Here is a 56,107-nt window from a genome sequence, read left to right on the forward strand (position 1 = left end):
CTTGTTGATCCGCAGGAAGTGCATCATCTGGCCCATCTGCGGGTGCATGAGGGAGTCTGAGAGTCGGAAGCCCAAGTGCCGCTCGTAGAAGGCGCGAGTGCCGTCCAGGTCAGGAGAGTTGATCACGACGTGGGAGAGCCGGACGGGGATCGACTCGCCCTGTTCGATTTGGCGGTGTGTGCGCACCGAGACGTCGGCGCTGATCTCCACGGTGCGGCCCTCGTTGTCGAAGAACCGGAAGCCGTAGCCGCCGCCTGGTGTCTGCAGAGCGCCGGGCTCGTTCACCAGCTGCACGCCCTCGCGGCTCAGCTTGGTGGCCAGAGTGTCCACGCCTCCGGGGGTGGCGGCACCGAAGGCGATCAGGTCGATCCGCTTGTCGGCTGCCTCTCGTAGCCGGACGACGAACTGCTCGGGGCTGCCCTCCGCGGCGAGGTAGGTCAGCCCCGAATCGCTGTGCTCGGCGGTCAGGCCCCACGCGCCGGTGTAGAAGTCCCGCTGCTTGGCCAGGTCGGGCACGGCGAGGTCGACGTGTCGCAGATGGGTGATCAGTGGCTGTATCACGGAGGTCCTTCCTGGTCGGCGCGCCCTGTCCGGCGGCCTGATGCAGCGGTCTGCCGTACTGCATCCCGCCGCGGTGTTCAGTCGTGCGGCGCTCTGCCTGCGGACGGCTCGATGGGGACAGGATCTGCGGCCCCACGCCGGAAGTTAGAAGCAACGGTCACGCACCTCAAACAATCTGTCTAGATGCGCGCGAATCGATCAGATCGATGGTGAGCAAGACCGGGATGATCCACACAGGCTCCCTCGGCGCCGGCACACGCCACCTTCCGTGGGACCACAGCCTCCGCCGCCGAAGCGCTTCACGTCGTCGACACCTCGTCCGAGGATGCCCGGCGCCGATGACACTCCGGACGGATGCATCGACGAAACCGATGGGCATGCATCGACGCGACTCGACTTCTCACTGTGTGACCTGAGTTATAGCGTGCGGCGCACAGAGCTGCCTGCCGTTGTCGTCCGGCCGAACTCGAGGGACCGCCATGACTGCTACCAATCCCATTGCCGTGACGGAGCTCGACATCGATCCGCTCCTGCACCGTGTCGAGCAAGCGCTGGCCGAGGATCGGCTCCCAGCCGAGATCTTCAACGACGACGCGCTGTTCGCCGCAGAGATGGACCAGGTGTTCGGCACCTGCTGGGTCTTCGTGGCCCACGAGAGCGAGATCCCGAACCCGGGCGACTTCGTGCAGCGCCGGATCGGGGTCGACCCGGTCATCGTCACCCGCGACGGCCACGGCGGGGTCAACGTGCTGTCGAACTACTGCCGACACCGCGGGACGCAGGTCTGCCAGACCGACACCGGAAACTCACGGTTCTTCAAGTGCCCATACCACGGCTGGACCTACTCCAACAACGGCGATCTGGTCGGCACCCCGAACATGCGGGGCGCCTATGGCACCCCCCTCGACGCCAAGGAGTGGGGCCTGTTCCGGGCCCCACGTGTCGATGTCCGCTCGGGGATGATCTTCGCCAGCCTGGCCGCCGAGGGCCCCTCGCTCGAGGAGTACCTGGGCGATGCCGCCTGGATGCTGGAGATGTTGGTCGACCTGCACCCGAAGGGCATGCGCGTGGCCGGTCCGCCGGAGCGCTACAAGCTGAAGTCCGACTGGAAGACCGGTGCGGAGAACTTCAGCGGCGACGCCTACCACGTGGGCACCCTGCACTACAGCAACGAGCAGATCCGGATCATTCAGGGCACGAAGGCCAACGTGGAGGTCACCCGGCTCTACGACTTCGGCAGCGGCCACTATTCGATCAACATGCCCTTCACCGAGGTGGCGGGGCCCGAGTTCACCTTCTGGGGCTACGGCGCGGAGACCGCGGCGAAGTTCGACCTGAGCGGCCTCGACGAGGCCCAGCAGCACATCGTCACCCACGAACCGCCCATCATCGGGAACATCTTTCCCAACCTCAGCTTCGTTCGGGCGCCGATCCCGCTGGCCACCGACGGGCAGTTCACCATGCAGATGGCGGTGGCCACGATCTTCCGCCAGTGGCAGCCCATCGGCCCCGGCCAGATGGAGGTCTGGAACTGGCAGTTCGTCTGGGACTTCCAGAGCGAGGAGGAGTCCCTGGCCTCGGCCGTGGCCGGCCAGTTCGTCTTCGGGTCCGCCGGCACCTTCGAGGTCGACGACACCGTCGCGTGGGAGGGCGCCCCGAAGGCGGCCAAGAGCCCATGGATGAAGCGCGAGGACATGCAGTTCAACTTCGAGCAGGCGCACCGCAGCGTCGAACGTGAGCCCGACCCGGCCTACCAGGGGCGCGGGATCAAGCGCGGCACCGGCTACGGCGAGCACAACCAGCTCAACTTCTACCGCCACTGGCTGAGGACGCTCCGGTTCGGAGCTCAGCCCAACACCGCAGGGACGTTCGCGTCATGAGCATCGACAACCTGGATGTCGTGGCCCCCGCCGACGTCGACGCCGACCTGCCCGACCGGGTCGCCCAGCTGCTGGGCCTGGAGGCCAAGCTCCTCGACGAGGGCAGGGAGGAGGACTGGTTCCAGCTCCTCGACGACGAGTTCGTCTACTCGATCCCGTCCCGCCAGGCGACCGAGCGCCGCTCCGACGAGGTGAACCGGAGAAGCTACCGCGTGCGGGACACCAAGGCGCATATCCGGCTGCGCTTGGACCGGTACGCCACCGGCAACGCCTACTCCGAGATCCCGCCGTCGCGCACCATGCGACTTGTCGGCTCGATCGTCGTCGAGGGTGTGCAGGGCGACGTCGTCCGGGTGTCCAGCTCCTTGCTGCTGTACCGGCAGCGGGGCATCGACGAACACTTCGACCTCATCCCGTGCCGTCGCAACGACACCCTCCGGCGCACGGGCGACGGGCTGAAGCTGCTCACCCGCGAGGTCATCCTGACCGAGGTCGGCATCGCCACCCCCAACCTGGCGGTGTTCCTGTGAGTGACCGGAGCGAGGTGCTCCTGGACACCGACCGCTGCCAGGCCTACGGCATCTGCGTCGGCATCCTGCCGGACGTGATAGCGACGCCGCCGGGCAGCCCGGTGGCCGTCCTGCTGGGCACCCACGTCGATGCCTCCGACCGGGAGGACCTGGCGGAAGCGGTCCGGGTGTGCCCGGCCCAGGCTCTGCAGATCGGCCAGGTACAGCCATGACGTCCGCCGTCGAGCCCGGCAACGACCGTCCTGTCATGCGCGTCGCGGTCGTCGTCGGTGCCTCCGCGGCGGGGTTGAGCGCTGCGGACGGGCTGCGCGAGGGCGGGTTCGAGGGCAGCATCGTGGTACTGGGCGACGAGCATCATCAGCCTTACGACCGCCCGACGCTGTCCAAGACGCTGCTCGCTTCCCAGGGCCCACCCGAGCTGCACGCCCTCCGGACCCCCGAGCGGCTTGCGAAGGCGGGGATCGAGCTGGTACTCGGTCGCCGGGCCGTCGGCCTGGACGTCGACCGGCACTACGTAGTCACCGACCACGGCGACGCCATCCCGTGGGACGCGGTCGTGATCGCGACGGGGAGCCGCCCCCGCACCCTCATCACCGGGGAAGGTGAGCGACTCCCCGTCCTGCGCACTCCCGAGGATCTCACGGTGCTGCGCAGGGCAGCCGCCCGCTACGGCGAGGTCACCCTCGTCGGAGCCGGCCTCATCGGATTGGAGATCGCGGCCAACATCTCGGGGCACAAGGTCGCGGTCACGCTGATCAACGACCTCGACCTGCCCCTGCGGAGGCTGGTCGGAGAGCCCGTCGCCGAGGCCGTCCGCGACCTGCACCAAGCACACGGGATCGACATGAAGCTCGGCGTGACGGTCACTGCCATCACCGGCCGCGCCGGGTCCTACGCCGTCCATCTGTCCGACGGATCGGTCCACCGCACCGGCTTCGTCGTCGTGGGCGTCGGGGTCGATGCCAACGACGAGTGGCTCCTGGGGTCGGGCGTCGACCTCGACGACGGCGTCGTGGTCGACTCCGCGGGACGCACCAACATCCCCGGGGTCTGGGCCACCGGCGACGTCGCCCGGATCACCCACCCCCTCCTGCCCGGCACCCCTCGGGTGGAGCACTGGACGCACGCCATCGAGCACGGACGGCACGTCGGGCTCAACCTGGCCCGGGGCACCACAGAGCCCTACACCCGTGCTCCGTACTTCTGGACCGAGCAGTACGGCCGCCGATTCCACAACTACGGGCGCGTGCGCCCCGAGGACGAGGGGCTCGTCGTCGAGGGCACCGTCGGCGCCGACGAGTACCTCGTGCTCTACGGCGCAGGCGGCGAGTTCCATGCGGTCGTGTCCTGTGGCTGCGTCGCGTCCCTGCGTGGCTACCGCAAGATCCTCGAGCGTGGCGGCAGTTGGGCCGACGCCCTCGCGCTGGCCTCGACCAAGAACCCCGACCTCGTCGTCCCCGCTCCCACCAGCTGAACCGCTCGACAAGGAGAGGCACCCTATGCGATTGCTCGATGACCACCTCGTCCTCGTCACCGGAGCGGGGTTCGGCCTCGGGCTAGGGATGGGCGGGCTGCTGCAGACGATGCCCTCGGCGTCATGAGCCACGCACCGGAGCACGAACGCCTCGCACCCCCGGACGAGGCCGTCGAGGTCGGGGAGGGCGTCTTCGCCTTCGTCCAGCCCGACGGGAGCTGGTGGATCAACAACACCGGCTTCGTCGTCGCGCGGACCGGCGTGATCAGCGTCGACTCCTGCTCGACGGTCGCCCGCACGCGGGCGTACCTCTCCGCGATTGCCGGTGTCACGTCGGCTCCCGTGCGGACGCTGGTCAACACCCACCACCACGGCGACCACACCTTCGGGAACTTCTGCTTCGACGGCGCCACCATCGTCGGTCGCGAAGGCATCCGGGAGGCGCTGTCCGCCAACGGGCTGCCCACCAGCCTCCCTGGCGTCTGGACTGACGTCGACTGGGGCGACATCGAGCTGGCGCCACCCTTCCTGACCTTCGAGGACCGGATCAAGGTCTACGCGGACGACCTGGAGTGCCGGGTGGCCTACGCGGGCTCGCCGGCACACACCACCAACGACTCCGTCGTCTGGATCCCCGAGCAGCGCATCCTGTTCAGCGGCGACCTGCTGTTCAACGGGGGCACGCCGTTCCTGCTCCAGGGGTCGGTCTCCGGCGCCCTGCAGGCCCTCGAGGGCATCTGCGAGCTGGGAGCGACGACCATCGTCCCCGGCCACGGTCCGGTGTGCGGGCCCGAAGTCATCGACCGGACGGAGGCCTATCTACGGTTCCTGCAGGGCGTCGCCGGGCCTGCGCGAGCGGCGGGTCTCACCCCGCTGGAGGCCGCCCGGGACACCGATCTGGGGGAGTTCGCCGACCTCTTGGACTCCGAGCGCATCGTCGGCAACCTGCACCGGGCCTACGAGGACCTGCGTGCCGCGAAGACCGGCTCGCCACTCGGCGGCCCGATCGACGCTGCGGGCGCGCTCACCGACATGGTCACCTACAACGGGGGACGCCGGCTGACCTGCTACGCGTGAGGGTGTCGCAGAACCTCGGGGATCAGCTTTCGAGGTCGCCTGCCGGCCGGCGGGCAGCTTCCTTCTGATTCGCGCCGCCGCTCAGGCCTCGATCCGGCGGGCGGCGGCGTGCACCTCGGCGGCGAACCGCTCCGGGTGGAGCCCCTCCGGCGCGACGACGGCGACCACCGCGAGCGGGGTCCCGAGCGCGTTCCGGACGGCAGCCCCGACGGCGGCCACGCCCCGTACGACCTCGCCGAGCGAGAGCGCCACCCCGGTCCGGCGCACCTCGGCGACGCCCTCCTCGACGGCCGCCCGCCGGTCCTCGGACAGGGTCGTCAGCACCTCGTCGACGCGATCCGCGGGCAGCCAGGCCAGGGCGGCGCGCCCGATGCCCTCGTGCAGCGCGATCCGCCGCCCCATCGGGTATCCCACCGACAAGACATCCGTGGGGGTGAGCACGAGCATCGGCGCGATGTGGTCGGAGTGCACCCGGTGCAGGACGGTCGTGGCCTCGACCGTCTGGAGCAGCTCATCGAGCACGGGCCGGGCGCGGGCGAGCAGCCCGTTGCGCCGTTCCGCGATGGCGGCCAGCTCGACGAGCCGGATGCCGAGCTCGTAGCGCCCGTCCGGCTCGGCGCGGTCGACGACCCCGGCCTTGAGCAGGCTGCCCACGAGCCTGCCGAGGATGCGGCGCTCCAGACCGGTCTCGCGCACCAGCTCGGCCATGGTGCTCGCACCCCGGCGGGCAACGGCATCGAGCACCTGGAACGCCCGGTCGGCCGTCTGGGCCGACTCCGGCACGGTTCCGACTGCGGTCACACCGGCTCCATTGACGTCGGGCGGAAAACGCACGAACATAGGCGAACTTCGCCTGCTAGCGGGCGATATTAGCACATCCACAAGGAGGTGGACATGAGCACACTCCCTTCCGCCCGGCAGGCGGAGGCCCCGGCAGGCACGCCCAAGACCGGCTCGGACTCATCCAAACACGCCGTCCGCGGCGCGATCGTCGGCTTCATGATCGACAACTTCGACATCTACCTGCCGGTCGTCGCGCTGGCCCCCGCCATCGCATACTTCCTGTCGCCGGACCTCGGGGTGCAGACGATCGCCCTCGTCACCTCCTGGATCTTCGTGGCCACCCTGGTCGGACGGCCGCTCGGCGCACTTATCTTCGGCTGGCTCGCGGACACCATCGGCAGGCGGCGGGCCACGATCATCGCGGTGACCGGCTTCGGCGCGACCACCCTGGCCATCGGCGTCCTCCCCGGGTACGCGACCTGGGGGATCGGGGCAGTCGTCGCCCTCGTTGCCCTACGGTTCGTCGACGGCGTGTTCCTCGGCGGCGGCTACACCGGCGCCAGCCCGCTGGCCATGGAGTCGGTTCCGGCGCACCGCCGCGGGTTGGTGGGCGGTCTGATCCAGAGCGGCGCGAATGTGGCCTACGCCGCGATCGCCCTGCTCACCGTGCTGATGCTGGCGATCTTCCCGCCGGGCGGCCCGGACTCTGCCTACTCGCAGATCGGCTGGCGGATCCCGTTCCTCGTCGGCGCGGTCTTCGCGCTGCTGTTCGCGGTCCACTATGCACGCACAGTCGAGGAGTCCGAGGCCTGGAAAGAGGCCCGCGACACCCGTACCGGCGGCGCCGCGATCCTGCAGAGGGGCAACCTCCGCAGCCTGCTGCAGGTCTTCGTCTGGATGACCGGGGTGTGGCTGTGCCTCAACAGCATCACCGCGTTGATCCCGGCCACCCTCCGCGGCAGCAACGGGCTTTCCGCGACCCAGGTGACCTGGACCCTCGTCGTCCTCTACGTGGTGCTGACCTTCGTACTCATCGGCGGCGCGCTGCTCAGCCAGCGCATCGGGCGGCGCCCCTACCTGATCATCGCCTCGCTCGTGGCCGCCGTGCCCGGCGCGGCCGCCTACGCCTGGCTGGTCGGCACCGGCCCAACGGGCCCGGTGCACGCGAGCGTCATCACGATCGTGGTCGGGGTGCTGGTGATGGCCCCGGTCGCCGTGGTCACCGTCTACATCACCGAACGCTTCACGACGGAGGCCCGCGGGCTCGGCTTCGGTCTGGGCTACAGCCTCGCCGTGGTCCTGCCGTCGTTCTACGCGACCTACCAGGGCTGGCTGTCGAACCTGATGCCCGCCGCCTACACGGTCGTCGTCCTCGTCGTCCTCGGCGGGCTGTTCCAGCTCGTCGGTGCCCTGTTCGGTCCTGAGACCAAGCACGTCCAGATGGGTCCGTCCACTACCCGGGAGAGTTCATGACCCGCATCGCCCCGCCCGCCGCGCTCTACGTCGCGGCGGTCACCCCCTACGACACCGAAGGCAACTTCGACCCCGCCCAGGCCCGACGGCTGTGGGCCTACTTCCGTGAGGCCAAGGCCGCCGGTCACGACCTCGGCATGGTCGTGAACCCGGAGGCGGGGGAGCTGTACTACCTCAGCCCTCAGGAGCAGGACGCCGCCCTCACCCTCGCCCTGGCCGAGCTCGGAGACGTGATGCCCGTGATCGCCGGGATCATCGGCAACAGCACCGCAGACACGGTCGCCCGCGCGGTCGCCGCCCGGGACCTCGGCGCGCACGGCCTGTTCCTGATGCCGCCGATCGGCGCCCTGGACATCACGACCTCCTGGGACGCCTCCCGCTATCCGGAGGTCTGGGCGGACGTGATCGGTGAGGTGGTCGAGGCGGTCCCCGACCTGCCGGTGATCTGCCACCCGGTCACCGCCCCCACCCCGGGCTACGGCGTCGGCCTCCCGCTCGAGGGAACCATGCAGATCCTCGAGCAGTACCCGCAGGTCGTCGGCTGGAAGATGACCTACAACTACGAGGGCTACCGGAAGGTCGGCGGCGCGATCAAGCGAAACCACCCGCAGGTCGCCGTGCTCGGTGCCACCGCGGTCAACTTCCACGAGAACCTCGCGATGGACCTGTTCGACGGCACGGTCACCGGGTCGTTCAACTACGCGCTGGAGCCGATACTGGAGCACATCGCGGCCTGGCGCGCGGGCGACCTCGAGGGCGCCCGCAAGATCTGGCTCGACGGCGGCCTAATGGCACTGCACGAGTTCGTCTACGCCGAATGGGGCCGGCTGCACATCCGCTACAAGACCGCGACCTGGCTGCGCGGGCTGATCGACAGCCCACTGATGCGCTCCCCCATGCCGAAGCCGCTCAAGGCCGAGGTCCAGACCCTCACCACCCTCCTCGCAGGCGCAGGCCTCTCGGTCCGCCCGCAGGCCGAGATCGACGCGGTGGTGAACCTCCTCCCCCGATGACCGGCCGATGATCGAGGGGCCGATGACTCGTGCATCGGCCCCTCGGTCGCTGTCTCAGCTCGCTCGGTCAGAGCCGGCCTGGGAGAACCGGGGGTCCGTCAAACGGCATCCTTGGCGAGTTCGCTGAAGGTGTCGGCGACCCAGTCGGTGATGTAGTCGCGGACGAAGGGGAGATGGTCGAGGCCGATGTGCTCACTGCCGCCCTCCTCGGGGGTGAAGATCCGCAACTCGCGTTTGGGGCTGTTGACGGCCTGGTCGTGGGAGCGGTGCGCGTATTCCAGGGGGATCTGGCGGTCGCCTTGGCCGTGGCAGATGAGGAAGGGGACTGTGATCTTCTCAACGACGCCGTCCAGGTGGACGCCGTCTGCGTAGTCGAGGAAGGTGTCGAGGTCGTCGAACCCCCAGACCCACAGAACGTGTTCCCAGTAGTGCGGTACCGGCCGCTCGCCCTCGCGCTGGATGCGGCGGCGCTGCACCGCGCCCCAGTTGTGGTTGGCGCCCCAGGCGACGACGAGTGCGAGGCGCTTCTCGAACGCGGCGGCGCGGGGCGCGTAGTAGCCGCCCAGCGACCAGCCCACGAGTCCGATCTGACCGGGAACGATGTCGTCGCGGGTCTCCAGGTAGTCCACGCAGGCAGCAGCCCATGCCTCGGCCTCGATGCGGGCCGTCAGCCCGCCGAGTCGCAGCGCTTCTCCGCTGCCCGGGGTGTCGACCATGAGCGTGGAGATGCCGCGAGCGGCGAACTCTTCCCCGACGCCGGAGGCATACATGTGCTCCTTCGTGGAGTCCAGGCCGTTCCACACGATCATCACGGGTGTGCGCCGGTCGTCGGCGGACGGGCTCCTCGTGAAGTACGCGGGCAAGCTCGTACCCTCGAACGGGATCTTCACCCGCACGGTACGCGGGTCGCCGGTGTCGAACGCCTTCTGCTGCAGGTCCAGCACCCGCCGGTAGGTGACGATCCGCTCCGGGTGCGATGCGCTCTGCAAGCGCTCGGCGGAGCAGAGGTAGTTGGTGGCGCGCTTGTACAACTGCCCCGCGGTACGGTGGTGCCCGGCCTTCTCGGCTTGTTCGGCCCGTGCGGCGAGCTGGTCGGTGAGCGTGCCCCAGGCGCGTAGGAAATCCACGGTGCCTGCATCCGCGCCGCGCGCGGCGACCTCGCGGATGGGCCGGCAGGCTCGGTCGACCTCGTCGATGAGCCCGCCGCTGTTCAGTGCCCCGATGACACCCAGGTTCCAGACGTAGTTGCCGGGGAAGTATTCGAACATGGATCAACCTTTCCTGACACGCGCGCGGGAAGGGGCGCGGGCGGAGCGGACGGGTGGCAGGTCGGGGTCGGCGACGACGCCCGCCCGCACGGTGCCGTGGTGTTCATGCCATCGACGCCCCTACCGCGTCGAAGGCGATCCGCCTGCTGACCACCGCGGCATGAGCTCGTCCCGTCAGTTCTGCAGGCCGAGTCCGAACGAGTCCGGGTTCGCGCTGATCATGGCCCGGTTGAATGCGCCGCTGTCAGCGACGAGGATCTGGCCGGTGACGATCTTGTTCTGCCGCGAGGCGAGCACGGCGTAGAACGGGCCGTAGTCCTCGGCCGCAGGCAGGTACTGAAGCGGGGCCGCCGCCTCGAACGCCCGCCGAAAAACGTCGGCAGGGATGTCGGATTGCCTGGAGGCCTCCAGTCCCAGAGCCCGGGGCCCGCGGAGTTGGCTTCCGGCGATTCCCGACGGTGCCACAGCGTTGACTCGTACACGTGGCGCAAACTCGAAGGCCATCTGCCGGACAAGGCTGTTCACTGCACCCTTGCTGGCGGTGTAGGCGGCGCCACCGCCGTCGGCCGCGAAGGCGGCCGTCGACGAGGTGAGCACGATGGAGCCTTCCTCGGCGGTGAGCATGTCGAGGAAGGTTCGGGCGGCGAGCACGTAGCCCTTCACGTTGACCGAGAGGATCTCGTCGAAGAGCTGATCGATCCGATCGGGATCGATGTCCGCCAGCGGGACGTTGCCGTCGAAGATGCCTTGAGCACCGATGAGGGACGTGAGCCGGCCGTAGCGTTGCTCGACGGCCGCCCGGCAGGCTTGCAGGTCGGCGAGGTTGCGGACGTCGCCCTCGATGACGAGGACGTCGTCGCCGAACTCCTCTTTGAGCGCGAGCACCTTGACCGGGTCGTACTCGAGAACAGCGAGCTGGGCGCCCTCGGTCCGGCAGTGGCGTGCGATTCCCAGGCCCAGGCCTGAGCCACCGCCTGTGATGAGAACGACGTGGTCGTCGAGCAGCGTCATGACTGAGTTACTCCCATTCGTTTACTGGCTTGCCAGTACCCTGGTGTCGAGGGTCGGATTGTTCTGTCGGGCGAGGGCCAGGGCGTCGTTCCAGGTGGCGCCGCGGGCGAGCAACGTGCGAAAGCCGCGCAGCGAGCGCATCCGGCCGCAGGAGAAGACGGCGTGGAACTGGTCGTCGCGGCCGAAGAGTACGAGGTACTCGGCCTGGTCCAAGCCGCCTTCGACCACGAGGCTCGTGTCGCCGGGGCGGCGTCGCCCGTAGCAGTGGAACCGGCGGCCGTACTACCGCTGTGTGACCGAGGCCCAGGTCGAGCCGGGCTGCCGCGAGGCGCTGAGCCGAGCGGAGCTCGAGCAGCTCGGGTTCCGCGCGGCTGGTCAGCAGGCCCTTGGAGACGGTCGGTCGGTCGGGGGGCCGCTCGGCGCCGAGGACGGTCACGGTGCCCTCGAACCCACCTTCGCGGAGGCCCTCGGCGGTGCTGAGCCCGGCGGTGAGGCCCCGACCACGAGGACGTGTTCGAGGCTGCCGGTCACGTCTGCGACTCCAGGCCGATGGAGATGGCCTGTGCGGGACAGGCCCGGACCGCCTCCTCGAGGTCGTCACGCTCGTCGCCGTCGACGCTCTCACGAACCAACACCACTGTCGGCGAGCCGGGGGGCGTGTCGAACACGTCAGGCAGAATGCTGACGCAGACGCCGTATGAGCTGCACCGCGCTGTGTCGAGGTGGACGGTCAGCTTGTCGCTCACAGGAAGAGTCCCAGGTTCGGTGTGCGCAGCGGGGTCTCCGTGAGGATGACCTCCCCGGTCAGCAGAAGCGGGCCCTGCGGGGTGAGCCGGAGTGTGTCGTTGCGCCGCCAGGGAATGAGATCGATTTGTTCGTCGACAAGCGCTGCCTCGACTCGGTCGAGGAGGAGAGTGAAACGGGTCGACTCCGGAATAGTGGCTGTCATGGGGCTCCCTCGCCTCACCCGCGCTCGCCTCACTCGCGCTCGCCTCGGTCGGATTCCGCACGTGCCGTCGCCGCACCGGCGCCGTTGCTCGTGGTGTGACCGGAAGCGTAGGAGCGCTCTCGCATAGAGGGAAACGGTTCTCGTCGATCGGGCGGCATTGATCAGACCAATGTAGCCGGCTGGCGACAGAGGCGGGCACGGATCACGTCTGCGCAGAACGCTCGCTCGAGTAGGACAGCGACTTCGTTCGCGGGTCTGCCCCGGGCTGGTGCAATGGTGCCGAGACCCCGAGTCCGTGCGTGATCTCGCGAGCGAGCGTGTGCAGGCGGCGACGCAGCCAAGTGTGAGCCGGATCGTCGTCGAGGCGCCTGGTCCACAGCATGGCTTCGGTGAGCGGGTTCAGCGGCATCGGAGGCTCGAGTAGCCGCAGGTCCGCCGCATGCTCGACCTTGCACGCGAAGAGTCGCGGGAGCAGGCTGATCAGCCGCGTGTCACGCAGCAGGAACGGGGCGACCTCGAACCCGGAGGCGACCTCCACACGGCGCGGCACGCCGAGGACGTCGAGCTGCGCCTCGGCGAGCGAGGGGTGCAGGTCGGAGCTGCTCACCAGATAGGGCAGCTCGCTGAACTGTCCAAGGGTGATGGTGTCGCCGATGTCGGGGTGCACTCGGTCGGCGACCACGACGTAGTCGTCGGCGTAGAGCACCTCGTGGTGAAGCTCGTTCCTACCCGCGAGGGCCTCCCTGGGAAGGATGGCGAGGTCCACCGTGTTGCGCGCAAACAGGTCGTCGAGGCCGTCACCCACCGGCTGGATCCGCAGCTGGATGTTCGGCGCCTCCACGGCCAGGTGCACCAGCAACGGGTGCAGGAGGACGATGGCGACATAGCTGCTGGCGACGACCGTGAAGACGCGGCGATCCACGGCCGGGTCGAAACTGCGTCGCCCGGAAAGCATGGACTGGATGTCGGCGAGGGCCTGCTGCACCGGCTCGGCGAGCGCCTCCGCCACCGGCGTGGCCACCATGGTCCGGCCCTCGCGGACGAGGACCGGGTCGTTGAGCAGCTTGCGCAGGCGGGCGAGCGTGGAGCTCATCGCCGACTGCCCGACCGACAGGCGGGCCGCGGCGGCGGTGACGCTCCGTTCAGCCATCAGCGCGTCGAACGCGACGAGCAGATTGAGGTCGACTCGATTGAGGTCCATCGGCGAATCGTAGAACGTCCCTGACCAGCGCGCATTGAACACGTCGATGCGACCCGTCGGCGCGGATTGTTTGGATCGTGTCGCCGATTATCCTAACGTGGGTTCTCGATCGGGCTGCGTGAGAGCCACATGTATGCACGAGCCGGCCCGCAGGTCCGCCGCGACGACGGCGCGCCCGCCCGACCACACCGCGGGATCCCGTCAGGATCCCGGGCGGCGTCCCTGCTCAGCGGCTGCGAGGACCGGGTGCGGCACCTGCTCGTCGCATCAAGGCCGACCTTCAAGCCGTTGCGACCGCGCCAGCCGGGCGCGCGCTGGCCGCCATGACCGGACACCCACACACCCTCGCCCACTCATAACTGACAGCGCAGAGCCGACCAGGACGCCGCCACGCCCCGCCGAGCCGGATCAACCACTGGCCGCCCGGTTTAGCGATCGGTATACTCGCCGCCGTGGTGCCCGGGCAGTGGCAGGTCTACATCGTCAACGAGGTACGCGACTGGATCGACTCGCTCGACGCCACAACGCACACCAGGGCCGTGCAAGCCATCGACACCCTGGCCGACGTCGGACCCGGCCTCGGTCGACCGCTGGTCGACACGATCCACGGATCATCGATCACCAACCTCAAAGAGCTACGGCCAGGAACGGTACGGATCCTGTTCGCCTTCGATGCTGGTGGGACAGCATCCTGCTCGTCGCCGGCGACAAGGCAGGCCGGCAGAAGGAGTGGCACCGCGACGCGATCCCGCTCGCTGAACAACCGCTATGCGCGCAACCTCACGGAGCGAGCCCACGAGGAACAGCAGCGATGACCAGCCACGCCGCCTGGAACGACATCCGCAACGAGCACATTGCCCATGCGGGCGGGGAAGCCGCGGTCGAAGCTGGCAAGCGCGAGCTGCTCGCCGAAGTCATCGGACACCGCCTCGCCGAGATCCGCCGCACCCGCGGCCTGACCCAGCAACAGGTCGCCGACCGCATGGGCGTGACCAAGGGCCGCGTCTCACAGATCGAACGCGGCAAGATCTCCGGCCAGGACGTCCTGGCCCGCTACGCCACCGCCCTCGGCGGCCGACTCCACCAAGCCATCTACTTCGACGACGGCAACATCACGGCCATCGCCTAACGGCGCTGTGCTTCGACAGGAAGATCAGCACGCTGACCCGTCGTCACGGCGTGCTGCGGGGGTGAGTCACCCGAGGGACCACCAGGCCGCGCTGGGCCGACGACGGCCGTAGGTCGCCCCGTCATTCTTCGGCCGAAACGTGGAGCTGATTCACGCCCACGCACGCGATATCGAGTACGGCCCGCAGCCCGACCTCGGCCACCAGCTCACCGCGCAAATTTCGCCAGCACTGGAACGCACGAAACCCGTCGTCCGTCAGATCACGACACCTCGAACCGATCCTCCATGCGATGGCTACGCTGACGCCTCATGACAAGAGGTGTTCCAGGGTCCGCCGCGCCGTTGGCCGGTCGCTGGCGGATCGTGGATATGAGCGGGTGGGACCGCGACGCCATCGACCTGGTCGAGCCCGGCTTCATCGAGTTCACCGAGGACGGCACCGGCCAGTTCGCTTTCATCGCCGTCCGCGGCCGGCTGGACTACCGCCCGGCCGAGCGGGACGACCAACCCGGTGTCGAGTTCACCTGGGAGGGCATCGACGAGGGCGACCAGGTCAGCGGACGCGGCTGGGCGTTCCATGTCCATGACGCGACGGTCGAGGGTCACTTGTTCTTCCACATGGGAGACGACTCGAGTTTCCGGGCAGAACCTTTTCCCCCTACCGTTCGACTGGACGGCTAGTGAGCGAGTATCAGCACTAGCGCCTGTTTAGAAAGTGGATCTTCGTCGCCGGGCAGCGCGTGTCGGTCAGCGGAGATGAGTGAGGTCTCCGGTAGATGGATCAACGACCAAGAAGACCATCACCACCGGAGACCTCGTGGGGACCGTACCCGCGGGTGCCCGTCATGACCTCACCGACGCGCAGTGGCAGCTGCTTGCACCCCTGCTACCTGCGGTGAGTGGGCGTGGGCGGCCCCGAACATGGACCAGACGACAGTTGATCGACGGGATCCGGTGGCGGACCCGTGCCGGGACACCGTGGCGGGACATACCCGAGCGGTACGGGTCCTGGCAGTCGGTCTACGGCCTGTTCCGGGCCTGGCAACGTGACGGCATCTGGACCCGGATCGTGCAACGCCTGCAGCAACTCGGTGACGAGGCTGGCCTGATCTGCTGGGACGTGTCGGTGGACTCCACGATCGTGCGGGCGCACCAACACGCCGCGGGCGCCCGCCAAGACCCGGCCGGTCAAGTCGAACCACCCGGTGATGAGCCGGCCGACCACGCACTCGGCCGGTCCCGGGGCGGGTGGACCACAAAGCTGCATCTGGCTTCTGAGCAGGGCCGTAAGCCGCTGTCGATGCTGCTCACCGCCGGGCATCGGGGAGACAGCCCGCAGTTCGTGCCGGTCCTGGAACGCATCCGGGTCCTGCGGCCCGGGCGGGGCCGGCCCCGGACCCGACCGGACCGGGTACTGGCCGACAAGGCGTACTCGTCCCGGGCCAACCGCGCCTACCTACGCCGACGCGGGATCCCCGCGACCATCCCGATCACGCGCGACCAGCAGGCCCACCGGCGCAAGCGTGGATCACATGGTGGACGGCCTCCACGGTTCGACCCCGACATCTACCGCCAGCGGCATGCCGTTGAGTGCAGCATCAACCTGCACAAACAGCACCGAAGGTTCGCCACCCGCTACGACAAGCTCGCCCTGCGCTTCGAAGCCACCACCCAGATCACAGCGATCAACATCTGGCTCCGCCGATTAGTAAACACGCGCTACGAGTTCCTGGCGATCGATCGGCCACTCGACGATGACGAGCAGGGCGAGGTTCGGTCCATGTCCACCCGGGCAAGGATCACCGCCACTAGTTTCGTGAACGAGTACCACTGGGGCAATTTCAAGGGTGACCTGAACCGGCTGATGGAGCGCTACTACGACGCGCACCTGTACGTGGCCAACTGGGGAACCCATCGAGTGATGCTCCGCCTGCCCCACTGACCTGCTCGATCCCGAGGTCGTCGAGGACTACTGCGTCGGCGATCAGCTGAGTGCCTGGGTCACGGACGAGTCCATCGTGCTCGACTTCACCAGCGAGGACCACGCCTGTGAGGTCGACTTAGACTACGACGCCGAGACGATGCTGTCGGCGATCGTCGGAGTTCGTGCCGAACTCGCCGCCGGTGATCTCCGGCCGCTCTACGTCGCCTGGCTCGCCGCCTACGGCGCCTGGGAACGTGACGAGGACGCCTTCGACCGCGACGCCGACGACGACCTCGAGCCACCAGTTCCGCCCGGGGCTGGGCACGCTCACCGCAGCACAGCGGGCACTGGCCGACTTCCTTCGCCTCGACGACGACCTGCTCGCGATCGCGGCTCAGACATCTCCGCCGCTCAAGGCGGGCGCCGACGATCCCGGCGAGCTTGCCGCCCGGGTGACCCGCCTGCCTGTGGCTGAGAAGGACCGGCTCTTGGCGCGCGTCGCCCAGGGTGAGGCGGCACGGGTCCGGACGGAGCTGCTGCGCAGTTTCCGCGGCGCCACCGACCCGACCATCCCCGCCCCGCCGGACCGTTACCGCACTGCGAGACGCCGCCGCGCAGCAGCGGGTTCGACTGTGAGCATCGGCTGGCTGCACGACGTCATCGACGCCCCACAGGCGCCCGTCCGGCCACGCATCCAGGCAGGAGGCCGTGACCAGCCAGAGCCGCAACCGCCGAGCCCCTGCGGCTCGTGAGACCGTCGGCCACCGCGTCATGCCCCACCTTGATCGTGCATACGAGTACTCTCAGGATGCCGTTGGGAGGAGGTGGACCATGGCGATCGATCCGTACCGGACCCCGCTGTTGACCGCACGAGAGACCGCGCGATACCTCAAGATGCCCGAGAGCACACTCAACGTCTGGCTCGCCTCACCAGCCGACGAACCACTCGTGCACGCCGTTCGCCCCGAACGACGCGGCTGGCCACGCGTCCCCTTCGTCGGCATCGTCGAAGCCCACGTCCTGCGCGCACTGCGCGAATCGGGCATGCCGATGAATGACATCCGCAACGCCGCAACCATCGTGCGCACTGAGTTCAACGACCCCTACGCCCTAGCCACCCGACGCATTGCCACCGACGGCGTCGCGGTCTTCGTCCGCCTCGCCGACACCTCCCTGATCCGCGCCCGCGACCACCAACACGCGATCAAAGAAGTCCTCGAGGACTACCTCCGCTACATCGACTGGGACGAAACCGGAACCCCGATCCGCCTGCGGCTACCCGACTACCCGGCAGGAGCCGAGGTCGTCATCGATCCCCGATTCGGCTGGGGCACCCCCGTACTAGCCCAGAACAAGGTGAAGGTCGAGGACGTCGTCACTCTATGGCGCACAGGCGAGCCGATCACAGCCGTAGCCGAGGAGTACAACCTTGCCGAGAACGTCGTCGAGGACGTCCTCCGACAGGCCGCTTGAGTTCTTCTTCGACCGAAGCCTGGGGAAGATCTCGGCACACCGACTGCGCGACGCCGGATACATCGTCCACCTCATCGCCGACTTCTACCCCGACGATGCCCAACAGGTCGGCGATTCCGAATGGATCGCCGAAGGCTGTCAGCGCGGTTGGGCGCTCCTCACGAAGGACCAACGCATCCGCTACCGCACCGACGAACTCGCCGCCCTCACGAACGGCCATCTGTTCTGCCTCGCCGACGGAAACGCAACACTCGACACCATCGCCCAGCGCTTCCTGAAAGCCATGCCCGCCATCCACCGCGCCGCACACCGCACGAGCGTCGGGTTCTGGCACGTCCACGCAGGCGGCCGAATCACCAAAATGTGGCCCTGACCGACTCCCATCACGGGAGATCAGCCTTGAGAGGCCGCCGCCGAATGCTGTAGTCTAGAATGTATGGACACCCGCATTACGCGGGTATGCAACGTTTCTGGGTTCGACTCCTTCCTATAACACGACTGGGACCTCGGGCACCGCATCTCAAGATACACTGAGCATTTCAGGGTCACGATCCCCATTGCCACCGCTCACGGATGCAGTGCAACTGTTGTCGACCAAGGTTGCCTAGTACTCCAGCCGTAGTTCGTGATCTTGCGGCGTGGCGGTCCCGGACATGGCACGGCCACCGCGTGATCCTCGTCCGTTGTGTCGACATCAGATGATCACGCGGTGGCCGCGGGCCACAGCGTAGGGCCTGACCGGTGGGAAGTTGAGACCGACAGGCTGCTCGGGCGGATGGCCGGCCGGTTCGCGCGGTTCGAGACCCGCCGCGCGCGCGGGTTCCTCCTCGGACTGCTTGCTGACCTGCCCCGCAAGAACTGTTGGACCATCGCCGAGCACGCTGGTGACAACGACCCACACGGCATGCAGCACCTGCTCAACCGGGCGGTCTGGGACACCGACGGAGTTCGTGATGACCTGCGCGACTACGTCACCACCCACCTCGGCGACGTCGACGCGGTGCTGGTGGTCGACGAGACCGGTGATCTGAAGAAGGGCAACCGGACCGTCGGGGTGCAGCGCCAGTACACCGGCACCGCGGGACGGATCGAGAACGCGCAGGTCGCGGTCTACCTCGCCTACGCCGGCACCCGCGGTCACGCGATGATCGACCGCGAGCTCTATCTCCCGCAGTCCTGGACCACGAACCCGGACCGTCTCGACGAGGCCGGGGTGCCCGCCGACATCGAGTTCCTCACCAAGCCCGCGCTGGCCACCGGGATGCTCCTGCGCGCCCTCAACGCGGGCGTCGCAGCCCGGTGGGTGGCCGGGGACGAGGTCTATGGCGCCGACCCGACTCTGCGCGCCGAGCTGGAAACCCTCCGGATCGGCTACGTGTTGGGGATCGGGTGTGATCGCCAGATCCCGACCGCGGCCGGGCCGATCCGCGCCGACCTGCTGACCGCTGGCCTGCCGAAACGGGCCTGGCAACGACTCTCCGCCGGAGCCGGCGCGAAAGGTGAGCGCTACTACGACTGGGCCCCTGATCACCCACCCCGACCCCGCCAGGCGGGCCGACCCAGCCGACGGGCAGTGCTGGTGGCTGCTGGTGCGCCGCCACCGCGGCACCGGTGAGCTGGCGTTCTACCGCTGCTACTCCCCGCAGCTAGTGCCGCTACGCGAGTTGGTCCGCGTCGCCGGCCGCCGTTGGACAGTCGAGGAGTCGTTCCAGGCTGGGAAGGGCCTGGCCGGGCTGGATGAGCACGAGGTCCGGCGCTGGAGCTCCTGGCAGCGCTGGACCCTGCTCGCGATGCTCGCCCACGCCCTGCTCGCCGTGATCGCCGCCCACGAGCACACCCAACGGCCCGCCCCGGTCGGGATGATCGCGTTGACCTGCAACGAGATCCGCCGACTCTTCACAATCCTGGTCATCGAACCCGGCCGCGTCCTGGCCTGCCCCGAGGCCTGGTCGGACTGGCGACGACGCCACCAACACCGCGCCCGCACCAGCCACTACCAGCGCCAGCAAGCAGCACTCGGCTGGACATAACGATCTACGGCTGGAGGACTAGCCGGGACGTCGTTGCCGCGCATGGTCTCGCTGACGGCCGACGGAAGCACCCGGTCGACGCGATGGTCTTGGCGGCCTCAATCTCCACGCTCTGTCTCCCTCTCCTGCGGCGGCGGAGATCATGCATGGCGAAGAACTACCGCGCCGGACCATCAAGATCCAGCAGACACACACTAGTGAGATCGCAGGTGCGGTAGCCGAGCACTTCGATCTGCTCCGCGACTGACTGATGATGCTTCGGCTGCTCATGGCTACCACGGGCTTCCGCATGGGTTCGGGGCCTTCACGGGCACGCTCGTCGCGGGCACTGTTCCGGACGCTGCCTCCGTGCCAGCCCGAAGAGACCTTCGCCTCTCATGATCACAACCCGGCGGGTGCCGCGACCGGCGATGCGAGCGTTGCGGCGGGCAGCCCGTGCCGCTTTCCAGGCAGCCGGCTCAAGCAAGCCCTGAAGTCGGTCATGTACTTGCGGCCGTGCCGAACGCGATGCCTACCTGTTGCTCCGGCCGTGGTCGGGCTCGGTCAGCCTGTCGAAGATCGCGAGGACCGAGCGGGACATCAGGGATCGGTCCGGTTCACCGACGGGGTCGTCGAGGATCTCCGGGTCGGCGAACCAGATCACAACGGATCCAGCGATTTGGGCGGCCACGGCTCGGCTCAGGTCACGGATCCTGAACGGCGGCCGCATCCGCAACGCGTAGACGTCGAGGAGCCCCTGCCACGCTTGATCCACCGACTCGTAGAACCTGGACTGTCGATGGGCGAGCGCGGCGCGCAGACGTGGATCGCTTGCGCCGAGCAGCAAGCTGAACTCGACGCGGAACAACGGATCCTCGCGGTAGTGCCGGTGCACCTCCTCCATCGTCGCGAGGACCACCGCCTCCAACGGCACGGCGGCGGCGCGCGCCTCCTTGAAACGCCGGATGCTCTCGGCGAGCCCCGGCACAAGCCTCGCCTGGAGGTCTGCAATGTGGAAGAGCAGGTCGACCTGAAAGTCGGCCTGACCGGGCCACTGCTGGTAGATCGCACCCGTCGTGATCGCCTTGGCCCGGTGGTCACCGGTCTCCGCACGGACGATCGCAGTCGCTCGTTCGGCGACCTGGGTGAGCCGGACATGCGCGAGAGCGGCGGCGAGCACGTCGTCGCCGGCGGCTTCGGCGCGTTCGCGGATGAGATCCACGGCGGCGCGGAGCATGAGGTCGCGGGTCTCGGCCCGCGTGCGCCTCGGCATGCGCTCCCGAACTTCGGCAGGGGTCCGCCTTCTCACCTGACCCGGCACGAATCCTCCCTCGGTATGTCGTCGGTCCGTCGTTACCAAGTTGACAGAGCAAGTATGAGAGACCTACGGTTGCGCATCCGTAGATATTCTACGGATGCGCAACCAGGCTCACGTGGCCTGCGGGTGCCCACGAGGCGCACCGCGCCGACCACACGCGCCTGGACTAGATTCCGCCTGTTCGACCCGGCCCCGCCTGCGTTCCTCGGCCAGGCACCGATCGGTGTCGGCCAGACGCTTGTGGAGGAATCAATGACGACTTCTCTGGAGTCCTCGGTCGAGCCCGCTCGACCCCCGGGAGTCGGCTCGGCGGCACGCGGCTGGGGATCGTGGCTCTCCGACCGGACCAAGATCCTCGTCATCGTCGCTGTCGCGATGATGATTCTCGGCAGTCTGCTGGCGCGGTTCGTCAACAACGGCGGGGGCGAAGCCTCCGTCAACGAGGTCACGATCTTCGGCGCGAGCGGCCACCAGATCAGCGCGTACGTGTACACACCGAGCACGGCGTCGGCCGCGCATCCGGCGCCGGGCATCGCCATGTGGCACGGGCTGAACAACCAGAAGGAGTACATGAGCAACACCGCGCTGGAACTGGCGCGGCGTGGGTTCGTCGTCGTCTCGGCCGACCAGACGGGCCACGGCTCCTCGAACGGCGCCAACCAGGACGCCGGCTGCGGCGGCCCTGACACGTTGACCTACCTGCGGAACCTCCCCACCGTGGACACGACGCGTGTCGGGCTTGTCGGCATGTCCCAGGGCGGCTTCTGCGCCGCGACCGCGGCGGCGCTGGCCCAGCCGGACGGCTACAACTCGATCTTCTACATGGAGTCCGAGCCCAACCGTCCCGGCGACCCGGACATCACTCCATTCACGAACCTCCGCAACATTGCCTACAACATCGGCACCTGGACCGAGCTCGGCGGGATGATCCTCGTCGGCAAGGGCTCCGATGCCAGCGTCTCACCCGTGCTGCTCCCCCTCTTCGGCACCCAGGAGCCCATCACACCCGGTCAGGTCTACGGGTCGATCCCCGACGGGACGGCCCGCATCCTCTACACGCCCTGGGAGGAACACGCCCTCTCCACCGACTCCCCGGCCGCGATCGGCAACGCGGTCGACTGGATGCAGCAGACCCTAACCGGCGCCTCCGGGCTGGACAGCTCCGACCAGGTCTGGCCCTTCAAGCTCCTCGGGACGGCGGTGGCGCTGGCCGGAGCGTTCCTGTTCCTGTTCGCCATGGGCGGCGTGCTGTTGCGCACCCGCGCGTTCGCCACGCTGGTCCGCCCGGTGCCGGAGTACCGGGGCCTCACCGGTCCCGGCTGGTGGGTCGGCGCGTTCATCACCACGGCGGTCGGGCCGCTGCTCTACCTCGAGGTCTGGAAGAACATGTTCCTCACCCCGTGGATGGCGCCGAACTCGCTGTGGCCGCAGACGTTCACCAACGTCTACATGGTCTGGGCCGTGCTCGTCGGGCTGATCGCCTGGGCGCTCATCGGGTTCAACCACATCGTCTTCACCCGCAAGCAGGGCGCCACGGCGGCCCACTACGGCATCACGGAATCCACCCATGGCCTCGGGCGCACGGCGCTCCTCGTGGTGGCGGTCCTGGCGCCGGTATACGTCGTGCTGGACGTCGTCGCGGCCGTGTGGCACGTCGACTTCCGCGCGTGGGTGGTCACGCTGATGCCGATGTCGCCGGCCCGGTGGGACGCCTTCGTCGCCTACCTCGTCCCCTTCGCCAGCTACTTCCTGGCCCAGGGGATCATCTTCGCCGGCTTCCTCCGGTGGCGGGCGGGCAAGGCCCCGCTGTGGCAGGAGATGCTGGTCAACTCCATCGTCATGACGCTGGGCGCGCTGGCGTGGATCCTGCTGTGCTACGTCCCGTTGCTGTCCGGTGGCACCATCGTGTTCGGCTCGGACCCACGCACAGCAACCGCGGCGGGCCTAGGTGGCATCTACTACCTCCCGCTCCTGGTGCTCTGGCCACTCTCTGCGTGCCTCTACACGTTCTACTTCCGCAAGACCGGGCGCGTCTTCGCCGGCGCCTTCCTCGTGACCGTGTTCATCGTCTGGATGCTGGCAGCCTCCGGGGACTTCGCCATGTGGCCGATCAACGGGTAGCCCGACAACGCCGCAGCCTCGGTCGTCGCGAGCTCCGCGCGTCCTCTCCTCGGCGTCGGCCTGCCGGGCCTCGGCCGTGAGCGCGGAGCCGTGGGTGCCGCGGTCCCCGCGCTTGACGGCCGCGAGCAGCAGCGGCGCCACGTCCTGCACCTGCACATCCTCGCCGCCGCCCTCGCCCTGCTTCTGGGTGAGCCCGTCCGAGATTGGACGGGCTGCTGCCTCTCAAAACGCCAAGGACGTTCGTGCTGGTCAGCGACACTACGCCGCCAGCTACCGCCCAGCAGCTCACAGAACATCGAAGCAGGTGAATAGTGTGCACGACCGTCTCGGACACAGGATTGCCCCACGGCGAGCCGGCTGCTGGCACGGTCGTTCCGATCTGGAGCGCTCGACTCGAATGCGGACCGCCATCCACGTCATCATGTCGATGGATGCCGTCTCGTCGGAACGAGACCGGTAGAGTCGCGGACCACGAAGTCCGTCGGGGCCGTCGTTGCCAGCCGGCGTAAGCTCGCACGCTGGGCCGTGGCTGCTCCGTGCGAGGGCGCGCAGGCAGCCGGAATGGCGAGGAACCATCTCTCGGGCGTCGCGGAACTGGTACATCAACGACCGCCAAGGCCTCCCTGCCGTTGACCTCGCACGGGTGGCACGGCGACAGGAACTCCGTCCTGCGCCCCGAGGCCTACCCGCAGATATCCTTCGCCCGCCAGACCCTCGCTGATCGGACTTGTCGTTGCCAGTTCGCGTACCCGATGACACGCCAGAAACATTCACGCCGCCGGGGAGCCATAGCGATTGCCATCATGTAGGCTCGAACGTATGGACACCTGCATTGCGCAGGTGTGCCACATCCGGGTGATCAATCCCCCCTCGGACACCAGTTCTGGTGGAGCTTCACCACTCGGGTGACAGTCGGGCGGGCCGGGTGGGCGAGTCGCACACCATGTGGCGCACCTGACCAGCTCGGATCCCGGTCACGCCGCGACGCGGCGCGCGGCTTGCTTCGGACGATGCCGCGATGAGACGCACCCGCACGCCACCACCGGCCGTCCAGGAGCAGCTGATCGCGGCGCTGCTCCCCGACGTGCACACCGAACCGCCACCACACTCCCCCGCCCCGCTGCCAACACTGCCCGCACCGGCCCTGCCCACGCCGACCCTGCCCACGTCCACCGACGTCGACGGCTTGCTGGTCGGGATGGCCCGCATCGACCGCTCCGGCCGCCTCCACGAACGCCGGCTGCTGCACGCGCTGGGCTGGACACCCGGACAGCGACTCGCCCTGGACGTGGACCACGGGCTGATCGTCGTGCAGCCCTCCTCCACCGGCTCACACGCCCTGGACAGCCGGGGCGCACTCCCCTTACCCGCGGCCGCGCGCCGCATGTCCGGCATCGGATCAGGTCCACCGGTCGTGCTCGCTGCCTCGGTTCCCGAGCAGAGCCTCGTCATCCAGCCCGCCGCGCTCGTGGCTCGCCTCCTGGCCGCCCACTACGCCAACCTGCTGGGCGGGCACGATGATCGCTGAACCGGACCGGATCGCCGCGGCGCGCCTCCTGCTGGACCAACTCGGCGTCACCCTCGACGACCTTAACCACCCCGACTCGGTCACGTCCGCACAAATGTCGAGCGTGCCGACGCTGGCCGAGTACCTACCGCACGTCATCGCCGCCGCGGGCCCCGGCGCGAACCGCACCTACGGCAGCTACTGGCAGCGCATGCTCACCGCCTGGGGCGACCGCCGCCTCGACCAGATCACCGCCAGCGACATCGAGGCCATGCAACACGCCGCAGCCTCCACCGCCCGGACCCGCCGCAACGGCCGCCACGGCCGCCACGCCGGCGAACACGTCATCGCCGCCGCCCGCGCCATCTACACCCGCGCCATCGCCGACAACCTCATCGCCCCCGGCACCAGCCCCGCCCACCGGATCGCCAAACCCCGCCGCCTCCCCAGCACCCGCCGCGCGTTGACCGCGCACGAACTCGACCAGATCAACACCGCCGCCCGAACCAGCGGCAACGACGTCATCCTCGACGCCCTCCTGCTCCGCCTGCACACCGAAACCGCCTGCCGCCGCGGCGGCGCCCTCGCCCTGCGCCTGGCCGATCTCGACACCGACAACTGCCTGGTCCAACTCCGCGAGAAGGGCAGCACCATCCGCTGGCAACCGATCAGCCCCGCCCTCACCGCGAGCCTGGCCGCGCACGCCGCCAGCCGCGCCGCGCTCCTGCCCACCGACCGGCTACTGCGCTACCGCGACGGCCGAGCCCTCACCAGCCGCCGCTACGACCACCTCTGGCGGCGCCTCGGCCACCAACTGCCCTGGGTCGCCGCCCACGGCATCACCACCCACTGGCTCCGCCACACCACCCTGACCTGGGTCGAACGCCACCACGGATACGGCATCGCCCGCGCCTACGCCGGCCACACCGACAACACCGGACCCGCCACCACCACCTACATCAAAGCCGACCTCCAAGCCGTCGCCACCGCGCTGGCCGCCATGACCGGCCAACCACACCCACTCGCCCACCCATGAACGACCGCACGCTCCAGATCACAAACGTCCGACCACCGGGAACATCGACGCAGCGGCCCTCCCGTACGGCGGGCGAACCGCCGCCGCGAAACCGAGAAGAGGTCCGATCCGCGCTCGATCCAGGCACCATCATCTGCGTGCAGGATCAGTAGATCGATGCCCCGATCACGCCATGAGGCAGATCCACCGCGGCGCGACCTGGTCCTTGCTGGAAGGATCAACGTCGTGCCCAAGCCGTTCCCGAAGAGATTCCGACGCGACGTGATCGCGGTCGCCCGCCAGGGCGAGCAGCCGATCGCCCAGGTCGCCCGGGAGCTTCGGATCTCGGAGTCCTGCCTGTCGCGGTGACTGAAGATCCCCGACCGCGAGGACGGCGCATCGCCACTGCAACACCGGTCCCCCTGATGCACATGTACGCCACCTTGCACCTCGGCGTCCCCCACAGCCGTGCCCTCCTCCTCGACCCTGCTCGGCTTCGTACACCGCACCGGCTTCCCCGCCGAACGGGTCACCACCTTCGCCGCAGACTGGGACGACGCCCCCACGACCTACGCCGCCCGCACCACCAAAGTGGTGCTGCACGACGACCGGATCACCGCCGAGGAGTAGCGAAGACAGCGTGGAGCTCAGATTCGCGTCCGGACGGCTCGTCAGCCCGAATCCGCGAGTAGGTCACAATGGAGCTCAGCTGCTCGCGACTGCCATCTGCAGGAGATCTCGACCGATGACGAGGTTGCCCGAGTACCCGTTCTGAGCCTTCTGCCACGCCTCGTCGGTCGTGCCCGCGGTCAGGTGATTCAGGACGAGGTTCTTGGCGCCGGCACGCTCGGCGACGTCACGGCCGACCTGCTCGACGGTGGTATGGGAGGCGTACAGGTGCTGGCGAAGAGGCAGCCCAGCCTCGGGCGGAAGGGCGGAGGTGAAGGATTCGATCCAGGCGGCGTCGATGACTTCGTGGACGAGGTAGTCGCAGTCCTGGGCCAGGTCGATGAGGTTGTCGCTGACTGTGGTGTCCCCGGAGATGACGATCGACCCGTCCGGGGTGTCGAAGCGGTAGCCGAAGGCCGGCGCGGTCGGCCGGTGATCGACGAGGGTGGCGGTGACGCGGACGTCGTCGTCCTCCCACACAGGAATGGGTGTCGTCAACCGTGGCGGGACGCCCTCGGGGTCGACGTCGGCGATTCCCGTGAGATCGATGTCGTGCACCTCGAAGAGCGACCGCGGGTCGGCCAGGCCCTGGTCGCGGATGCGGTCGTTCAAGTCCGCGGCGAACGCGCGACGCAGCTGCTCGGTCATGCCGGCAATGCCTGGTCCCGGCCGCTCCGGGAAGACGAGCTCGGGAGTCGGCCGGTTCGGCGGGAACACCGAAGGGGGAACCGCGCGGTCTCCCGGACCGAACACCTGGATCGGGGGGAGTTCGCGGCCCCTCGCGTTGGCCACTCCGGTCAGGTAGAGCGACGGCCACTCGGCGATATGGTCGCTGTGCAGGTGCGTGAGAAAGATGCCGGCGAGCTTGGCCAGCGGGTAGACCCCATCTTGGGGCGAACTGCCCAGGCCGGCCTGCACCAACCGCAGGTTCGAACCCCAGCCCACGTCGACGAGGTAGTAGCGGTCGCCGACCACGATCGCGGTCGAGGTCCCCACCCGCTCGGCGGAGGTCATGAGTGGACCGCCGGAGGTCCCGAGAAGGACGAGCCGGGTACGGGCACCGGGATCGCCGATCGTGGCGAGCGTCGTACCGGGTGCCGCCGCTGCGGACGGAGACGCCCCGCCGGCAGTGGTGCTGCAGCCGGCCGCGGCTGCGATCCCGCCCGCGGCTGCGGTCGCGCCGAGGATGCGCAAGAAGGAGCGCCGGTCGGCGCGGGGAAGCGAGTTGACGGCGGCTCCGATGGCGTCGCACACGGTTCCTCCAGTGTCAAATGTCGAAAGAATGAATGAAACATCTGCCGGGCGCGACAGGGCGTGACGCGGCCGAGATGACTTGCGGTTGTGGGGACGGACTACACGTCCGCCATTAAAATCCGAGATGCAACTCGTTATTGCTTGACGTGGGTCAAGTTGGCGGCAGCACGGAACGCGGTGAGCACGTGTCGGATCATCTGCCCGGTAGTGTTCACGTCGATGAAGGCAGAGATGCCACCGTAGGTGAGCTCGAGGACAATTCCGCCGAGATCCAGCGCATTGACTTGGGGTCCGAGGGAGAGTTTGCGAATCAGCAGGTGGCCGACTTCTTCCCATTGGGTGGCGAAGAGTTGGCGCTGCCGCTCGTCCAAGGTGCCGTCGCGGCGTGCGCGGCGCAGGAACTCGATGGCAATGATTCCCCACTTTCGCTCCGCAGCGCGGGCATCGGACCAGCGGACGACGGTGTCGATCACGCCGTCGGGGTCGGTGACATCGCTCAACAGCTCTGCGAGCTGCGTGACGTCCTGGCCCGCGTTGCCTTCGAGCAACTGCAGGAGGATGTCCTCCTTGGAGGAGAAGTTCGAATAAAAGGCGCCTTTCGAGAAGCCGGCGTCCTCGGCGATGCGTTCGACGGTGGCGCCTTCGTAGCCGTTTCGCGCGACGACGTCACTCGCGGAGCGGAGAAGTTTCTCACGGGTGAGTGCCTGGCTCTGCTCTCGTGTCAGTCGCGCCATGATTCTCCGTATTCGTTCTCGCGGGGCTGGACAAGCCCGCTCAGCTGACGATGCCGACCTTCGTGACGTCGACGATGCCGCCCCGCGGGACCCAGCTCGTGCCGTCGAACTCGTGGAGCTGGTACTCGTGAACCACTCGGCCGTTCGCGTCGCCGGTGAGGGTCGCGTCGTTGATCAGCATTGGGTTCTGCACCTGGGAGAGCGAGTCCCAGGCGGCGAGGAAGCTGTCGCTGCTGACGTCGCCTGCGTTGCGCAGGGCCTCGACGATGGCCGCCGCGAGTCCGTAGCCGGTGATGGTGAAGGACTGGTTGGCGTCGGCTTCTGGCGCGAACCTGGCCATGTCGGCACGGTACTGGACCAGGGCCGGGTCGTCGTGCACGGCGGGGTTCTGGGGGTCCGTGAACCACTGGTAGGACAGTGCTCCGGTGACGTTCTGCGCGCCTGCCGGGTTCACGGTGCTGGCGAAGTCCGCGTACGGGCTTCCGATGAAGGTCGTCGGCTTGTAGTTGATCTGACCCATGTAGGACAGCAGCGCGCCCATCGTTGGCGGCCCGATGGTCGTGACCAGCACGTTGACTCCTGCCGCCTCGAGTTCGGTCACCTGGGACGCGACGTCGCCCTGGCCGGGCGGGAGAGTGATGGTCCTCACGGGCTGGATGCCGGCTGCGGCGAGCCCGGCGAGCTGGCTGGCGGCGAAGTCGTTGTTGAATCCGAGGAATCCGACGACGGCGCCAGGCATGTTCTCCGTGATGTAGCGGCCCTGGAGCTCACCTTCCCAGGCGATGTCCGGCACGAACGCGCGAGAGTAGGGGAAACCCGTGACGTCGCCGAGTTCCCTCTCGCCGCCCTGCACGATCTGGGCGACCCGCGCCGCGTTGAGCGGCGGCCGCGCCGCGACGGAGATGCCGCCGAAGTTGATGACGATCGCCGCGCGGTCGCGCTCGACGAACTGCCTGTTGTTGGACACGAGGCGAGCGGGGTCGAAGGCGTCGTCGGCCACCTGGAAGTCGATCTGCCGCCCGTTGACGCCTCCCGCGGCGTTCACGGCCTCGAAGTAGGCGGTCGCTCCCGCTGCCGAGGCACCTGCCGATGACAGGGACCCGCTGAGGGGGTAGCTGGCGCGGATGACGATGTCGCCGGTGCCGCCGGCGTCGTCCGCGGGCGCCGTCGAGCGTCCGGAACATGCGGACAACACCGTGGCGGCCACGGCCGCCACGGCGATGGCCTTTATCAGGTAGTTCGCCATTGAACGTCCTCTCTTATCGGTTGAGATCGGCCCGAGCGGCGTGGTCGAGACCGCTAGTGCGGGTTCGTGACCGCCGGGATGTGACCGGCGGTCCGGGTCGCGCGACGGACGAGCGTCGTGAACCCGCCGACGAGCCCGGAGCGTGCGATGGCGAGGGTGATGATGAGACCGGCGGCGTAGACCAGTTGCGACCAGTTGCCCGCGGCCTGGGCGCCGACGATGCCCTCGGCGAGTGTGGGGAGGTAGACCACGATCGCGGCGCCGACGATGGCGCCGGCCCATGTGCGGCTGCCGCCGACGACGCTGGCCGCGAGCAAGGTGATCGAGAAGGTCACCAGGTAGCTGTCCGGCACGGCGATCGCGATGACGAGTGCGTAGAACGCTCCCCCGATGCCGGCGGCTACCGAGCTGACCGCGAATGCGATGAGCTTGGTGCGGTTGACGTCGACCCCGTTGGCGGCGGCGAGAAGTGGGCTCGTGCGGACCGCGGACAACGCCCTGCCGAGCCGGCCGGTCACCAGGTTGCGCAGCACGAGGACGGTGAGGGCCAGCACGACGAGGCTGACGAGGAACCCGAACTGCGCCGTGGTGAGCCCGGTCCATGCCGGGGCCTCGATCGGGGAGCCCGCGAGATAGATGCCGAACGTCCCACCCGTGATCGGCTCGAGGCGGATGAGGAGAAGCGGGAAGATCGCTGCGACGGCGATGGTGAGCAGCCCGAGGTTGGCACCGCCCATCTTGAGGGCCACGAGGCCGAGGAGTAGGCCGAACACCAGGCACAAGGCGCCTGCGACGAGGACGCCGGCCCACCACGGCCACCCGTGTGTGGCGACGGGAATGATCGCCGCGTATCCGCCCAGCCCGAAGATCGCACCGTGGCCGACACTGAGTTGGCCCGAGTGCCCCAGCAGCAGGTTCAGCCCGGCGACCGCCATCGCGAGGGTGAGCACGCGTGTGAGGTCGAGAAGGTCGAAGTCGGAGACGACGAACGGGATGATCACCCCGACGACCAGCGCGATGGTCCAGGCTGCGGGAACGGCGAAGCGGCGGCGGAGCGTGCTCATACCCGCACCGTCCGGGTCTTGCCGAACAGGCCTGCCGGCCGGAGCGCGACGACCACGGCGGTGAGCACGAACGGTGCGACGATCGCGAGGTCGCCTTGCAGGCCGGGCACGTAGCGGCCGGCAAGACTGTTCGCGATGCCGACCAGGACGCCGCCGACGACCGCCCCCACCCGGCTGGACAGCCCGCCGAGCGTGCCTGCCGCCAGCGCGAGCAGCAAGGGAAAGGTCATCATGCCCGGCGAGAGCGTAAGCACCGGGGCAGCCACGACGGCGGCGAAGGCCCCGACGGCCGCGGCGAGCGCCCACCCGATCATCAGCCAGTGGCCCTGTGGCTGGCCGAGCAAGGTTGCGGAGGCGGGATTCTGCGCCACGGCGCGCAGTCGCAAGCCGACGCTGGTCCGGTTGAACAGCAGCGCCGTCGCCGCCATGACGACGACGAGGGTGGCCAGCGACCCGAGTTGCTGCAGGGTCATCCGAAGGCCCGCGAACTCGACGAGTCCCGATCCGAAGGGGCTGGGGAAGGTCCGCGGGCCGGTCGACCAGATGATCGACATGAGCGCGTTCAACCCGAGCAGCAGGGCGACACTGAGTGTCAGCAGCGGTAGTTCGCCAGCGCTCTCGAGGCGGCGGACCAGGCCTCGCTCGATGAGGGCGCCGCCGAGCGCCGACAGCGCGACGGTGAGGAGCAGCGCCACCCAGAAACTCATGCCGACCAGCAGCAGGAGCAGCGTCACGTACGCGGACAGAGTTGCCATCTCGCCTTGTGCGAAGTTCAGCATCCCCGTTCCCTGGAAGACGACGCTGAGCGCGAGCGCGAGCATGCCGTACACCAGCCCCGAGCTCAGCCCGTCCAGAACCTGTTGGAAGAACTCTGTCATTTCCGGATACCGGTCCTCTCGGCGTCGGTGGCCGATTCCCCCAGATATGCGCGCCTGATGACGTCGCCGTCGCGGAACTCCGCGGTGGTTCCGGCGGCGGCGACGCGACCACCTGCCAGGACCACGACGCGGTCGGCAATCTGCAGGGAGAGTCGCGCGTTTTGCTCCGCGATGAGCAGAGACGTCGACCAGTCGCCCCTGATGTGGGCCAGTACCTCGAACAGCTGCCGGGTCAGCAGGGGCGCAAGGCCGAGTGAGGGCTCATCGATGAGCAACAGTCGTGGGCGCGCCATCAGCGCGCGCCCGATCGCAAGCATCTGCTGTTGTCCGCCGGAGAGCAGACCGGCGGCACGCCCTCGCGTATCGGCGAGCACGGGGAATGTCGAGTAGACGAGCTCGAGGTCGTTGCGCGCGTTCGATCGCCGCGCCCGCGGGCGGGCGAGACCGCCCAGACGCAGGTTCTCCTCCACGGTCAGGTCGGCGAAGGTGCCCCGCCCTTCGGGGACATGGCCGAGGCCTGCACGAGCAGTGCGCGCACCGCTCCAACCAGCGATGTCCACGCCCGCGAGCTCGATGGCCCCGCGCGTGGAGACCACCCGGGAAATCGCCCGGAGCAGCGTGGTCTTGCCGGCACCGTTCGGCCCCAGGAGCACGACGATCTCGCCAGGCGCGACGCTGAGGTCGACTCCGTGGAGGACTTCGACCGACCCGTACCGGGCTACGAGCTGACGGGTATCGAGCAAAGCAGCGCTGCTGTTGTGAATTGGTGAGCTCGCACGCTCGCTCACGTCTTGACCTCCGACCAGTCGTCGCCGAGGTACGCGGCGATCACACGCGGATCAGCCGCCACCTCTGCGGGAGAGCCGGCGAGCAGGAGACGTCCGGCATCGAGGACGACGACGTGGCGTGACACCCGCATCACGAGCCCCACGTCGTGCTCGACGAGTACGCAGGTCGTTCCGACCGCCGCCGCGAACGCTTCGACCTCACCCAGGAGCTCGGAGGCCTCGTCGGCGCCGAGGCCCGCCGCCGGCTCGTCGAGCAGCAGCAGCCGGGGCTCGGGCAGCAGAGCCCGCACGACCTCGACCCTTCTCCGGTCTCCGTGCGGGAGACTGTCGACGGGTACGTCTGCTCGCGGGAGCCCCAGACGTGCGAGCAGCTCGGATGCGCGCGCCCGCATCAACCTCTCATCCGATCTCACCGCGGGCGGCCGGAAGATCGAGCCGAGCAGGCCTCCGCGTAGCTGAGGGTGCGCGCCCAGCAGGACGTTGTCGATCGCGGTGAGGTCGGGGATGAGCAGTGGCGTCTGGAACGTCCGCGCGATACCGAGTGCCGCGCGTCTGTCGGCACGCAAGTGAGTGAGGTCGCAGCCTTCGAGTTCGACGGTGCCGTCATGACGCGCAACACCGCTGATGCAGTTGAACAGCGTGGTTTTACCTGCTCCGTTCGGCCCTATCACCGCGGAGACACCGCCAGCAGGGACCGAGAAGGACACGTCCTCGAGCGCCCGCACCCCGGAGAAATCGACTCCCAATGCGTGAACGCGCAACGCTACTTGATTCGTTGACCAGGCCATTAGCGCATTTCCTCTGCGAGCAGCACGCGTGCTTACCTCGACTTCCAGCCGAAGCGGGTCACGTCTACAGCTATTGCCGCCCTGTCTTGATGACCTTGTCGAAGTACGGGCAAGGAGCCACTGCGACCTGAATCTTCCGCATCTCGTGACTATCCACGGTTCGCCGCTGCGAGTCGGGCTCACCCCAGAGGAGCGTGAGCTCTGTCCCCGGCTCGGCGTGCTCGGCATCCACGAGGGCAGTGGAGATCAAATGCCGCGCATTGGCCGAATAGGACGACCACTGCGATACGCCGACAAGCTTGCCGTCCAGCATCACTGCGTCGGATTCGAAGGTGGCGTACATCGGCGTGGGGAGTGCGATGTAGCGGCCGGGCCCCTGGGCATCGAACAGCGTCGACGCGATGCCCGCTACGACGTCGTCGTCGCTCCACACGAGCGTGACCTTCTTGCGGCGCTGGTTTGCCGCCTTCTCCTGCAACGCATCGCGACCGACGAAGTCGCGGTTCCAGTCGACCAGACGGCCGTAGCCGACCTCGATCGGATCGACGTAGTAGTCCTCAATGTGGTCCGAGACGAGGCTGCCGCCCAGCGAGCCGAGCGACTCCAGGAAGTGGCTGTCGAGCCACTCGCGGTAGGGCTTCATCTCAGCGCCCTGGTAGATGGCTGGGAGGGGCATCGGCATCCAGCCTGACTCCTGCGCGGTCGTGGAGTAGGCGAGCGCTCCGACCTTGCGCAGGTCGTACTTCGTCCCGGCCTCCTCGAACGCGTCCCGGACCGCCTGCTGGTCGTCCCACGGACCATAGATCTCGAACCCGGCGGTGCCGGCCATCCCGTGGCGCAGCGCTCGCACCGACCGGCCGGCGATCGTGAGCTCACCGACCGAGAAGAACCTGACTTCCGGGAGGGTTCCCCCGGCAACCTCGGTGACGAGCGGCAGCGCGTTCGGTCCCTGGATCTGGAAGCGGAAGACGTCGCGGGGACTCGACCGGAGCGACCAGTTGTCGTTCTTCTCCGCCACCACGTCGAAGGACGAGCCCCCGGCGTTGAACAGCAGCCAGTCGCTCGCGAAGGGAGCACCGACGAGACGAAAGAACTCCTCCTCCTCCCGAAACAGGATCGCGTCAGCGATCAAATATCCGTCATGGCCGGCGAGGACGACCTGCTTGGCCTTCCGGATCGGGAAGGGGTCGAACTTGTTCACCGCGAACTGGGAGAGGAACGGGATCACCTCACGACCACGCAGGTGCAGCTCGGTCATGTGGTAGGACTGCTCCAGGAGGGCGACGCCGTCCTTCCAAGCGCGCACCTCGTCCCGCCAGTTGGTGAACTCCGGTGGAATGCCGGGAAAGACGTACGGGCCGAGGTCGGAGCTGCGGAGCAGCTGCACCGGGCCCCCCGCTTCGTCGATCAGGGTCTGGAGGGACTTCCGGGAGTCGGCGCTGTGGGCCATGACGATCCTCCTTGATCAGTGCGTCGGGGGCGTCTTCAGAAGACGATCGTGCTATTGCCGTGTCGGACGATGCGGTCCTCGAGTTGCCAGCGCACGGCCCGCGAGAGGACCGCCCGCTCGACGTCAGCCCCGAGCCGGACAACATCGGCCGTGCTGTGGCGATGGTCCACGCGCACGACGTCCTGCTCGATGATCGGGCCCTCATCGAGGGCCTCGGTTACGTAATGAGCGGTCGCACCGACGAGCTTCACGCCCCGTTCCTTCGCCTTCCGATAGGGAGCGGCGCCGATGAATGCCGGCAGGAACGAGTGATGAATATTGATCAACGGACAGCCGACCGCAGTGAGAAAATCCGGTGTGATGATCTGCATGTAGCGGGCGAGGACGACAAGGTCGACGTTGCCTCGCAACATCTCCAGCTGTCGCTCTTCTGCCGTGTCGCGGTCGTCCCGGGTGGCGGGCACGTGGAAGAACGGCACCCCGAAGGGACGGACTTCGTCGGCCAGATCGGGATGGTTGGAGATGACCATCACGACCGACATGTGGAGCTCGCCGCGACGATTGCGCCACAGTAGATCGAGCACGCAGTGGTCGGTCTTCGACACCATGATCGCCACACGCTTGGGCCGAGCGGCCTCCGTGAGCCGGAACTCGATGTCGAAGGGCTCAGCGACTTCGCTCGCGAACGACCGCTCCAGTTCGTCCCGCGCGGCGCCGAGCCCGGGCAGGTGGAACTCGGTGCGCTGAAAGAAGGCGCCCCCCGCATCCTCGGTCGCGTGCTGATCGAGGGTGATGATGTTCGCACCGGCTTCGGTCAGGAAGGTGCTGACCGCCGAGACGATGCCCGGTCGATCCTGGCACTGGATCAGCAGGCGGCCGCGGTCGGGGCTCCCGCTGTGACCGGGCATGGCCGACGGCAGGGCGGTGGCGGTCGTCGTCAACGCCATCATGGGCACCTCCGTGCTGCGCGGTCCGCCCGTGACGGGGTGTCCGGACGGAGACGAGAAGGGACTGTTCAAGCGAGGTTGGCCGTCATCCGGCGGCGCCACGCCTCGGTGGGTGCGAGGTCGTTGAACGTGAAGACGTGAAATCCCACGAGATCGGTGTCGGGCCTGCCGAGGTGCGGGGCGAGGCCTTTGATGATCGCGTTGGGACGGTAGCCACCGGGCAGGAAGAACCGCCACAAGAGGTTCTGCTGCTGCTTGAGGAAATTCACCGATTCGCCGATGCCTAGGTTGCCTGACACCCGCAGCAGCTTCTGTCGGTGCACCACACCCGGCACGCCAACCTGCACGGGAAGCTTGATACCGCGACGTCTGAGTTCCCGGGCCCAGGCCAAGATGACCCGCGGGTCGAACACGATCTGGGTCGTGATGCGGGTGGCCAACGGCGCCTTGTCCACCAGCGCCTGGAACAGCTGGTTGTCCGACGCCTGCGGGTGGCCCTCGGGGTGCCCGGCGATGCCGATGTCTGTGAACCCGTGGTCGAGCTCGTGCAGCGCCGTGAGCAGCGTGAGCGCGTCCGCGAACTCCGTGCGGATGTCCGAGCGGTCACCGCCCACGACGAACACGTCGCGGATGCCAGCCTCCCGGCAGCGGGACACCACCTCGGCCAGGTGCGCCCGGTCGCGCACCTGCTGCGCCGACAGGTGCGGGGCCACCGTGTACCCGTGGCCGGCGAGGGCGACTGCGAGGTCCACGGTCACGTCCTGCCCCTTTGCCGGCGAGGCGGTCACGGTCAGCCGCACGTCCGTGGGCACGTGCGCGAGCACGGCCTCCTCGGTCCGCTTGAACGGGATCACCTCGTAGCCCAGCCGCTGGAACGCCCGTTGCAGCGGGACGTTGGACGCAGCATCTCGGACGGTGATGGGCTGCTCCATCGGCGTCAGGCAATCGGCGTGGTGCTGATGGTGGCCCGGACCCGGGCCTGGACGTGCGACTCGACGGTCGGCTTGGCCGTCCCCGAACCGGTTTCCCCCCAGACGACGGTGACCTCCTTGCCGTCGACCGCATCCACCTCGTCGATCATCCCGAGGGAGGCCCAACCGCCGACATTGACCGTGTAGCCGAGCCAATTGGAGATTCCGACCAGCCGATCTCCATCCAGAACCTGGTCGTACTGCGAGATCGCGTACGCCGAGTAGGGCGCCGCCAGGTACTTGGTGCGCTGCTGGCCGCCGAAGAGGCTGCCCGCGATCACCTGCGTCACGTCCTCGTCGTTCCAGCGGAGCCACACCTTGCGACGGTGCGGCTCGGCCGCCCGCTTCTCCAGGGCGGACCGGCCGCAGAAGTCGTGGTCGTACTTGATCAGGTGGCCGTACCCGAGGTCCCAGGGCGTGACGTAGTAATCCTCGATGTCGTCGGACGCGAAGCTGCCACCGATCGACGCGTTGGCCTCGAACCCGCTGCCGGGCAGCCACTCGCGGTAACTCCGCAGGCCGTCGGCGGTGTAGATGCCGGACACCGGCAGGGCGATCCACGCCGACTCCACCGTCGCCGACCCGTACGCGAGGGATCCGCCGAGCCGGAGCCCGAACTCCTCACCCGCCTCGATCAGGGCTTCCTTCACGGCCGAACCCATCTCCGCGGGACCAGTGATCTCCAACCCGCTGGTCTCCACCCCGGGGACCCCCGACATCGTGTGGTTCAGCGCGCGGACGGTCGTGCCGGCGATGGTGAACTCACCGATGGTGAAGAACTTGATCTTGCCCATGTGCGCCCCGACGGCCTTCTCGACGATCGACTGCGTGAGCGGACCGTTGAGCTGGAACCGGAACAGCCGCCTGCCCTCGGTGTTCTCGAGGATCCAGGGATCCACCGCCACCTCGACGTCGTAGCCGCCTCGCCCGGCCTGGTAGGTGAGCCAGTTCCCGACCGCCGGCGTCCCGACGACGCTGACCTCGTCCTCGGCCCAGCCGAAGAGGATGGCGTCCGCGAGGAAGTTTCCTTCCCCCGTGACGGCCACGTACTGCTTCGCCTTGCCCGGGCCGAACGTCCGGAAGCTGTTGACGCCGTAGTCGCTCAGCAGCCTGAGCACGTCCGGACCCGTGAAGTACGTGTCGGTCATGTGGAACGACTGGTCGAAGAGCACACACGTCTGCGCCCAAGCAGCCTGCTCGTCACGCCAGTTGCTGTACTCGGCCTGGAAGGGGAACGGGTAAGGCCCAACCTGTGCCGTACGCAGGTGAGCGAGAGCGCCTCCCGCCGCGGTGATCTTGTCCTGGAGGCTCGGAATGGACGTCATCGTCTGCTCCTCGTTCGACACGTAGAGAGCTCTTCGGTCGGCCTGAACAGGTCGACCGTCGGAGGGCCCGCGCCGGGCAGGCAGCCTCGATTGCCAAGTCAGTCGGATACCGATATGACTTTCGATACCGGACGGTATGTCACCCTTGAGTCGGCGTCAACGGTCACTTCACCGGAACTCCGCTTTCCTCGCGGTACGCTGCGGGCCAGATGCCGTGTCGGCCAGGCGAAAGGATGCCTTTCGGATCCACGACGCCTTTGAGTTTCTCGACGAAACGCCGGTATGCGTGATTGTTGAAGGAGTAGTGGTCCGCGGCGAGGTCCATGCACTCCAGATGAGGGCGACATTCCCCGTAGCCGAGCGCGCCGGTCGCTACCACCAGTCGCTTCGCCAGGTCGAACGCATTGCGCGCGGCGGAGGGGTCCGTCCGGTCGTAGCGGATACCGATGATCACCGCGCAGGAGCGTTCCCCGGTGACCATGATTCCGGCACCGAAGTTCACGCCTGCGCCCCACATGTGCGTGCGAACCTCCTCGACCGCGTCGCGCACTTGACGGCCCTCGAGGGGCACGATCGGCGCGACATCGATGTGGGCGATGTGATCCGGGGTCTTCTCGATCGCTTTGAGCGTCGGGATGCCGATCATGATCTGATCTGCGGAGTAGACGATCTCGTCGTACTCGTCCGGCCCGTAGGTACGCGGGGCCTCGACCCGCCCGCTCGGGATCTTCGTCCACGCCTGCGTGATACGGCGAAGCTTCACCGCGACGATCTCCGGATCGCCCCACACGCCCGCCCGGACGGCCCACGCGCCGACCCCGGTGCGCTCGCCGATCTCGCGGAGCTCGGCGGGGTCGAGCTGCCGCGACGCGGCAACCGGGAGGTCACGCAACATGTGCGCGGCGCGCAGGGTGGAGAACAGCGCGGGAATGCCCTCGAGGTGGCCGGCAAACCGCAGTTCTCGGAGCGTGTCCACGGCGGCCTCGAGGTCTTCGTCGTCGCCGATCGAGAGCATGACCGGGGCGTACGCCTCGGGCCGGCGCCTGAGCCAGACGCCCATCCTCGTCACGATCCCGAGGTTCGATTGCACGAACAGCGACTCCAGCGACGGCCCGAGGCTGCGCTTGTAGACATGCCATGCCTTGCCGCCCGGAATCGCACCCGCGCCCGTGCGCAGCACGTCCCCGTCGGGGAGCACGACCTCGAACCCGGTCGGGAGCATGTAGTCGGCCCCATAGAACTGGTACGTATGGCCGGCATCCATGGAGTTGCCGACGATCGAGCCCCAGCCGAGGTCGGGACATGGCGTCATCAGGTCATAGCCGGCCGCCTGCACCGCGTCGTACAAGTCGAACCAGGTCACCCCCGGCTCGACTACCGCGTACGCCAGCTCCTCGTTGATCTCCAGGATGCGGTCCATCTTCTGGAAACCGATCTGGATCGACCCGCGCACGCGCGGTGAGGCTCCCCCGTGTCCGAGGTTGCGCCCCTGGCTGTGCGGCCAGACGGGGATCTCGTACCGGTTGGCGATGCGGACAATCTCCTGCACCTGCTCGGTGGACCGGGGCTGCACGACCGCCGCCGCCGCATAGGTCTCGTCCCCAGGGATCCAGTACTCGTCCTTGAACTCGTCGACCTTCGGACGCTCGATGAAGACGGAGTCCTCTCCGACGACCGCCACGAGCCGGCGGACCATCTCGTCCGAGACAGTGGGCAGATCAACAGTGATTTCCCGCATCGTTGTCTCATTTCTCCGGCGACGGGGCGAACCGTCGCGGCGAGTCCGGAGGCTCAGCGCTGTGTCACGGGTTCAACCCAGTGACATACCGATTGGTCTCCGGATCCCGGACGGTATCCCGTGTGGCCGATCGTGTCAACGCACTCGCGCGACCTCGTGCAACGACGGCTCCGAGCCGGCGCAGCGTGCCTCGGGGCGGTCAGCCCTGAGTCGCTCGTAGGACGTACTGGTCGATGTGTTGACACCTGCCGAGCAGTGACATACCGTCCGGTATCCGAAGTCGGATCGGTATCTCAACGGCCGAGTACCCGCCCCTCCGCGCGACCGGAGCCCAGAGGCTGACCGCCGCTCATCGCGTCAGGGGTCGACTCAGAAAGCTAGGTTCACTGTGGAACTGACGGGCGAGAACCTGTACCGGAACCCCTATCCCGTGTATGCGCGCTTGCGCGAGGAAGCTCCGGTGGCTTTCTTCGACGGCACGAAGGAATACCTCGTCACGCGCTTCGAGGACTGCCGCGCCGCGGGGTCGAATGATCGCGTGTTCGGGCCGTCCGGTAGTCCCGACCGGCCGGAGGCGCGGGTCATGGGCATGCCGAACGTGCTGACGATGACCGGTGAGGAGCACACCTCGCTGCGCGAAGGAATCGACGAGAACCTCACCCAGGAGGCGGTCCGCGGCTTCGTCGAGGCGCTGACTCGCCCGGTCGTCGAGGAGTACCTGGCGGAGCTGAGGCCGCGGGGAGAGGCAAACCTCACCGCCGCCCTGTTCGAGCCGATCTCGGTCCGCTGCATCGGAAACGTCATCGGCCTGACCGAGACCCCGAACGAGACCCTTGTCGAGTGGTTCCATGCGATGAGCGCCGGACTGCAGAACGTGAACGACGACCCGGCGGTGTGGAAACGGCTCGACCGGGCCCTGGCCGAGATCGATGAGCAGCTGGGCGTGCTCTACGAGCGGGCGCTGGCCAAGCCGGACCACACCTTGATGAGCCACGTGATGCACGGCGGCACGCCCGAGGGCACGGTGCGCAGCTTCGACGAGGTCATGCCCACGATGAAGGTGATCATTCTCGGTGGGCTCCAGGAGCCCGGCCACGCCGCCGCGAACGCGTGCGCGGGCCTGCTGCTCAATCCCGAGCAGGCGAAGATCGTCGCCACTGACCCGAAGCAACATGCGCTGCGTGCCTTCGACGAGGGCCTGCGCTGGATCGCGCCCATCGGCGTGACCCCCCGCGTCGCCGCCGAGGACGTCGTCGTGGCCGGCACCCAGATCCCTGCCGGCGCCTCGGTCGCCATCGTCATGGCCTCGGCCAACCGGGACCGAAACCGTTTCGACGAACCGGACCGGTTCGACCTGTTCCGCAAGCGGCGCCCGCACCTGTCCTTCGGCTTCCGCCCGCATTTCTGCTCGGGTCATGCCCTCTCGCGGGCAATGGGCCAGATCGCGCTGGAGGAGGTCTTCGGGCAGCTGCCGAACCTGCGGCTTGACCCGAGCCGTGAGGTGAAGGCCAAGGGATGGCGCTTCCGCGGCGTCACGGACCTTCCGGCCACATGGGACGCATGAGCGGACTGGCCATCGACTGCCATGGCCACTTCACGTCCGAGCCACCCGAGTTCCGGGCCTTCCGCGACGCGCAAACCGCCTTCGCCGAAGGGCGCACGCTCGAACGCCCCCTGTACTCCGGCATCGACGACGATGACCTCCGCCCGATCATCGAGCAGAACCAGCTCCGGATGCAGCGCGAGCGAGGCTCCGACCTCACCATCCTGTCCCCGCGTGCATCGGGCATGGGGCACCACGTCCCCGGCCAGGACATCGCGACGGAGTGGGCCCGGCTGTCGAACGACACGATCTGGCGGATCTGTGAGCTGTTCCCGCGGAACTTCGCCGCGGTGTGCCAGCTGCCGCAGACCGTCGACGGGGACCTCGGGCCCGTCATCGCGGAGCTGGAGCGCTGCGTCGACCGCGGCTTCGTCGGGTGCAACCTCAACCCGGACCCCTCGGGTGGGCGGTGGTCGGAGCCGCCGATCTACGACCGCTGGTGGGATCCGCTGTGGGATTCGATGGCCCGGCTCGATGTCCCGGCCATGATCCACGTCTCGGGGTCCTGCGCACGCCCGCTCCACACCACCGGCGCGCACTACATCGCCGCCGATACGGCCGTCTTCATGCAGCTGATCGAAGGCGACCTGTTCGAGCGGCACCCTGACCTGCGGCTGATCATCCCGCACGGAGGCGGTGCGGCTCCCTTCCATTGGGGCCGCTACCGGGGGCTGGCGCTCACGCTGGGCAAACCCCCGCTGTCCGAGCACCTGATGCAGAACCTGTTCTTCGACACCTGCGTCTACCACCAGGCGGGCATCGACACGCTGTTCGCGGTGATCGACCCGAAGAACCTGCTCTTCGGCTCCGAGCTCCTCGGCGCGGTGCGCGCCGTGGACCCGGAGACCGGGCACCACTTCGACGACACCAAGCGCTACATCGACGCGCTCGGCCTCGACGACAAGACCCGGCACACCGTCTTCGAGGGCAACGCCCGCCGGGTCTACCCGCGGCTCGATGCACAACTTGTCGCGCAAGGGCGCTGAAAAAGGGCCTGAAAAAAGGGCGCTGAACCACCCGACTTCCTGGAGTTGCACACGATGAACGTGACAGAAGTACGCCTCGCCGGCGGCGCCCAGGGCTTCAACTGGCTCCCGGTCTTCGTCGCCGAGGACAAGGGCCTGTTCGACAAGCACGGCCTGAAGATCGACTACATGCGGTTGGGCTCGGTCGACAAGGCCACCTCGGCCGTGCGCGACGGCACCGCCGACCTGGCGATCACCCCGCCGGAAGGCGCGGTCTCCGACTACATCTCCGGCGGCGGGCTGCGGATCATCGCAGCCAACTCGCTGCGCCTTCCGATGTCACTGGTCGCACGTCCCGAGATCGGAAGCATCGCCGAGCTGCGCGGCAAGCGGATCGGCACCTCCTCGCTCACCGAGGGCACGGCGATCTACACGCAGGCCATGCTGCAGCCCGAAGGTCTGTCCCACCCGGGGGACTACGAGTTCGTCCTCGCCGGCGTGCACACGACCAGGTGGGCGGCCCTTCAGAGGGACGAGATCGACTGCGCTCCCCAACCCGCACCGTGGAACTTCCTGGCCGAACGCCACGGGTACCGCCTCATCGGCGAAGTCAACGACGTGATTCCGGAGGTCGTCTTCGCCGCGATCATCGGCACCGGCGCCTGGACCTCGCAGAACCGGGATACGGTGCAGCGCCTGGTCGCCGCGCTGGCCGAGGCCCACGACATCGTCAACGACCCGGCCAACGACGCCGTCACGCTGCCGATCTACCAGCGGATCGCCACGCCCGACGAGCCGGAGCTGGCCGCGAAGGGCCTGGCCTACACGCGGGACATGGGCATGTGGCCACAGGGGCTGGTGGTCGCACCGGCGGCATTGGAGGCCACGACGGACCTGATGGTGCGCGCCGGGCTCCTTGCACCGGAGCTGCGCGCCACGGCGGCAGGTGTCCTCGACCCGAGCTTCGTTCCGGCCGGCTGACATGGCACGTGTGGTGACGACGACCGCGCGCACCGACGCGGTCATCTGCGACGGCTTCGCCGAACTCGGCGTGGCGACCACTCATGAGGCGCAGCGCCGGACCGGGCTCCTCAGCTCGCGACTGCGCCCGCGGCAGTCCGGTAGGGCTGTCGCCGGACCTGCGTTGACCTGCGAGGTGCCCCCGGGCGACAACTGGATGATTCATGTCGCGCTCGAGCAGGCACGGCCGGGCGACATCCTCGTCGTGAGCCCGACCTCGCCCTGCGACGACGGCTACTTCGGCGACCTGCTCGCCACATCGGCGATGGCCCGAGGCATCCGGGGGCTCGTCATCGACGCGGGGGTGCGCGACATCGCTGAGCTGCGCGCGATGGACTTCCCCGTCTGGAGCAAGACCATCAGCGCGCAGGGAACCGTCAAGGAGACCCTCGCCGACGTGCAGGTCCCCATCGTCTGCGCCGACGCCTTGATCACCCCGGGCGACGTGATCGTCGCCGACGACGACGGCGTCTGCGTGGTGCGGCAAGACGCCGCGGCCGCGGTGCTCGACAAAGCCCGCAGGCGCGCCGAGATGGAGGCCGGCAAACGCAAGCTCTACGCGGACGGCCGGCTCAGCCTCGACGTCAACAACATTCGTGCCCTTCTGCAGGAGAAGGGATTGACCTATGAGTAGGTTCGCTCCCCCGGACGTGCCCCGCCGCGTGATCACTGGGCTCAAGGACGGCAAGTCCGTCTTCGTCAGTGACGGCCCCGTCCCGAACGCGCATCACTACACCTGCATCCCGGGCATGATGACCTCGGTCATCTATGCCACGGCGGCACCGGCGCCATTGGTGCACGACGAGAGCGAGACAGCGCCGCCGGGACTCCATGTGCCGCCGGCTCCGGGCGAAACCCGCCTCATGATCGTCACCTTCCCGCCCGACTCGTCGTTCGCCCGTCCCGAATTCGACCCGGCCGCTGCCGATGCCGAGCAGCGGGAGTTCATCCCCGGCCTGGCCGAGCTGTTCGAGGCCGACGAGCCCGGGATGCACCGGACCGACACCGTCGACTATGACATCGTCCTCGACGGCGAGATCTGGCTGGAACTCGACGACGGGGCGACGACGCACCTGTGCACCGGCGACGTCGCGATCCAGCGCGGTACCCGGCACGCATGGCGGAACAAGGGCGACCGCACCGCGACGATGTGCTTCGTCCTGATCGGCGGTGCTCCCCGATGACGCTGGGCTACTCCAGAACCGAGCACTTCGACTGCCTGATCGTCGGCGCCGGGCACGCCGGAGCGGAGACCGCGATCGCACTGCGGCAGGCGGGATACGCGGGAAGCATCGGAATTCTCGGCGACGAGCCGGTCCCCCCGTACGAGCGTCCCGCAATGTCGAAGGAGTACCTGGCCGGCAAGAAGGACTTCGACCAACTTCTCCTGCGCCCACCGGAATTCTGGTCGGAGCACGACGTGACGCTGCGATTCCGCCGGCGCGTGATCACCGTCGACGCCGAGAAGCACGCGGTCACTTGTCACGATGGCACCACCGTCGGCTACGGGGTCCTCGTCTGGGCCGCCGGCGGCAACCCACGCACCCTCGACTGCCCCGGACACGACCTGGCCGGCATCCACACCATCCGCAACAAAGCCGACTGCGACCGGCTCATGAATGTCCTCCCACACAGCCGGCGCATCGCAGTGATCGGTGGCGGCTACGTCGGGCTCGAGGCGGCGGCCGTCCTCAGCGAACTGGGCAAAGAAGTCACGGTCGTCGAAACCCTCGACCGCGTCCTCGCCCGCGTCGCCGCCGAACCCGTATCCCGGTTCTACGAGGCCGAGCACCGCGCCCACGGCGTGGCGCTGCACACCGGTACCGGGGTCACCGAGCTCCTGGGACAGGCCGGCGCTATCACCGGCGTGCGCCTCACCGACGACACGTTGATCACCGCAGATCAAGTAATTATCGGAATCGGCATCCAGCCCGCGATCCAGCCATTGCTCCACGCCGGGGCGGAGGCGGCGCCACGCGCAGCCGGTGTCCTCGTCGACGACCTCTGCCGCACGACGTTGCCGGACGTCTATTGCATCGGTGACTGCGCGATCATCAGGGGCGGTCCCGGCGTTCGCATCGAGTCCCGGCACAACGCATGCGAACAGGCACGCACCGCCGGGAAGGCCATCAGCGGGCACCCAGAGCCGCTGCGGCTCGTCCCCTGGTTCTGGTCGAACCAATACGGTCTGCGGCTCCAGACGGTCGGGCTGAGCCTCGGCCACGACCACACCGTCCTCCGCGGCAACCCCGGAAAACGAAGCTTCTCGCTCATCTACCTGCGCGACGGCGCGGTCATCGCCCTGGACTGCATCAACGCGACCCGGGACTACGTCCAGGGCCGCAAGCTCGTCGAAACCGGCGCGCGCATCGACCCCGCACTCCTGGCCGACGACCGGACACCACTGAAGAAGATCGCCGCGGCGGCGTGACCGAGGAATGAGAACCCATGAAACTCACTGTCACGACTCGGGATGGTGTAGCCCGCACGGTCGAAGGCCGCGCCGGCCTGTCGCTGATGCAGAACATCCGCAACGCCGGCGTGGACGAACTGCAGGCGATCTGCGGAGGCTCGCTCTCCTGCGCGACCTGCCATGTCTACGTCGAGAGCCTTCCCGCAGGCGCGGAGCTGCCCCCCAAGTCATTCGACGAAGAGGACCTCCTCGAGGCCTCCGACCACGTCGACGCCAATTCCAGGCTGTCCTGCCAGCTGGTCTTCGAGCCGGACCTCGACGGCGTGTGCGTGACGGTCGCACCTGAGGACTGACAGACACCCCTCTGGACCAATCCCATCCCAGAAGAAGGAATCATGGCCAAACTGATGCGCGCCGCGCGGATGCACGCGGTCGGCGACAAGATGCTGATCGAGACCGTCGAACGCCCGACCGCCGCCGGCACGGACGTCGTGGTCGCCGTGAAGGCCTGCGGCATGGTGCCCAACCTGGCCAATGTGCTCGCCAACTGGGAAACGTGGTACCCCCAGATGCCCCTTCCGCCGCGCCCGGCCATCTTCGGGCTCGATCCCGTCGGTATCGTGCACGAGGTCGGCGACCTCGTCGTGAACGCCACACCCGGCGACCGAGTCTACGTGAACCCCGGCCGATCCTGCGGAGCCTGCCACGCCTGCGCATCCGGCACACCGCAGAAATGCGACTACTGGACGCTGAACGGCTACTTCGGCTACAACCCGAGCAGCCTGGAGATGTTCAAGCGCTACCCGCACGGCGGCTTTTGCGAGTACATGCGCGCCCCGCAAAGCGCCCTGGTGAAACTCCCCGACAACCTTGAGTTTCGACAAGCAACCAGGCTGGGCTACCTCGGCACCTCCTACGCCGCGGTCAAGAAGTTGGGCCCCCTCGCGGGCAAGTCGCTGATCATCCACGGCGCAACCGGAACACTCGGTGTCGGCGCCACCCTCGTCGCCCTGGCACTCGGCGTATCCCGCATCTTCGCCATCGCACGAGGCCTTCCCCTGCTGGAGCGCCTGCAGGCGCTCGCGCCGAACCGGATCAAGATCTTCTCGAACCGCGAAGGCAGCACGGCCGCCTGGGTGAAGTCACTGACGGAAGCCCGCGGCGCCGACTTCATGATCGACACTCTCGGGGCCGTCGCTTCGCTCGACTCGTTCAAGGACGCAATGCACGGGGTCCGCCGCGGCGGCAAGATCGTCAATATCGGCGGGACAGCCGGTGAGCTCGGCGTCGACGTGAAGTGGTGGATGGACGAGCAGATGGAGCTCGCCGGGTCCGTCTGGTCCACCACCGCCGAGGGGATCGAACTGGCCGGAATGGTGGGCAGCGGCGTGCTCGATATTTCGGTGCTCCAGCCCAAGAGCTGGCCGCTCGACGAGGTCAACGACGCGATCTCGGGGGTCTCCAGCGGCGAAGGTGGGTTCACGAGCTACCTCGTCGAAATCTGAGATCAGCAACGCCGACCCGGCGCTCGCGTTCGAGGTCGCGCGGTCGCACGACGATCCCGTCATCGTCGCTGGTCACCTCGTCACCGGCGTTGACGGTGATCCCCCCGAAGCTCACGAGCACGTCGGTCTCCTCGTGCTCGACGAACACCAGATGGCCGATGACGGCGTCATCGGGACCGCCGTCGAGTCGCAGGATCTTTGCAGCGTCGTCACGGGCGTCTGCCCCGAAGCAGCCGCCGCCGTCGTAAAGAGGTGATCGACGCCGAGGAGCGGCTGCGGCTGTTGCTGGCCTACGCGCGCGAGTTCGTCGCGCCCCGCCGCCCCTGCAGGTTATCGGCAGGTTGCCGCGCGGTCCCGAAGAGGTGCGTGAGTTCACCCCTCCAGCGGGGAGGTGGACGACGTCCCTGCCGGAGGGGCGAACGCGGTGCGGAAGCGTTCGAGGGCCCGGGTCGGGTCGCCCGACGCCCAACCTTCGAGCCCGACCACACCCGCGTAGCCGAGGCGGTCCAGGGTTGCGGCGATCGCGGGGTAGTGGATCTCGCCGGTGCCGGGTTCGCAGCGGCCGGGAACGTCGGCGACCTGGATCTCCCCGACGACCGGCAGCGCGCGCTCGACGAGCTGCACGAGGTTTCCCTCGCCGATCTGGGCGTGGTAGAGGTCGAGGTTGAGCCGCAGGTGCGGGCTGTCGACGGCCTCGACGAGCGCGAGCGCGTCGGCGGCACCGGCGAACGGCACGCCGGGGTGGTCGACCGTGGTGTTGAGGTTCTCGAGGGTGAACACGCGCCCGGCGCGTTCCCCGAGCTCGGCGAGGCGGGTCAGCGTCCGCGCGGCGGTCAGCCACATCTGCGGCGTGACGACCTGCGAGGCCGCCACGGGCAGGCCGCGGTCGTCGAGGCCGGTTCCGTGCACGTTGAGGCGTGGACAGTCGAGCTCGTCGGCGACCCGGAGCGACTCCTCCGCCGTGCGCAGCAGCTCCTCGGCTCCGTCGGGATCGGCGAGGGTGCCCCGGACGTAGCCGGTCATCGAGGAGAACGTCGCCCCGGTCCCGGCGAGCGCGGCGACGTCCTTCGCCGTCCAGTCCCAGATCTCGACCTCGAACCCGAGATCGGCGATGCGGCGCACCCGCTCCTCGAACGGCAGGTCGAGGAACAGCATCTCCGCGGACGCCGCGAGGCGGAATCCGCTCACTTCCCGACCTCCTCGATCCGGACCGGGCGTCCCGCGCGCACCGACTGGGCCGCGGCCAGCGCGATCGCCAGCGCCGCACGCGCGTCCTCCCCGCCCACCGGCGCCGGTGTCCCGTCGCGGACGGCGTCGACGAACGCGGCGAGCTCTGCGACGTAGGCGCCCGCGAGGAGCTCCTGGTCGCTGCGGGCGGTCTCCACGATCCGGCCTTCTGCACCGGAGAAGACCGTCCCGGAGCGGCGCCCGTCGCCCATGGTGGCCATGCCGCCGGAGCCGAACACCTCGCCGCGTACGTCGTAGCCGTAGGCGGCCTCGAAGCACGCCTCGGCGACACCGGTGGCGCCGTTGTCGAACCGCACCACGACCACTGCGGTGTCGAGGAGCCCGCGTTCGCGCCACTCGGGCTCGACCAGCGCGTCCGCGGTGGCGTACACCTCGACGGCCTCCGCGCCCGGGTTGAGGAACCGCAGTGCGTCGAAGTCGTGGATCAGGGTCTCTTTGAAGATCGTGTCCGGCGGCACCCGGGAGGGGTCGAACCCGCCGGGGTCGCGGGTGACCGAGCGCAGCACGCGCGGGGTGCCCAGCCGGCCGTCGTCGAGCAGCGCGCGGCCGGCCTGCCAGTCCGGGGCGAAGCGCCGGTTGAACCCGACCTGGAGCAGAACGCCTGCGGCGCGGGCGGCGTCGATGGCCCGGTCGGCGTCGGGCAGCGAGAGCGCCATCGGCTTCTCGCAGAACACGGCCTTGCCCGCCCTTGCCGCGGCCACCACCAGGTCGGCGTGGAAGCGGGCGGGCGCCGCGATCACCACCGCGTCGACGGCCGGGTCCGCGAACGCCTCCGCCGGATCGGTGTATGCGCGATCCGCGCCCAGGCGCTCCGCGATCCCGGGCGCCGGGTCGGCCACGGCCACGAGCCGCGCCCCCGGGATCCGGCGCGCGAGCGACCTGCCGTGGAACGCCCCCATCCGGCCGGCCCCGACCAGGGCCACCCCGATCTCGTCCATCCGCTCCTCCTCGAGCCTAGAACGTTCTAGATGGACTAGCCTAGAACGTTCTAGGCATAGATCGGTAGGGTGCGGACGTGACAGAGCGCGCCCGGCGGCCCACCCTCGCCGACGTCGCCGCCCGTGCGGGGGTGTCCGTCGCACTGGTCTCGATCGTGATCCGTGGCGCCCCGGGTGCGAGCGCGGCGTCCCGGCAGCGGGTGCTGCAGGCCGCCGACGAGCTGGGCTACCGCCCCGACACCCGCGCCCGGTTGCTGCGCAGCAGCCGCAGCCGGCTGCTCGGCGTCGTGTTCGGCGTCCACCACGCCTTCCACGGCGACCTCGTCACCGGCCTCTACACCGCGGCCGACCGCGCCGGCTACGAGCTCGCGCTGAGCGCGGTCACCCCGCAGCGCGACGAGGGGCGCGCCGTGGCGAGCCTGATGCAGGACCGCTGCGAGGCGCTCGTCCTGCTCGGCCCGCACGCGCCCACCGCGCAGCTCGCCGAGCTCGCAGGCCGCCTGCCCGTCGTGGTCGTGGCCCGGGCGGCACGCCACCGCGCCCTCGACGTCGTGCGCACCGCCGACGGTCTGGGGCTGCACCAGGCCGTGGACCACCTCGTCGCGCTCGGCCACCGCCGGATCACCCACGTCGACGGCGGGCGGGCCCCGGGCGCCGCCGACCGCCGTCGCGGTTACCGCGACGCCATGCTCCGCCACGGCCTCGATGCCGAGATCCGGCTCCTGCCCGGCGGGCTCACCGAGGAGGAGGGTGCCGCGGCCGCCCGCGCCCTGCTCGACCTCGATCCACGGCCCAGCGCCGTGACCGTGTTCAACGACCGCTGCGCCCTCGGCGTGCTGGACGTGCTGCAGCGCGCCGGCCTGGCCGTGCCCGGGGACGTCAGCGTGGTCGGCTACGACGACAGCCGGCTCGCCCGCTTGTCGCACGTCAACCTGACGACAATCGCCCAGGACACCGAGCAGATCACCACGCTCGCCGTCACGCGTGCCGTGGACCGGCTGGACGGGACGCCGGTCACCGAGCGGGAGCTGATCGTCGCGCCCCGACTGGTCGTCCGCGCCACCACCGCCCCCGGACCGGGTCGTCAGCCGGACGGTGTGGTCGGGGCCGAGGTCCGGGACGTGTCGCGCACGGCCAGGTAGACGGCGCACACCGCAAGGGTGCGCTCGACGTCGTCGATGACGGGTGCGAAGAACTGCTTGCGGTGGTCGGCATCGGTCATCGAGGTGATCGCGAAGTACATGCTGCCGAACGCCGCGACCTCGCGCGCCCCGCGGGGATGTCGATCTCCGGGGTACGCACCTCCTATGGCCAGGACGAAATCCGCGAAGTTGCCCGAGTTCGACGGCCCGCCCCCGAGGATCCCGTCGCCGACCTGGCGGGAGCCACGTTCACCGTGCTGCGCTACCGCTGGGACGGCACCACCCGCGCGGACGGCGCTCGCCCGTTCTACCTGGACTCGTCGAGGTAGTCGTCATGGCTGCGGCACGCCGCGGGCTGCCCAGGCTCAGCCCAGACTGCTGGACAGGGTGAAGACGAGGCTGCGGTTCAAGGTGCCGCGGCGCCGGTCGTAGTGGCGGGTCGTACGAGGGTCGCGGTGCCCAGCCAGGTCCTGCACACAGATCCTCGCCCGCCTCGAGCGCGAGGGTGATCGCAGTGTGGCGCAGCGAGTGCGGCGACAGCCTCGCCCAGAACGGAAGCCCCGCGGCGCGCGAGGAGTGGTTCGCCCGACGGGCCAGCCAGTCCAGGGAGCGGGCCGCGCCGAACCGCGAGTTCGCGGCCGAGGTGCGCCGACGCGCTTCCTCCGTGGCAATGGCTGACCTGGCAGAGCGGTACCAATCCGAGGTGTGCAAACGATCTACGCCGTTTCGCGGCCACGACCATGCTTTTCGTCGCAGGTGCCGCTGGCGATGGCGTCCAAGACCGTGCGGCACTCGGCCCTGTCGACCACCACCGAGGTCTTCTACGGCCACCTGCAGCGCCACGTTTCTCGGCAGGCCGTTGAGGGCATCGACCGGGCCCTCAACGCCGTGGAGCGCGCCACCCAGGCGGCGTGACGACCACATGGCGACCACCCGGCGATCGACCCAACCGACCTTCTCGCGGCTCCCGGGGCATACCGGGTGACGACGGTGGACGCAACCTGGCCGGGTGCGAGCACATTGCGCACCAACCCAGCTTCGCCGCGTTTCCGCAGATCAGCCAGGATCTGAACCTACGATCCCTTGACCCCGAGCAGATATCTCGGGACCGATACCAGCTCCAGATCCGCTCCACATCAGCCGGCTCCAGAAGCCGCTCCAGCAAGGGCGTGGCCACGCCCGCCCCGATACTCCAGACCATCCACCAGGGTTGGCAGCCGGGCGCTGACGTCCTACTGGCGGACGGCGGCCGAACTCGTGCGCTACCAGCCGAGGTCTGCCGGTGCGCCGGGCCGTCGGAAGTTTTGGGTTGCTGGCGCGAGCAGTCGGGCCGGGTTCGTCACGATCATCTGGTGGATGTCCGCCTCGGTGGCGCCGCCTGCGTGCAGCATCGGCTGCACTCGGCGGGGGATGTTCTCGTAGAGCCAGTGCGGTGCGTGGACCGCGCGCCAGGACGGCGGGGTCATCCGGCTGAAGCACGCGGCGTCGTGGGACAGGACCATCCGGTCCGCGTACCCGAGCCGGAGCAGGGCGAGGACGGTGGCGACCCGGCGGTCGTCGTGCAGGACGTGCTCCATCCCGAACCGGTCCATGCCGATCGTGGCGCCCTCGTCCATCAGCCGCCGCAGGTAGTCCAGGTCCTCGCTGTCGCCGGAGTGCCCGATGACGACCCGCTCGGGCGCGACGCCCCGGTCCCGGAGGAACGCCAGCTGGTCCAACCCGTTGCGCAGCGCAGGACGGCTGTGCGTGGTCACCGTGACGCCGGTGTGCCGGTGGGCCTCGGCCGCCGCGGTGAAGACCCGGGCGACGTCGTCGGTGAACCCTTCCTCGTCGGTGACGACCTTGATCATCCCCGCCCTGATGCCAGTGCCGGCGATCCCTTCCTCGATGTCACGCACGAAGTACTCCACGAGCGGGTCGGGACCGTCGACGAGCCGGCCAGGGCCGTGAGTCCGGAAGAACGGCGGCAGCACGTTCGAGGTGTAGTACCCGGTGGCGGCGACCAGGTGTACCGGGACCCGCTCGGCCACCCGCGCGACCCGGGCGACGTCGCGTCCCAGGCCGAGCACGGTCAGGTCCACGACCGTGCGGATCCCGAGGTCGTGGAGGCGGGTCAGCGCGGCGACCGCCTCCTCGACCGCCTTCTCGAGGTCCCACTCCGGGTGCGGGTGGTTGAGGTCGAGCTCGGGGTGGCCGACGAAGACGTGCTCGTGGATCAACGTCGGCCCAATTTCCGCGGGCCGGATCGACCCGCGGAAGGTCGGGACGACGCCGCCCGGCACCGGCGTCACGCGGCCGATCCGCGGATCGCCTCGTAGACGGTGAGCTGCTCGGGGCTGAGGTTGGCGCGCAGGTACGGCTCCACCCGAGCCCGGAACGGGGCCACGTCGACGTCCTCGACGATCTGGAACTGACCGCCGGACCGCCACTTCTCGAGGATCTGCTGCTCGTCCTGCTGGACGCATCCGGGCACCTGCGCGACGGCCGCGTCGACCGCCCGGGAGAGCGCCTCCTGCTGCTGCGGGTTCAGCTCGGTCCACCGCGGCCCGACGAGGACCAGGTTCGAGTTCTCCTGGTGGCCGGACATGCTGAGGTAGTCCTGCACCTCGCCGAGGTTCTGCGAATCGATGTTGACAATCGGGTTCTCCTGACCGTCGACGATCCCCTGCTGCAGCGCGAGGTAGAGCTCCTCGTACGCGACCTCGGTGGGGTTGGCGCCCAGGGCCGCGGCGTTCATGAGGAACTGCGGCGAGTTGGGGAAGCGCATGCGGAGGTTCGCGAGGTCCTCGGGTCGGCGGATCGGCTGGTTGGCGGTGAACTGGCGGGAGCCGGCCGACCATGCACCAAGGACGGTCACCCCGGTGGCCTCGGCGAACCCGTCGGTCAGCGGCGTGGACGCGTCGCTGTCGAAGAAGCGGGCGAGGTGCTCGCCGTCGTCGAAGGCGTAGGCGGCGTCGACGACGCTCATCGGCTCGTGCACGGCGCCGAGTGCGGAGGCGCCCTGGATGTCCAGGTCGATGTCGCCGGAGATCACGGACTGGATGCGGTCGGCGTCGCCGCCGAGCTGGCTGCTCGGGAAGACCTGGACAGTGATGCCCACGTTCGCCGCCGCGACCTCGTCCGAGATGACCTTGGCGCCACAGCGGTGCTGGGGCTGCTGCTCGGTGTAGCTGTGGGCCAGGGTCAGCTCGACGTTCTCGCCGCCGCCCTGGTCACCGGCGGGTTCGCCACCTCCGCCACAGGCCGTACCGAGGAACAACGGGACGACGAGGACCGCGACGAGCGCACGGCGTCGTTGCTGCGTGGACATGATCATTCCCTTCGTGGGTTGGCCGAGCCGACCTCGTCGGCGACGAGCTCGTCGAAGTCCCGGAACATGGCCGCGCGGTCCGCAGGACTGGTGGTGATCAGCTCGAAGGAGTCGGCGGCCTGGTTGACCGCCATCCCAGCCCCGGTCAGGACCCGACAGCCCCGTCTGGTCGCCTCCCGCACGAGCTCGGTGAGCAGCGGCCGGTAGACGATGTCGGCAACCCAGAGCTCGTCGCGGAGGAGCTCCGGAGCGACCGGCGACCCGGGATGGGCGGCCATCCCCATGGGCGTGGCGTTCACCAGCCCGGACGCCGCCGGGGTAAGGCGGGGCAGCTCGTCGGGCGTGCCGGTCACGAGCTCGACGTCCCAGCGGTTCCGCACGGATCGGACGAGCAACTCCGCGCGTGCCGGGTCGGTATCGACGACCCACAGGGCCGAAAGGCCCATCCCGGCGAGGGCATGAGCCACTGCGGTGCCTGCCCCGCCCGCACCGATCAGCACGACCCGATCGAGCGGAGCGCCCGCGAGCCCGTCCGCGACAGCCGCGGCGAAGCCGGTGACGTCGGTGTTGTGCCCGCGGGTGCCGCCGTCCGCCACGAGGATCGTGTTGATCGCCCCGATAGCGGCCGCCTCCGGTGCCAGATCGTCGACGAGCGAGGCCATGACCTGCTTGACCGGATGGGTGACGTTCAGCCCGTCGAAGCCCAGCTCGACCGCGTGTGCGAGCAGGCCGCGCAGGTGCTCCCGGTCGAGCCGGGAGTCGGGCAGCTCCACCGTCTTGTAGGTGTAGCGCAGCCCTTGCCGTGCGCCTTCCCGCTCGTGCAGCTCGGGAGAGAGCGAGGGTCCGATGCCCTGACCGAGCAGCCCGGCCAGGTAGGAGCGGCGCTCCGCTTCGGTCCGACGGTCGCCGCTCACAGCCCCAGCGCCTTCGGCAACCAGAGGACCGCGTCGGGGAAGGCGATGATCAGGACGACGATCACCAGGAACGGCACGACGAAGGGCAGCGAACCCCGGAACACCTCGCTGACCTTCGTCTGCGCGACGGTGCTCAACACGTAGAGAACGGTCCCGACAGGTGGGGTCAGGAGCCCGATCATCAGGGTGACGATCATCAGGACGCCGAGCACGATCGGGTCGACGCCGAACCCGGCGCTGATCGGCAGCAGGATCGGCACCACCAGCACGAGCACCGCGGTGGCGTCCACGACCGTGCCGAGGATCAACATCAGCACGGCCGTGATCACCAAGAACATCGTCGCGTCCCCGGTGAAGCCGAAGATGCTCTCGGCCAGCAGCTGCGGAACGCGCTCTCGCGCCAGGATGAAGCCCAGCAGCGCCGCGGAGGCGACGATCAGCATGATCGCCGCGGTCGTCACGACGGTCTCGACCAGCACCCCCGGCAGGTCCCGCACGCGCAGCGTCCGGTACGCGAAGCCGAGCAGGAGCATGTAGGCGGCCCCGACGGCGGCCGCCTCGGTGGGGGTGAAGGCGCCGGAGAGGATGCCGCCGAGGATGATCACCGGGGCGCCGAGTGGGGCGATCACGCGCTGGCCGGTGGTGAGCACCCGCCGCATCGAGAACTCCACGGGCACGATGCCGGGCTGGCGACGCACCTGGACGAACACCACGACGCACAGGCCGACCGCCATGAGCAGCGCCGGGATGACCGACGCCGCGAACAGGGCGCCGGTCGACACGGCCGCCAGCCCCGCGAAGATCACCGCAGGGATGCTCGGCGGCATGACGGGAGCGATCAGCGCCGCGGCCCCGGTGACGCCGAGGCCGAACCGCATCGGGTAGCCGTTGCGGAGCATGGCCGGGATCTGGACCTTCCCGAGGGCCGCCGCGTCGGCGACGGCGGAGCCGCTCATCCACGAGAAGCCGAGGCTGACCCCGACACTGACGTATCCGAGACCGCCCCGGACCCGCCCGAGCACAGCGAGGGCGAAGTCGAAGAGCATGTCGGCGATCCCGCCGCGGTTGGCGAGGACACCCAGCAGCACGAACAGCGGCACGGCCAGCAGGGGGAAGCTCGCGGTGGCGTTGACGATCAACCGCAGGCTCATGCCGACCGACTGGCCGATCGACAGCATGTAGACGAGCGACGGCCCGAGGAACGCAAAGGCGACCGGGACGCGCAGGACGAGCAGCAGAACGATCCCGAGGCTCAGCAGCAGTAGGTTCACGCCGCCACCTCGCCGTGCGTGGGCACCGGCGGCTCCGGGGACCGGGCGAACCCGATCGCGGCCACGACACCGCGCACCGCCGTGCTCAGGAAGCCGAGGAACGGGAACAGGTAGAGCCAGGTGAGCGGCATCCGCAGGGACGGCGACCGCAGGCGTCCCTGGGAGGCCATCAGGTCCCAGGCCTCCAGCGCGAACGCCGCCCCGACGGCG

58 protein-coding genes and 2 pseudogenes (2 of these 60 only partly in view) are annotated in these 56,107 nt (G+C 68.7%); 32 read left to right on the forward strand and 28 right to left on the reverse strand.

What is annotated here, in order from left to right:
• A protein-coding gene (locus K1T35_RS34175) for a VOC family protein (RefSeq protein WP_220255882.1) crosses the window boundary here: on the reverse strand, positions 1-561 show its 5' portion. The gene continues 378 nt to the left of window position 1, outside the view; the window shows 561 of its 939 coding nt (coding positions 1-561); it begins with the start codon at positions 559-561; its stop codon lies beyond the left edge, outside the window.
• 503 nt (positions 562-1,064) lie between these two features.
• On the opposite strand from K1T35_RS34175, the gene K1T35_RS34180 reads away from it, so the two are divergent.
• The 5 genes from K1T35_RS34180 (at position 1,065) to K1T35_RS34200 (ending at position 5,522) form a co-directional block, all read left to right on the forward strand.
• Positions 1,065-2,441 carry a Rieske 2Fe-2S domain-containing protein gene (locus K1T35_RS34180; RefSeq protein ID WP_220255883.1) on the forward strand — a complete coding sequence of 459 codons (1,377 nt, stop codon included), beginning with the start codon at positions 1,065-1,067 and terminating at the stop codon, positions 2,439-2,441.
• Positions 2,438-2,971, forward strand: a complete 534-nt coding sequence (locus K1T35_RS34185) for an aromatic-ring-hydroxylating dioxygenase subunit beta (protein ID WP_220255884.1) — start codon at positions 2,438-2,440, stop codon at positions 2,969-2,971. Before K1T35_RS34180 ends, K1T35_RS34185 begins: the two co-directional genes overlap by 4 nt.
• Positions 2,968-3,183 (forward strand): ferredoxin, encoded by a 216-nt coding sequence (locus tag K1T35_RS34190; protein ID WP_220255885.1) that lies wholly within the window; start codon positions 2,968-2,970, stop codon positions 3,181-3,183. The genes K1T35_RS34185 and K1T35_RS34190 overlap by 4 nt, the downstream gene beginning before the upstream one ends.
• Complete coding sequence (locus K1T35_RS34195) at positions 3,180-4,445, forward strand: NAD(P)/FAD-dependent oxidoreductase (protein WP_220255886.1); 1,266 nt, start codon at positions 3,180-3,182, stop codon at positions 4,443-4,445. The genes K1T35_RS34190 and K1T35_RS34195 overlap by 4 nt, the downstream gene beginning before the upstream one ends.
• 123 nt (positions 4,446-4,568) lie before the next feature.
• Positions 4,569-5,522 (forward strand): MBL fold metallo-hydrolase, encoded by a 954-nt coding sequence (locus K1T35_RS34200; RefSeq protein WP_220255887.1) that lies wholly within the window; start codon positions 4,569-4,571, stop codon positions 5,520-5,522.
• A gap of 81 nt (positions 5,523-5,603) precedes the next feature.
• Here K1T35_RS34200 and K1T35_RS34205 read toward each other — a convergent pair whose 3' ends face one another.
• Positions 5,604-6,323, reverse strand: a complete 720-nt coding sequence (locus K1T35_RS34205) for an IclR family transcriptional regulator (protein WP_220255888.1) — start codon at positions 6,321-6,323, stop codon at positions 5,604-5,606.
• A 93-nt stretch (positions 6,324-6,416) separates the two neighbouring features.
• Between K1T35_RS34205 and K1T35_RS34210 the strand changes: the two genes are divergently transcribed.
• Both K1T35_RS34210 and K1T35_RS34215 read left to right on the forward strand, forming a co-directional pair.
• The gene (locus K1T35_RS34210) at positions 6,417-7,778 is read left to right on the forward strand and encodes an MFS transporter (RefSeq protein WP_220255889.1); all 1,362 of its coding nucleotides are present in this window, start codon (positions 6,417-6,419) and stop codon (positions 7,776-7,778) included.
• Positions 7,775-8,791, forward strand: coding sequence for a dihydrodipicolinate synthase family protein (locus tag K1T35_RS34215; protein ID WP_220255890.1), 1,017 nt, complete (start codon positions 7,775-7,777; stop codon positions 8,789-8,791). Before K1T35_RS34210 ends, K1T35_RS34215 begins: the two co-directional genes overlap by 4 nt.
• A gap of 98 nt (positions 8,792-8,889) precedes the next feature.
• Here K1T35_RS34215 and K1T35_RS34220 read toward each other — a convergent pair whose 3' ends face one another.
• The 6 genes from K1T35_RS34220 to K1T35_RS34245 form a co-directional block, all read right to left on the reverse strand.
• The gene (locus K1T35_RS34220) at positions 8,890-10,059 is read right to left on the reverse strand and encodes a S9 family peptidase (RefSeq protein ID WP_220255891.1); all 1,170 of its coding nucleotides are present in this window, start codon (positions 10,057-10,059) and stop codon (positions 8,890-8,892) included.
• A gap of 174 nt (positions 10,060-10,233) precedes the next feature.
• The gene (locus K1T35_RS34225) at positions 10,234-11,070 is read right to left on the reverse strand and encodes an SDR family oxidoreductase (protein ID WP_220255892.1); all 837 of its coding nucleotides are present in this window, start codon (positions 11,068-11,070) and stop codon (positions 10,234-10,236) included.
• 21 nt (positions 11,071-11,091) lie between these two features.
• A complete protein-coding gene (locus K1T35_RS34230) occupies positions 11,092-11,283 on the reverse strand; it encodes a hypothetical protein (RefSeq protein WP_220255893.1) in 192 nt (63 codons plus the stop codon).
• A 314-nt stretch (positions 11,284-11,597) separates the two neighbouring features.
• A complete protein-coding gene (locus K1T35_RS34235) occupies positions 11,598-11,816 on the reverse strand; it encodes a ferredoxin (RefSeq protein WP_220255894.1) in 219 nt (72 codons plus the stop codon).
• A complete protein-coding gene (locus K1T35_RS34240; protein ID WP_220255895.1) occupies positions 11,813-12,019 on the reverse strand; it encodes a hypothetical protein in 207 nt (68 codons plus the stop codon). Before K1T35_RS34240 ends, K1T35_RS34235 begins: the two co-directional genes overlap by 4 nt.
• 202 nt (positions 12,020-12,221) lie before the next feature.
• Entirely contained in the window at positions 12,222-13,220 is a 999-nt protein-coding gene (locus tag K1T35_RS34245) for a LysR family transcriptional regulator (RefSeq protein ID WP_220255896.1), read from the reverse strand.
• A 452-nt stretch (positions 13,221-13,672) separates the two neighbouring features.
• On the opposite strand from K1T35_RS34245, the gene K1T35_RS34250 reads away from it, so the two are divergent.
• The 8 genes and pseudogenes from K1T35_RS34250 (at position 13,673) to K1T35_RS34285 (ending at position 19,776) form a co-directional block, all read left to right on the forward strand.
• The gene (locus tag K1T35_RS34250) at positions 13,673-14,035 is read left to right on the forward strand and encodes a type II toxin-antitoxin system RelE/ParE family toxin (RefSeq protein ID WP_370645189.1); all 363 of its coding nucleotides are present in this window, start codon (positions 13,673-13,675) and stop codon (positions 14,033-14,035) included.
• A complete protein-coding gene (locus K1T35_RS34255) occupies positions 14,032-14,349 on the forward strand; it encodes a helix-turn-helix domain-containing protein (RefSeq protein WP_220255897.1) in 318 nt (105 codons plus the stop codon). The genes K1T35_RS34250 and K1T35_RS34255 overlap by 4 nt, the downstream gene beginning before the upstream one ends.
• A gap of 369 nt (positions 14,350-14,718) precedes the next feature.
• On the forward strand, positions 14,719-15,030 hold the full coding sequence (locus K1T35_RS34260) for a hypothetical protein (RefSeq protein WP_220255898.1): 312 nt from the start codon (positions 14,719-14,721) through the stop codon (positions 15,028-15,030).
• A 136-nt stretch (positions 15,031-15,166) separates the two neighbouring features.
• Positions 15,167-16,054, forward strand: a pseudogene (locus tag K1T35_RS34265) (IS5 family transposase); the annotation flags it as partial.
• 473 nt (positions 16,055-16,527) lie between these two features.
• Positions 16,528-17,025, forward strand: a complete 498-nt coding sequence (locus K1T35_RS49255; RefSeq protein ID WP_255621037.1) for a hypothetical protein — start codon at positions 16,528-16,530, stop codon at positions 17,023-17,025.
• Between the two features lie 79 nt (positions 17,026-17,104).
• Positions 17,105-17,746 carry a DUF433 domain-containing protein gene (locus K1T35_RS34275; protein WP_220255899.1) on the forward strand — a complete coding sequence of 214 codons (642 nt, stop codon included), beginning with the start codon at positions 17,105-17,107 and terminating at the stop codon, positions 17,744-17,746.
• A complete protein-coding gene (locus K1T35_RS34280; protein WP_220255900.1) occupies positions 17,703-18,119 on the forward strand; it encodes a hypothetical protein in 417 nt (138 codons plus the stop codon). Before K1T35_RS34275 ends, K1T35_RS34280 begins: the two co-directional genes overlap by 44 nt.
• A 402-nt stretch (positions 18,120-18,521) precedes the next feature.
• Positions 18,522-19,776: pseudogene (locus K1T35_RS34285) on the forward strand (IS701 family transposase).
• 511 nt (positions 19,777-20,287) lie between these two features.
• Here K1T35_RS34285 and K1T35_RS34290 read toward each other — a convergent pair.
• On the reverse strand, positions 20,288-21,028 hold the full coding sequence (locus K1T35_RS34290; protein WP_220255901.1) for a hypothetical protein: 741 nt from the start codon (positions 21,026-21,028) through the stop codon (positions 20,288-20,290).
• Between the two features lie 297 nt (positions 21,029-21,325).
• On the opposite strand from K1T35_RS34290, the gene K1T35_RS34295 reads away from it, so the two are divergent.
• The 5 genes from K1T35_RS34295 to K1T35_RS34310 all read left to right on the forward strand — a co-directional run bounded on the left by K1T35_RS34295 (position 21,326) and on the right by K1T35_RS34310 (position 26,346).
• Complete coding sequence (locus tag K1T35_RS34295; protein WP_220255902.1) at positions 21,326-23,194, forward strand: alpha/beta fold hydrolase; 1,869 nt, start codon at positions 21,326-21,328, stop codon at positions 23,192-23,194.
• A gap of 1,018 nt (positions 23,195-24,212) precedes the next feature.
• Positions 24,213-24,722 carry a hypothetical protein gene (locus K1T35_RS34300; RefSeq protein ID WP_220255903.1) on the forward strand — a complete coding sequence of 170 codons (510 nt, stop codon included), beginning with the start codon at positions 24,213-24,215 and terminating at the stop codon, positions 24,720-24,722.
• On the forward strand, positions 24,712-25,737 hold the full coding sequence (locus K1T35_RS49640; protein WP_220255904.1) for a site-specific integrase: 1,026 nt from the start codon (positions 24,712-24,714) through the stop codon (positions 25,735-25,737). Before K1T35_RS34300 ends, K1T35_RS49640 begins: the two co-directional genes overlap by 11 nt.
• Positions 25,738-25,962: 225 nt before the next feature.
• Positions 25,963-26,085 (forward strand): hypothetical protein, encoded by a 123-nt coding sequence (locus K1T35_RS49265; RefSeq protein ID WP_370645190.1) that lies wholly within the window; start codon positions 25,963-25,965, stop codon positions 26,083-26,085.
• 99 nt (positions 26,086-26,184) lie between these two features.
• The gene (locus tag K1T35_RS34310; RefSeq protein ID WP_255621039.1) at positions 26,185-26,346 is read left to right on the forward strand and encodes a hypothetical protein; all 162 of its coding nucleotides are present in this window, start codon (positions 26,185-26,187) and stop codon (positions 26,344-26,346) included.
• A 75-nt stretch (positions 26,347-26,421) separates the two neighbouring features.
• On the opposite strand, the gene K1T35_RS34315 is transcribed toward K1T35_RS34310, so the two are convergent.
• The 12 genes from K1T35_RS34315 to K1T35_RS34370 form a co-directional block, all read right to left on the reverse strand.
• Positions 26,422-27,639, reverse strand: coding sequence for an MBL fold metallo-hydrolase (locus K1T35_RS34315; protein WP_220255905.1), 1,218 nt, complete (start codon positions 27,637-27,639; stop codon positions 26,422-26,424).
• A gap of 134 nt (positions 27,640-27,773) precedes the next feature.
• Positions 27,774-28,373: a TetR/AcrR family transcriptional regulator gene (locus tag K1T35_RS34320; protein ID WP_220255906.1), complete on the reverse strand. Its 600-nt coding sequence runs from the start codon at positions 28,371-28,373 to the stop codon at positions 27,774-27,776.
• Positions 28,374-28,413: 40 nt separating this feature from the next.
• Positions 28,414-29,619, reverse strand: coding sequence for an ABC transporter substrate-binding protein (locus tag K1T35_RS34325; protein WP_220255907.1), 1,206 nt, complete (start codon positions 29,617-29,619; stop codon positions 28,414-28,416).
• A gap of 53 nt (positions 29,620-29,672) precedes the next feature.
• On the reverse strand, positions 29,673-30,683 hold the full coding sequence (locus K1T35_RS34330) for a branched-chain amino acid ABC transporter permease (RefSeq protein WP_220255908.1): 1,011 nt from the start codon (positions 30,681-30,683) through the stop codon (positions 29,673-29,675).
• A complete protein-coding gene (locus tag K1T35_RS34335) occupies positions 30,680-31,561 on the reverse strand; it encodes a branched-chain amino acid ABC transporter permease (RefSeq protein ID WP_220255909.1) in 882 nt (293 codons plus the stop codon). Before K1T35_RS34335 ends, K1T35_RS34330 begins: the two co-directional genes overlap by 4 nt.
• Complete coding sequence (locus K1T35_RS34340; RefSeq protein ID WP_255621040.1) at positions 31,558-32,349, reverse strand: ABC transporter ATP-binding protein; 792 nt, start codon at positions 32,347-32,349, stop codon at positions 31,558-31,560. The genes K1T35_RS34335 and K1T35_RS34340 overlap by 4 nt, the downstream gene beginning before the upstream one ends.
• The gene (locus K1T35_RS34345) at positions 32,346-33,137 is read right to left on the reverse strand and encodes an ABC transporter ATP-binding protein (RefSeq protein ID WP_255621041.1); all 792 of its coding nucleotides are present in this window, start codon (positions 33,135-33,137) and stop codon (positions 32,346-32,348) included. The genes K1T35_RS34340 and K1T35_RS34345 overlap by 4 nt, the downstream gene beginning before the upstream one ends.
• A gap of 70 nt (positions 33,138-33,207) precedes the next feature.
• On the reverse strand, positions 33,208-34,587 hold the full coding sequence (locus K1T35_RS34350; protein ID WP_220255911.1) for an aminomethyl transferase family protein: 1,380 nt from the start codon (positions 34,585-34,587) through the stop codon (positions 33,208-33,210).
• 35 nt (positions 34,588-34,622) lie between these two features.
• Complete coding sequence (gene purU / locus K1T35_RS34355; RefSeq protein ID WP_220263030.1) at positions 34,623-35,495, reverse strand: formyltetrahydrofolate deformylase; 873 nt, start codon at positions 35,493-35,495, stop codon at positions 34,623-34,625.
• Between the two features lie 107 nt (positions 35,496-35,602).
• Positions 35,603-36,466, reverse strand: coding sequence for a methylenetetrahydrofolate reductase (locus K1T35_RS34360; RefSeq protein WP_255621042.1), 864 nt, complete (start codon positions 36,464-36,466; stop codon positions 35,603-35,605).
• A gap of 5 nt (positions 36,467-36,471) precedes the next feature.
• The gene (locus tag K1T35_RS34365; RefSeq protein ID WP_220255912.1) at positions 36,472-37,830 is read right to left on the reverse strand and encodes an aminomethyl transferase family protein; all 1,359 of its coding nucleotides are present in this window, start codon (positions 37,828-37,830) and stop codon (positions 36,472-36,474) included.
• A gap of 163 nt (positions 37,831-37,993) precedes the next feature.
• Entirely contained in the window at positions 37,994-39,568 is a 1,575-nt protein-coding gene (locus tag K1T35_RS34370) for an FAD-binding oxidoreductase (RefSeq protein WP_220255913.1), read from the reverse strand.
• 460 nt (positions 39,569-40,028) lie between these two features.
• Here K1T35_RS34370 and K1T35_RS34375 point away from each other — a divergent pair, with 460 nt between their 5' ends.
• From K1T35_RS34375 to K1T35_RS34415, 9 genes are read left to right on the forward strand one after another with little or no spacing between them, the layout of a single operon-like run.
• Complete coding sequence (locus K1T35_RS34375) at positions 40,029-41,132, forward strand: cytochrome P450 (RefSeq protein WP_220255914.1); 1,104 nt, start codon at positions 40,029-40,031, stop codon at positions 41,130-41,132.
• Complete coding sequence (locus tag K1T35_RS34380) at positions 41,120-42,157, forward strand: amidohydrolase family protein (protein WP_255621043.1); 1,038 nt, start codon at positions 41,120-41,122, stop codon at positions 42,155-42,157. Before K1T35_RS34375 ends, K1T35_RS34380 begins: the two co-directional genes overlap by 13 nt.
• A gap of 54 nt (positions 42,158-42,211) precedes the next feature.
• Positions 42,212-43,117, forward strand: a complete 906-nt coding sequence (locus K1T35_RS34385; protein WP_220255915.1) for an ABC transporter substrate-binding protein — start codon at positions 42,212-42,214, stop codon at positions 43,115-43,117.
• A 13-nt stretch (positions 43,118-43,130) separates the two neighbouring features.
• On the forward strand, positions 43,131-43,790 hold the full coding sequence (locus K1T35_RS34390; protein WP_304940831.1) for a 4-carboxy-4-hydroxy-2-oxoadipate aldolase/oxaloacetate decarboxylase: 660 nt from the start codon (positions 43,131-43,133) through the stop codon (positions 43,788-43,790).
• Positions 43,783-44,340: a cupin domain-containing protein gene (locus tag K1T35_RS34395; RefSeq protein ID WP_220255917.1), complete on the forward strand. Its 558-nt coding sequence runs from the start codon at positions 43,783-43,785 to the stop codon at positions 44,338-44,340. The genes K1T35_RS34390 and K1T35_RS34395 overlap by 8 nt, the downstream gene beginning before the upstream one ends.
• Positions 44,337-45,587, forward strand: coding sequence for an NAD(P)/FAD-dependent oxidoreductase (locus K1T35_RS34400; protein ID WP_220255918.1), 1,251 nt, complete (start codon positions 44,337-44,339; stop codon positions 45,585-45,587). The genes K1T35_RS34395 and K1T35_RS34400 overlap by 4 nt, the downstream gene beginning before the upstream one ends.
• Before the next feature lie 17 nt (positions 45,588-45,604).
• Positions 45,605-45,922: a 2Fe-2S iron-sulfur cluster-binding protein gene (locus K1T35_RS34405; protein ID WP_220255919.1), complete on the forward strand. Its 318-nt coding sequence runs from the start codon at positions 45,605-45,607 to the stop codon at positions 45,920-45,922.
• Positions 45,923-45,964: 42 nt separating this feature from the next.
• Positions 45,965-47,074 carry an alcohol dehydrogenase catalytic domain-containing protein gene (locus tag K1T35_RS34410; protein ID WP_220255920.1) on the forward strand — a complete coding sequence of 370 codons (1,110 nt, stop codon included), beginning with the start codon at positions 45,965-45,967 and terminating at the stop codon, positions 47,072-47,074.
• Positions 47,043-47,330, forward strand: a complete 288-nt coding sequence (locus tag K1T35_RS34415; protein WP_220255921.1) for a hypothetical protein — start codon at positions 47,043-47,045, stop codon at positions 47,328-47,330. Before K1T35_RS34410 ends, K1T35_RS34415 begins: the two co-directional genes overlap by 32 nt.
• Before the next feature lie 116 nt (positions 47,331-47,446).
• Here K1T35_RS34415 and K1T35_RS34420 read toward each other — a convergent pair whose 3' ends face one another.
• Positions 47,447-48,262: a TIM barrel protein gene (locus tag K1T35_RS34420; protein WP_255621044.1), complete on the reverse strand. Its 816-nt coding sequence runs from the start codon at positions 48,260-48,262 to the stop codon at positions 47,447-47,449.
• A complete protein-coding gene (locus K1T35_RS34425; protein ID WP_220255922.1) occupies positions 48,259-49,260 on the reverse strand; it encodes a Gfo/Idh/MocA family oxidoreductase in 1,002 nt (333 codons plus the stop codon). Before K1T35_RS34425 ends, K1T35_RS34420 begins: the two co-directional genes overlap by 4 nt.
• Positions 49,261-49,337: 77 nt before the next feature.
• Here K1T35_RS34425 and K1T35_RS34430 point away from each other — a divergent pair, with 77 nt between their 5' ends.
• From K1T35_RS34430 to K1T35_RS34440, 3 genes are all read left to right on the forward strand, one after another.
• On the forward strand, positions 49,338-50,402 hold the full coding sequence (locus K1T35_RS34430; RefSeq protein WP_220255923.1) for a LacI family DNA-binding transcriptional regulator: 1,065 nt from the start codon (positions 49,338-49,340) through the stop codon (positions 50,400-50,402).
• A gap of 62 nt (positions 50,403-50,464) precedes the next feature.
• Positions 50,465-50,731: a hypothetical protein gene (locus tag K1T35_RS34435; protein WP_220255924.1), complete on the forward strand. Its 267-nt coding sequence runs from the start codon at positions 50,465-50,467 to the stop codon at positions 50,729-50,731.
• 439 nt (positions 50,732-51,170) lie between these two features.
• A complete protein-coding gene (locus K1T35_RS34440) occupies positions 51,171-51,317 on the forward strand; it encodes a hypothetical protein (protein WP_220255925.1) in 147 nt (48 codons plus the stop codon).
• 347 nt (positions 51,318-51,664) lie between these two features.
• On the opposite strand, the gene K1T35_RS34445 is transcribed toward K1T35_RS34440, so the two are convergent.
• The 5 genes in view from K1T35_RS34445 to K1T35_RS34460 are tightly spaced (at most 2 nt apart) and all read right to left on the reverse strand, a layout consistent with a single transcriptional unit that may run on beyond the window.
• Positions 51,665-52,693: a phosphotriesterase gene (locus K1T35_RS34445; protein ID WP_255621045.1), complete on the reverse strand. Its 1,029-nt coding sequence runs from the start codon at positions 52,691-52,693 to the stop codon at positions 51,665-51,667.
• Positions 52,690-53,712 carry a DctP family TRAP transporter solute-binding subunit gene (locus tag K1T35_RS49270; protein WP_255621046.1) on the reverse strand — a complete coding sequence of 341 codons (1,023 nt, stop codon included), beginning with the start codon at positions 53,710-53,712 and terminating at the stop codon, positions 52,690-52,692. The genes K1T35_RS34445 and K1T35_RS49270 overlap by 4 nt, the downstream gene beginning before the upstream one ends.
• 2 nt (positions 53,713-53,714) lie before the next feature.
• Entirely contained in the window at positions 53,715-54,626 is a 912-nt protein-coding gene (locus tag K1T35_RS34450; RefSeq protein WP_220255927.1) for a shikimate dehydrogenase, read from the reverse strand.
• On the reverse strand, positions 54,623-55,897 hold the full coding sequence (locus tag K1T35_RS34455; RefSeq protein WP_220255928.1) for a TRAP transporter large permease: 1,275 nt from the start codon (positions 55,895-55,897) through the stop codon (positions 54,623-54,625). Before K1T35_RS34455 ends, K1T35_RS34450 begins: the two co-directional genes overlap by 4 nt.
• A protein-coding gene (locus K1T35_RS34460) for a TRAP transporter small permease (RefSeq protein WP_220255929.1) crosses the window boundary here: on the reverse strand, positions 55,894-56,107 show its 3' portion. The gene runs 275 nt beyond the window's last position; 214 of the gene's 489 nt are visible here — the last part of the coding sequence; the start codon falls outside the window, past its right edge; the stop codon is at positions 55,894-55,896. Before K1T35_RS34460 ends, K1T35_RS34455 begins: the two co-directional genes overlap by 4 nt.

Origin of the sequence: Pseudonocardia sp. DSM 110487 (genome assembly GCF_019468565.1) — a bacterium.
In the GTDB taxonomy this organism is placed as follows: Bacteria; Actinomycetota; Actinomycetes; order Mycobacteriales; family Pseudonocardiaceae; genus Pseudonocardia.

Coding starts and splice junctions, on each gene's coding strand:
- K1T35_RS34325 (WP_220255907.1), bottom strand. CDS start 29,619: ATGGCGAACTACCTGATAAAGGCCATCGCCGTGGCGGCCGTGGCCGCC.
- K1T35_RS34185 (WP_220255884.1), top strand. CDS start 2,438: ATGAGCATCGACAACCTGGATGTCGTGGCCCCCGCCGACGTCGACGCC.
- purU (WP_220263030.1), bottom strand. CDS start 35,495: ATGCCCGGTCACAGCGGGAGCCCCGACCGCGGCCGCCTGCTGATCCAG.
- K1T35_RS34240 (WP_220255895.1), bottom strand. CDS start 12,019: ATGACAGCCACTATTCCGGAGTCGACCCGTTTCACTCTCCTCCTCGAC.
- K1T35_RS34245 (WP_220255896.1), bottom strand. CDS start 13,220: ATGGACCTCAATCGAGTCGACCTCAATCTGCTCGTCGCGTTCGACGCG.
- K1T35_RS34220 (WP_220255891.1), bottom strand. CDS start 10,059: ATGTTCGAATACTTCCCCGGCAACTACGTCTGGAACCTGGGTGTCATC.
- K1T35_RS34395 (WP_220255917.1), top strand. CDS start 43,783: ATGAGTAGGTTCGCTCCCCCGGACGTGCCCCGCCGCGTGATCACTGGG.
- K1T35_RS34290 (WP_220255901.1), bottom strand. CDS start 21,028: ATGCCGAGGCGCACGCGGGCCGAGACCCGCGACCTCATGCTCCGCGCC.
- K1T35_RS34385 (WP_220255915.1), top strand. CDS start 42,212: ATGAACGTGACAGAAGTACGCCTCGCCGGCGGCGCCCAGGGCTTCAAC.
- K1T35_RS34215 (WP_220255890.1), top strand. CDS start 7,775: ATGACCCGCATCGCCCCGCCCGCCGCGCTCTACGTCGCGGCGGTCACC.
- K1T35_RS34260 (WP_220255898.1), top strand. CDS start 14,719: ATGAGCGGGTGGGACCGCGACGCCATCGACCTGGTCGAGCCCGGCTTC.
- K1T35_RS34410 (WP_220255920.1), top strand. CDS start 45,965: ATGGCCAAACTGATGCGCGCCGCGCGGATGCACGCGGTCGGCGACAAG.
- K1T35_RS34210 (WP_220255889.1), top strand. CDS start 6,417: ATGAGCACACTCCCTTCCGCCCGGCAGGCGGAGGCCCCGGCAGGCACG.
- K1T35_RS49270 (WP_255621046.1), bottom strand. CDS start 53,712: ATGTCCACGCAGCAACGACGCCGTGCGCTCGTCGCGGTCCTCGTCGTC.
- K1T35_RS34195 (WP_220255886.1), top strand. CDS start 3,180: ATGACGTCCGCCGTCGAGCCCGGCAACGACCGTCCTGTCATGCGCGTC.
- K1T35_RS34200 (WP_220255887.1), top strand. CDS start 4,569: ATGAGCCACGCACCGGAGCACGAACGCCTCGCACCCCCGGACGAGGCC.
- K1T35_RS34350 (WP_220255911.1), bottom strand. CDS start 34,587: ATGGCCCACAGCGCCGACTCCCGGAAGTCCCTCCAGACCCTGATCGAC.
- K1T35_RS34425 (WP_220255922.1), bottom strand. CDS start 49,260: ATGGACGAGATCGGGGTGGCCCTGGTCGGGGCCGGCCGGATGGGGGCG.
- K1T35_RS34335 (WP_220255909.1), bottom strand. CDS start 31,561: ATGACAGAGTTCTTCCAACAGGTTCTGGACGGGCTGAGCTCGGGGCTG.
- K1T35_RS34370 (WP_220255913.1), bottom strand. CDS start 39,568: ATGCGGGAAATCACTGTTGATCTGCCCACTGTCTCGGACGAGATGGTC.
- K1T35_RS34365 (WP_220255912.1), bottom strand. CDS start 37,830: ATGACGTCCATTCCGAGCCTCCAGGACAAGATCACCGCGGCGGGAGGC.
- K1T35_RS34275 (WP_220255899.1), top strand. CDS start 17,105: ATGGCGATCGATCCGTACCGGACCCCGCTGTTGACCGCACGAGAGACC.
- K1T35_RS34345 (WP_255621041.1), bottom strand. CDS start 33,137: ATGGCCTGGTCAACGAATCAAGTAGCGTTGCGCGTTCACGCATTGGGA.
- K1T35_RS34330 (WP_220255908.1), bottom strand. CDS start 30,683: ATGAGCACGCTCCGCCGCCGCTTCGCCGTTCCCGCAGCCTGGACCATC.
- K1T35_RS34255 (WP_220255897.1), top strand. CDS start 14,032: ATGACCAGCCACGCCGCCTGGAACGACATCCGCAACGAGCACATTGCC.
- K1T35_RS34380 (WP_255621043.1), top strand. CDS start 41,120: ATGGGACGCATGAGCGGACTGGCCATCGACTGCCATGGCCACTTCACG.
- K1T35_RS34225 (WP_220255892.1), bottom strand. CDS start 11,070: ATGACGCTGCTCGACGACCACGTCGTTCTCATCACAGGCGGTGGCTCA.
- K1T35_RS49640 (WP_220255904.1), top strand. CDS start 24,712: ATGATCGCTGAACCGGACCGGATCGCCGCGGCGCGCCTCCTGCTGGAC.
- K1T35_RS34405 (WP_220255919.1), top strand. CDS start 45,605: ATGAAACTCACTGTCACGACTCGGGATGGTGTAGCCCGCACGGTCGAA.
- K1T35_RS34360 (WP_255621042.1), bottom strand. CDS start 36,466: ATGGAGCAGCCCATCACCGTCCGAGATGCTGCGTCCAACGTCCCGCTG.
- K1T35_RS34295 (WP_220255902.1), top strand. CDS start 21,326: ATGACGACTTCTCTGGAGTCCTCGGTCGAGCCCGCTCGACCCCCGGGA.
- K1T35_RS34400 (WP_220255918.1), top strand. CDS start 44,337: ATGACGCTGGGCTACTCCAGAACCGAGCACTTCGACTGCCTGATCGTC.
- K1T35_RS34440 (WP_220255925.1), top strand. CDS start 51,171: ATGGCGTCCAAGACCGTGCGGCACTCGGCCCTGTCGACCACCACCGAG.
- K1T35_RS34320 (WP_220255906.1), bottom strand. CDS start 28,373: ATGGCGCGACTGACACGAGAGCAGAGCCAGGCACTCACCCGTGAGAAA.
- K1T35_RS34300 (WP_220255903.1), top strand. CDS start 24,213: ATGAGACGCACCCGCACGCCACCACCGGCCGTCCAGGAGCAGCTGATC.